Origin of the sequence: Gilliamella sp. B2828 (genome assembly GCF_026537125.1) — a bacterium.
Classification (GTDB): Bacteria; Pseudomonadota; Gammaproteobacteria; order Enterobacterales; family Orbaceae; genus Gilliamella.
This window is the reverse complement of sequence record NZ_JAFNMU010000001.1, coordinates 226,684-284,354: the sequence shown is the minus strand read 5'-3', so window position 1 is coordinate 284,354 and position 57,671 is coordinate 226,684. Positions and strand designations below refer to the sequence as shown.

55 protein-coding genes, 1 pseudogene and 1 riboswitch are annotated in these 57,671 nt (G+C 33.4%); of the genes and pseudogenes, 30 read left to right on the top strand and 26 right to left on the bottom strand.

What is annotated here, in order from left to right; translation table 11 throughout:
* The gene (locus J3U19_RS01260; protein WP_025316140.1) at positions 1-1,044 is read right to left on the bottom strand and encodes a rod shape-determining protein; all 1,044 of its coding nucleotides are present in this window, start codon (positions 1,042-1,044) and stop codon (positions 1-3) included.
* A 367-nt stretch (positions 1,045-1,411) separates the two neighbouring features.
* Here J3U19_RS01260 and accB point away from each other — a divergent pair, with 367 nt between their 5' ends.
* The 3 genes from accB to J3U19_RS01245 are packed head-to-tail and all read left to right on the top strand — an operon-like array spanning position 1,412 to position 3,956.
* On the top strand, positions 1,412-1,879 hold the full coding sequence (gene accB / locus J3U19_RS01255) for an acetyl-CoA carboxylase biotin carboxyl carrier protein (protein WP_267339448.1): 468 nt from the start codon (positions 1,412-1,414) through the stop codon (positions 1,877-1,879).
* Positions 1,880-1,912: 33 nt separating this feature from the next.
* On the top strand, positions 1,913-3,259 hold the full coding sequence (gene accC, locus J3U19_RS01250; protein ID WP_267339449.1) for an acetyl-CoA carboxylase biotin carboxylase subunit: 1,347 nt from the start codon (positions 1,913-1,915) through the stop codon (positions 3,257-3,259).
* A 58-nt stretch (positions 3,260-3,317) separates the two neighbouring features.
* Positions 3,318-3,956, top strand: coding sequence for a bifunctional 4-hydroxy-2-oxoglutarate aldolase/2-dehydro-3-deoxy-phosphogluconate aldolase (locus J3U19_RS01245; RefSeq protein ID WP_267339450.1), 639 nt, complete (start codon positions 3,318-3,320; stop codon positions 3,954-3,956).
* A gap of 49 nt (positions 3,957-4,005) precedes the next feature.
* Here the strand turns inward: J3U19_RS01245 and J3U19_RS01240 are convergent, their stop codons facing one another.
* Together J3U19_RS01240 and J3U19_RS01235 are read right to left on the bottom strand one after the other, a co-directional pair.
* Positions 4,006-4,776 carry an ABC transporter permease gene (locus tag J3U19_RS01240; protein WP_267339451.1) on the bottom strand — a complete coding sequence of 257 codons (771 nt, stop codon included), beginning with the start codon at positions 4,774-4,776 and terminating at the stop codon, positions 4,006-4,008.
* Positions 4,769-5,710: an ABC transporter ATP-binding protein gene (locus J3U19_RS01235; protein WP_267345232.1), complete on the bottom strand. Its 942-nt coding sequence runs from the start codon at positions 5,708-5,710 to the stop codon at positions 4,769-4,771. Before J3U19_RS01235 ends, J3U19_RS01240 begins: the two co-directional genes overlap by 8 nt.
* Positions 5,711-5,950: 240 nt before the next feature.
* Between J3U19_RS01235 and mog the strand changes: the two genes are divergently transcribed.
* The 5 genes from mog (at position 5,951) to cysS (ending at position 11,388) form a co-directional block, all read left to right on the top strand.
* The gene (gene mog / locus J3U19_RS01230; RefSeq protein WP_267345230.1) at positions 5,951-6,529 is read left to right on the top strand and encodes a molybdopterin adenylyltransferase; all 579 of its coding nucleotides are present in this window, start codon (positions 5,951-5,953) and stop codon (positions 6,527-6,529) included.
* A gap of 182 nt (positions 6,530-6,711) precedes the next feature.
* The gene (argR, locus tag J3U19_RS01225; RefSeq protein ID WP_267339454.1) at positions 6,712-7,170 is read left to right on the top strand and encodes a transcriptional regulator ArgR; all 459 of its coding nucleotides are present in this window, start codon (positions 6,712-6,714) and stop codon (positions 7,168-7,170) included.
* Between the two features lie 110 nt (positions 7,171-7,280).
* A riboswitch (Lysine riboswitch) is annotated at positions 7,281-7,455 on the top strand.
* Between the two features lie 82 nt (positions 7,456-7,537).
* A complete protein-coding gene (gene lysC, locus J3U19_RS01220; protein ID WP_267339455.1) occupies positions 7,538-8,899 on the top strand; it encodes a lysine-sensitive aspartokinase 3 in 1,362 nt (453 codons plus the stop codon).
* Between the two features lie 363 nt (positions 8,900-9,262).
* Entirely contained in the window at positions 9,263-9,505 is a 243-nt protein-coding gene (locus tag J3U19_RS01215) for a GlsB/YeaQ/YmgE family stress response membrane protein (RefSeq protein ID WP_267339456.1), read from the top strand.
* Between the two features lie 491 nt (positions 9,506-9,996).
* A complete protein-coding gene (gene cysS / locus J3U19_RS01210; RefSeq protein ID WP_267339457.1) occupies positions 9,997-11,388 on the top strand; it encodes a cysteine--tRNA ligase in 1,392 nt (463 codons plus the stop codon).
* A 79-nt stretch (positions 11,389-11,467) separates the two neighbouring features.
* Here cysS and trmJ read toward each other — a convergent pair whose 3' ends face one another.
* On the bottom strand, positions 11,468-12,148 hold the full coding sequence (trmJ, locus tag J3U19_RS01205) for a tRNA (cytosine(32)/uridine(32)-2'-O)-methyltransferase TrmJ (RefSeq protein ID WP_416380329.1): 681 nt from the start codon (positions 12,146-12,148) through the stop codon (positions 11,468-11,470).
* A 320-nt stretch (positions 12,149-12,468) separates the two neighbouring features.
* Between trmJ and raiA the strand changes: the two genes are divergently transcribed.
* The 5 genes from raiA (at position 12,469) to J3U19_RS01180 (ending at position 17,700) form a co-directional block, all read left to right on the top strand.
* Positions 12,469-12,804, top strand: coding sequence for a ribosome-associated translation inhibitor RaiA (raiA, locus tag J3U19_RS01200; RefSeq protein ID WP_267339459.1), 336 nt, complete (start codon positions 12,469-12,471; stop codon positions 12,802-12,804).
* Positions 12,805-12,903: 99 nt separating this feature from the next.
* Positions 12,904-14,055 carry a bifunctional chorismate mutase/prephenate dehydratase gene (gene pheA / locus J3U19_RS01195; RefSeq protein ID WP_267339460.1) on the top strand — a complete coding sequence of 384 codons (1,152 nt, stop codon included), beginning with the start codon at positions 12,904-12,906 and terminating at the stop codon, positions 14,053-14,055.
* Positions 14,055-15,101, top strand: coding sequence for an A/G-specific adenine glycosylase (gene mutY / locus J3U19_RS01190; protein WP_267339461.1), 1,047 nt, complete (start codon positions 14,055-14,057; stop codon positions 15,099-15,101). Before pheA ends, mutY begins: the two co-directional genes overlap by 1 nt.
* Positions 15,102-15,220: 119 nt before the next feature.
* Complete coding sequence (locus tag J3U19_RS01185) at positions 15,221-16,378, top strand: MFS transporter (RefSeq protein ID WP_267339462.1); 1,158 nt, start codon at positions 15,221-15,223, stop codon at positions 16,376-16,378.
* A gap of 281 nt (positions 16,379-16,659) precedes the next feature.
* Entirely contained in the window at positions 16,660-17,700 is a 1,041-nt protein-coding gene (locus tag J3U19_RS01180; protein ID WP_267345228.1) for an NADH:flavin oxidoreductase/NADH oxidase, read from the top strand.
* A 57-nt stretch (positions 17,701-17,757) separates the two neighbouring features.
* Here the strand turns inward: J3U19_RS01180 and J3U19_RS01175 are convergent, their stop codons facing one another.
* Positions 17,758-18,942 carry an FAD-dependent monooxygenase gene (locus J3U19_RS01175; protein WP_267339464.1) on the bottom strand — a complete coding sequence of 395 codons (1,185 nt, stop codon included), beginning with the start codon at positions 18,940-18,942 and terminating at the stop codon, positions 17,758-17,760.
* A gap of 11 nt (positions 18,943-18,953) precedes the next feature.
* The gene (gene tatA, locus J3U19_RS01170) at positions 18,954-19,115 is read right to left on the bottom strand and encodes a twin-arginine translocase TatA/TatE family subunit (protein WP_416380321.1); all 162 of its coding nucleotides are present in this window, start codon (positions 19,113-19,115) and stop codon (positions 18,954-18,956) included.
* A gap of 641 nt (positions 19,116-19,756) precedes the next feature.
* On the opposite strand from tatA, the gene J3U19_RS01165 reads away from it, so the two are divergent.
* Together J3U19_RS01165 and J3U19_RS01160 are read left to right on the top strand one after the other, a co-directional pair.
* Positions 19,757-20,449: a LexA family transcriptional regulator gene (locus J3U19_RS01165; protein WP_267339465.1), complete on the top strand. Its 693-nt coding sequence runs from the start codon at positions 19,757-19,759 to the stop codon at positions 20,447-20,449.
* Positions 20,450-20,700: 251 nt separating this feature from the next.
* Entirely contained in the window at positions 20,701-22,536 is a 1,836-nt protein-coding gene (locus J3U19_RS01160; protein ID WP_267345226.1) for an ABC transporter ATP-binding protein, read from the top strand.
* A 79-nt stretch (positions 22,537-22,615) separates the two neighbouring features.
* Here the strand turns inward: J3U19_RS01160 and dacB are convergent, their stop codons facing one another.
* A complete protein-coding gene (gene dacB, locus J3U19_RS01155) occupies positions 22,616-24,052 on the bottom strand; it encodes a serine-type D-Ala-D-Ala carboxypeptidase (protein ID WP_267345224.1) in 1,437 nt (478 codons plus the stop codon).
* A gap of 183 nt (positions 24,053-24,235) precedes the next feature.
* Between dacB and J3U19_RS01150 the strand changes: the two genes are divergently transcribed.
* The gene (locus tag J3U19_RS01150) at positions 24,236-25,258 is read left to right on the top strand and encodes a TerC/Alx family metal homeostasis membrane protein (protein WP_267339468.1); all 1,023 of its coding nucleotides are present in this window, start codon (positions 24,236-24,238) and stop codon (positions 25,256-25,258) included.
* A gap of 44 nt (positions 25,259-25,302) precedes the next feature.
* On the opposite strand, the gene cycA is transcribed toward J3U19_RS01150, so the two are convergent.
* A complete protein-coding gene (gene cycA / locus J3U19_RS01145) occupies positions 25,303-26,676 on the bottom strand; it encodes a D-serine/D-alanine/glycine transporter (RefSeq protein ID WP_267345223.1) in 1,374 nt (457 codons plus the stop codon).
* A 195-nt stretch (positions 26,677-26,871) separates the two neighbouring features.
* Between cycA and mltA the strand changes: the two genes are divergently transcribed.
* The 3 genes from mltA (at position 26,872) to asmA (ending at position 30,541) form a co-directional block, all read left to right on the top strand.
* Entirely contained in the window at positions 26,872-27,960 is a 1,089-nt protein-coding gene (gene mltA, locus J3U19_RS01140; RefSeq protein WP_267339470.1) for a murein transglycosylase A, read from the top strand.
* Positions 27,961-28,030: 70 nt separating this feature from the next.
* Entirely contained in the window at positions 28,031-28,612 is a 582-nt protein-coding gene (gene dcd, locus J3U19_RS01135; RefSeq protein WP_267339471.1) for a dCTP deaminase, read from the top strand.
* A 36-nt stretch (positions 28,613-28,648) separates the two neighbouring features.
* On the top strand, positions 28,649-30,541 hold the full coding sequence (gene asmA / locus J3U19_RS01130; RefSeq protein ID WP_267339472.1) for an outer membrane assembly protein AsmA: 1,893 nt from the start codon (positions 28,649-28,651) through the stop codon (positions 30,539-30,541).
* An 83-nt stretch (positions 30,542-30,624) separates the two neighbouring features.
* Here asmA and hslU read toward each other — a convergent pair whose 3' ends face one another.
* The 11 genes from hslU to sucC all read right to left on the bottom strand — a co-directional run bounded on the left by hslU (position 30,625) and on the right by sucC (position 40,342).
* Entirely contained in the window at positions 30,625-31,953 is a 1,329-nt protein-coding gene (gene hslU, locus J3U19_RS01125; RefSeq protein ID WP_267339473.1) for an HslU--HslV peptidase ATPase subunit, read from the bottom strand.
* A gap of 27 nt (positions 31,954-31,980) precedes the next feature.
* Positions 31,981-32,508, bottom strand: a complete 528-nt coding sequence (gene hslV / locus J3U19_RS01120; protein ID WP_267339474.1) for an ATP-dependent protease subunit HslV — start codon at positions 32,506-32,508, stop codon at positions 31,981-31,983.
* A 162-nt stretch (positions 32,509-32,670) separates the two neighbouring features.
* Positions 32,671-33,606 (bottom strand): cell envelope integrity protein TolA, encoded by a 936-nt coding sequence (gene tolA, locus J3U19_RS01115; protein ID WP_267345222.1) that lies wholly within the window; start codon positions 33,604-33,606, stop codon positions 32,671-32,673.
* A gap of 41 nt (positions 33,607-33,647) precedes the next feature.
* Positions 33,648-34,067: a colicin uptake protein TolR gene (gene tolR / locus J3U19_RS01110; RefSeq protein ID WP_267339476.1), complete on the bottom strand. Its 420-nt coding sequence runs from the start codon at positions 34,065-34,067 to the stop codon at positions 33,648-33,650.
* A 2-nt stretch (positions 34,068-34,069) separates the two neighbouring features.
* The gene (gene tolQ / locus J3U19_RS01105) at positions 34,070-34,750 is read right to left on the bottom strand and encodes a protein TolQ (protein WP_267339477.1); all 681 of its coding nucleotides are present in this window, start codon (positions 34,748-34,750) and stop codon (positions 34,070-34,072) included.
* Positions 34,751-35,146, bottom strand: coding sequence for a tol-pal system-associated acyl-CoA thioesterase (ybgC, locus tag J3U19_RS01100; protein ID WP_267345221.1), 396 nt, complete (start codon positions 35,144-35,146; stop codon positions 34,751-34,753). It abuts the gene before it with no gap.
* Between the two features lie 185 nt (positions 35,147-35,331).
* Positions 35,332-35,439: a cytochrome bd oxidase small subunit, CydX/CbdX family gene (locus J3U19_RS01095; RefSeq protein WP_267339479.1), complete on the bottom strand. Its 108-nt coding sequence runs from the start codon at positions 35,437-35,439 to the stop codon at positions 35,332-35,334.
* A gap of 9 nt (positions 35,440-35,448) precedes the next feature.
* Positions 35,449-36,585 (bottom strand): cytochrome d ubiquinol oxidase subunit II, encoded by a 1,137-nt coding sequence (gene cydB / locus J3U19_RS01090; RefSeq protein ID WP_267339480.1) that lies wholly within the window; start codon positions 36,583-36,585, stop codon positions 35,449-35,451.
* Between the two features lie 17 nt (positions 36,586-36,602).
* Positions 36,603-38,174 carry a cytochrome ubiquinol oxidase subunit I gene (locus tag J3U19_RS01085; RefSeq protein WP_267345220.1) on the bottom strand — a complete coding sequence of 524 codons (1,572 nt, stop codon included), beginning with the start codon at positions 38,172-38,174 and terminating at the stop codon, positions 36,603-36,605.
* 101 nt (positions 38,175-38,275) lie between these two features.
* Complete coding sequence (gene sucD, locus J3U19_RS01080; protein WP_267339482.1) at positions 38,276-39,148, bottom strand: succinate--CoA ligase subunit alpha; 873 nt, start codon at positions 39,146-39,148, stop codon at positions 38,276-38,278.
* A 21-nt stretch (positions 39,149-39,169) separates the two neighbouring features.
* Positions 39,170-40,342, bottom strand: a complete 1,173-nt coding sequence (gene sucC / locus J3U19_RS01075; RefSeq protein ID WP_267345219.1) for an ADP-forming succinate--CoA ligase subunit beta — start codon at positions 40,340-40,342, stop codon at positions 39,170-39,172.
* 180 nt (positions 40,343-40,522) lie between these two features.
* Here sucC and fldA point away from each other — a divergent pair, with 180 nt between their 5' ends.
* The 5 genes from fldA to cls all read left to right on the top strand — a co-directional run bounded on the left by fldA (position 40,523) and on the right by cls (position 44,139).
* Positions 40,523-41,035, top strand: a complete 513-nt coding sequence (fldA, locus tag J3U19_RS01070) for a flavodoxin FldA (protein ID WP_267339484.1) — start codon at positions 40,523-40,525, stop codon at positions 41,033-41,035.
* 79 nt (positions 41,036-41,114) lie between these two features.
* On the top strand, positions 41,115-41,573 hold the full coding sequence (gene fur / locus J3U19_RS01065; RefSeq protein ID WP_267339485.1) for a ferric iron uptake transcriptional regulator: 459 nt from the start codon (positions 41,115-41,117) through the stop codon (positions 41,571-41,573).
* 74 nt (positions 41,574-41,647) lie between these two features.
* Complete coding sequence (locus tag J3U19_RS01060) at positions 41,648-42,190, top strand: inner membrane-spanning protein YciB (protein ID WP_267339486.1); 543 nt, start codon at positions 41,648-41,650, stop codon at positions 42,188-42,190.
* Positions 42,191-42,211: 21 nt separating this feature from the next.
* Positions 42,212-42,670 (top strand): acyl-CoA thioester hydrolase YciA, encoded by a 459-nt coding sequence (gene yciA / locus J3U19_RS01055; RefSeq protein ID WP_267339487.1) that lies wholly within the window; start codon positions 42,212-42,214, stop codon positions 42,668-42,670.
* Positions 42,671-42,675: 5 nt separating this feature from the next.
* A complete protein-coding gene (gene cls / locus J3U19_RS01050; RefSeq protein ID WP_267339488.1) occupies positions 42,676-44,139 on the top strand; it encodes a cardiolipin synthase in 1,464 nt (487 codons plus the stop codon).
* Here the strand turns inward: cls and cpdA are convergent, their stop codons facing one another.
* Positions 44,140-44,970, bottom strand: a complete 831-nt coding sequence (cpdA, locus tag J3U19_RS01045; RefSeq protein WP_267339489.1) for a 3',5'-cyclic-AMP phosphodiesterase — start codon at positions 44,968-44,970, stop codon at positions 44,140-44,142.
* A 166-nt stretch (positions 44,971-45,136) separates the two neighbouring features.
* Positions 45,137-45,763, bottom strand: a complete 627-nt coding sequence (gene nudF, locus J3U19_RS01040) for an ADP-ribose diphosphatase (protein ID WP_267339490.1) — start codon at positions 45,761-45,763, stop codon at positions 45,137-45,139.
* A 138-nt stretch (positions 45,764-45,901) separates the two neighbouring features.
* Here nudF and tolC point away from each other — a divergent pair, with 138 nt between their 5' ends.
* Positions 45,902-47,257, top strand: a complete 1,356-nt coding sequence (gene tolC, locus J3U19_RS01035; RefSeq protein ID WP_267339491.1) for an outer membrane channel protein TolC — start codon at positions 45,902-45,904, stop codon at positions 47,255-47,257.
* 149 nt (positions 47,258-47,406) lie between these two features.
* Here tolC and J3U19_RS01030 read toward each other — a convergent pair whose 3' ends face one another.
* Entirely contained in the window at positions 47,407-48,294 is an 888-nt protein-coding gene (locus J3U19_RS01030; RefSeq protein WP_267339492.1) for a LysR family transcriptional regulator, read from the bottom strand.
* A gap of 102 nt (positions 48,295-48,396) precedes the next feature.
* On the opposite strand from J3U19_RS01030, the gene J3U19_RS01025 reads away from it, so the two are divergent.
* On the top strand, positions 48,397-49,071 hold the full coding sequence (locus J3U19_RS01025; RefSeq protein ID WP_267339493.1) for an NADPH-dependent F420 reductase: 675 nt from the start codon (positions 48,397-48,399) through the stop codon (positions 49,069-49,071).
* 97 nt (positions 49,072-49,168) lie between these two features.
* On the top strand, positions 49,169-49,957 hold the full coding sequence (locus tag J3U19_RS01020) for an SDR family NAD(P)-dependent oxidoreductase (protein ID WP_267345217.1): 789 nt from the start codon (positions 49,169-49,171) through the stop codon (positions 49,955-49,957).
* A 324-nt stretch (positions 49,958-50,281) separates the two neighbouring features.
* On the opposite strand, the gene J3U19_RS01015 is transcribed toward J3U19_RS01020, so the two are convergent.
* A complete protein-coding gene (locus J3U19_RS01015) occupies positions 50,282-50,569 on the bottom strand; it encodes a MerR family transcriptional regulator (protein ID WP_416380328.1) in 288 nt (95 codons plus the stop codon).
* A gap of 164 nt (positions 50,570-50,733) precedes the next feature.
* Here J3U19_RS01015 and J3U19_RS01010 point away from each other — a divergent pair, with 164 nt between their 5' ends.
* Both J3U19_RS01010 and J3U19_RS01005 read left to right on the top strand, forming a co-directional pair.
* Entirely contained in the window at positions 50,734-51,891 is a 1,158-nt protein-coding gene (locus J3U19_RS01010) for an MFS transporter (RefSeq protein ID WP_267345215.1), read from the top strand.
* Positions 51,892-51,996: 105 nt separating this feature from the next.
* On the top strand, positions 51,997-52,500 hold the full coding sequence (locus J3U19_RS01005; protein WP_267345214.1) for a hypothetical protein: 504 nt from the start codon (positions 51,997-51,999) through the stop codon (positions 52,498-52,500).
* A 202-nt stretch (positions 52,501-52,702) separates the two neighbouring features.
* On the opposite strand, the gene metG is transcribed toward J3U19_RS01005, so the two are convergent.
* Positions 52,703-54,730 (bottom strand): methionine--tRNA ligase, encoded by a 2,028-nt coding sequence (gene metG, locus J3U19_RS01000; protein ID WP_267339498.1) that lies wholly within the window; start codon positions 54,728-54,730, stop codon positions 52,703-52,705.
* Between the two features lie 256 nt (positions 54,731-54,986).
* Between metG and apbC the strand changes: the two genes are divergently transcribed.
* A complete protein-coding gene (gene apbC / locus J3U19_RS00995; protein WP_267345213.1) occupies positions 54,987-56,054 on the top strand; it encodes an iron-sulfur cluster carrier protein ApbC in 1,068 nt (355 codons plus the stop codon).
* Between the two features lie 99 nt (positions 56,055-56,153).
* Here the strand turns inward: apbC and J3U19_RS00990 are convergent, their stop codons facing one another.
* Entirely contained in the window at positions 56,154-56,894 is a 741-nt protein-coding gene (locus J3U19_RS00990; protein ID WP_267345212.1) for an acid phosphatase, read from the bottom strand.
* 309 nt (positions 56,895-57,203) lie between these two features.
* Positions 57,204-57,556: pseudogene (locus J3U19_RS00985) on the bottom strand (DMT family protein).
* Positions 57,557-57,671 lie beyond the last annotated feature (115 nt).

Below are 57,671 nucleotides of genomic sequence, written 5' to 3'. Positions count from 1 at the left end.
TTACTCTTCACTAAAGAGATCTCCTCCCTCCATATCAACCATATCGAGAGCTTTACCACCACCTCTTGCTACACATGTAAGAGGGTCTTCGGCGACAACTACATGAATACCCGTTTCAGCCGATAATAATTTATCAATATTACGTAATAGAGCACCGCCACCAGTTAATACCATTCCATGTTCGGAAATATCCGAAGCCAGTTCAGGTGGACATTGTTCTAACGCAACTTTAACAGCACTAACGATACCACTAAGTGGTTCTTGAAGCGCTTCTAAAATCTCATTAGAATTTAAAGTAAAACTACGAGGCACACCTTCAGCAAGATTTCGACCACGAACTTCAATTTCAAGAACTTCATCTCCAGGATAGGCACTGCCAATAACATGTTTAATTCGTTCAGCGGTCGCCTCACCAATTAATGCACCATAATTTCGACGAACATAATTGATAATTGCTTCATCAAAACGGTCACCACCGATTCTTGCCGATGCCGAATAGACAACACCATTTAACGAAATAACGGCAACTTCAGTGGTACCACCACCAATATCAACGACCATTGAACCTGTTGGCGATGAAACAGGTAAATCCGCACCAATAGCTGCAGCCATCGGCTCTTCAATTAAATAAACCTCACGGGCACCTGCGCCCAATGCTGACTCACGAATAGCACGACGCTCGACTTGTGTTGCACCAACTGGTACACAAACTAATACACGAGGACTTGGTCTTAAAAAACTGTGGCTATGCACTTGACGGATAAAATACTGTAACATCTTTTCAGTTACAGAAAAGTCAGCGATTACGCCATCTTTCATCGGTCTAATAGCAGCAATATTACCTGGAGTACGTCCTAACATCTGTTTCGCAGCCTGCCCAACAGCAGCGACACTTTTAGGTGTGCCTGTGCGATCTTGACGGATGGCGACAACTGAAGGTTCGTTTAGTACAATACCTTGACCTTTTACATAAATAAGGGTGTTAGCTGTACCTAAATCAATCGATAGATCATTTGAAAACAAGCCACGAACTTTTTTGAACATAATAAAAACTCTTCCTAGAAATAATCTTGTTTAAGTGTTAGTGAGTACTTGAAGCAAACCATAGAATAAAATACTTAATTTTAATTTTATATCGTATAAAATAGTATTCTAGATTATTTTTTAAAACCTGTTTGCTTCAATAACAATTAGGTTTTTCTATTGTATCGCAATTCTAAAATAATACCTAGAAAATAGTATAATAACAGTTTGTAAAGGAAAGATATATAATGACAAAATCTAATTTACAGTGTATGCTTCCGCGTTAATGTTGAGTTACTGCCTTATTATCACTTTAAAAGATTACTTTTGAGATATTAAGGATGCATTAAATAATTGTTACTTATATCAAATAAACACGGTGTAATTCATGGATATACGCAAAATTAAAAAATTAATTGAATTAGTTGAAGAGTCAGGTATTTCAGAAATTGAAATTTCTGAAGGTGAAGAATCAGTTCGAATTAGTCGATCAATACCTACAGCAAACTATTCAGCGCCAATACAAAACATTCAAATCCCTCAAGCTGCCCCAGTTGTTGTAGCTCCTAGCTCAGCAAGTGAAAGTGTAGCTGAAACGGATCCTATTACTCCCGCTCCGGCAGGTACTACTATAAAATCGCCAATGGTTGGAACGTTTTATCGCACGCCAAGCCCAGAATCGAAAGCTTTTGTAGAAGTTGGTCAAACTGTCAATGTCGGTGATGTACTTTGTATCGTTGAAGCGATGAAAATGATGAACCAAATTGAATCTGAAAAAGCAGGCACAATTAAAGCTATTTTAGTTGAAAATGGTCAACCAGTTGAATTTGATCAGCCACTATTCATCATTGAATAATATTAACTTATTTATAAGATTAAGAGATCGAATATGCTTGATAAAATTCTTATTGCTAACCGTGGAGAAATTGCTCTACGTATCCTACGAGCATGTAAAGAACTTGGAATTAAAACTGTCGCTGTTCATTCCTCGGCAGATAAAGATTTAAAACATGTATTACTTGCAGACGAAACTGTCTGTATAGGTCCAGCAGCTTCCGCTAAAAGTTACCTCAATATTCCTGCATTAATTTCTGCCGCTGAAGTTACAGGTGCAGCAGCAATTCATCCTGGATATGGTTTTTTATCAGAAAACGCAGACTTCGCTGAGCAAGTAGAACGTTCTGGATTTGTTTTTGTTGGACCAAAGCCTGATACCATTCGTTTAATGGGTGATAAAGTGTCAGCAATTCATGCCATGAAAAAAGCTGGCGTACCTTGTGTGCCTGGCTCTGATGGACCTTTGAGCAATGATATTGAAAATAATAAGCAGATCGCCAAACAAATCGGCTATCCGGTTATTATCAAAGCGTCCGGTGGTGGCGGTGGTCGTGGTATGCGTATTGTTCGAGAAGAAAAAGATCTTGAACAGGCAATAAAAATGACCAAATTAGAAGCAAAAACCGCTTTCAATAACGACATGGTCTATATGGAAAAGTTCCTCGAAAACCCTCGTCATATTGAGATTCAAGTGCTTTCTGATGGTCAAGGCCATGCTATTTATTTAGGTGAACGTGATTGTTCAATGCAAAGACGTCACCAAAAAGTAGTTGAAGAAGCACCGGCAGTTGGCATTACCCCGAAAATGCGCAAATTCATTGGTGAGCGCTGTGTTAATGCGTGCATTGAAATCGGTTATCGTGGCGCAGGAACATTTGAATTCTTATTTGAAAATGGTGAATTTTATTTCATTGAAATGAATACGCGTATTCAGGTTGAACATCCAGTTACCGAAATGATAACAGGTGTAGATCTGATTAGAGAACAGATCTTAATTGCCGCAGGCAAACCTCTTTCTATCCAACAAAGTGATATTGAAATCAAAGGTCATGCCATTGAATGCCGTATAAATGCCGAAGACCCTAAAACATTTATGCCTTCACCAGGTAAAATTACTCGCTTCCATGCGCCAGGTGGTTTTGGTATTCGTTGGGAATCACACATTTATGCGGGTTACACAGTACCGCCTTACTATGATTCAATGATTGGTAAGCTAATTGCGTATGGTGAAACTCGTGAAGTTGCTATTGCACGAATGAAAAATGCATTAGCAGAACTAGTGATTGATGGTATTAAAACAAATATAGATCTTCACATTGAAATTATGAATGATAAAGACTTCCAAAAAGGAGGAACAAATATTCATTATTTAGAGAAGAAATTAGGCATTTACGAATAACAAAATAATCCCTATCATTTAGGGATTATTGCTATTTATTAAATATGGATAGAAACAAATGAAAAACTGGAAAAGAAGTGCTGAAGAAATTTTAACCATAGGGCCTGTTGTTCCTGTTATTGTTATTGAACGAATTGAAGATGCCGTGCCACTGGCAAAAGCGTTAATTAATGGCGGTGTTAAAGTTCTTGAAGTTACATTACGAACAGAATGTGCGCTTGAAGCAATCAAAAAAATCATTAAAGAAGTTCCAGAAGCAGTGGTTGGTGCAGGTACAGTAACAAGTGTTGAACAACTTAAACAAGTTACAGAAGCTGGAGTTGAATTTGTGATTACTCCAGGCATAACTGATGCCATTTTAAAAGCTGCAGTTGAAGGACCTGTTCCAGTAATTCCTGGTATTGCGACCATTTCTGAGTTATTAACAGCCCAAGAATATGGCTTAACAGCATTAAAATTTTTTCCAGCAGAAATTAATGGTGGCGTCGCTGCATTAAAAGCTTTTTCTGGTCCTTGTGGATATATGAAGTTTTGCCCTACTGGCGGTGTAAATCCTAAAAATTATCGGGATTATCTTGCACTTAGTAATGTACTTTGTGTTGGTGGGACTTGGTTTATTCCAACCGATGCTATTTCTAATGGTGATTTTGATAAAATTACTCAAATGGCAAAAGAAGCCGTTACTGGCGCCAAATAATTATTTTCCGCCGATATCATTCGGCGGTTATTCTGTTATTTAGTTATTTTTAACTTCTTAACCCTCGCCCACTTTCAATAAGTCGCCATGCAATTACATATAGTACAGAAACAAACAAAATTAACATTGAAAATGTGATCCATAGTGATACGTCAGTTACACCTAAAAAACCATAACGAAAACCATTAATCATATAAACGATTGGATTTAGTTTTGATACCCATTGCCAGAAAGTTGGTAGCATGGTTATTGAGTAAAATACTCCTCCAAGATAAGTTAATGGTGTTAATACAAATGTTGGAATAATACTGATATCGTCAAAAGTTTTTGCAAATACAGCATTTAATAATCCTGCTAATGAAAACAAAATCGAAGTTAATAGCAAAGTACAAATAACAAAGGGCCAAGAATGAACTTCAAAATGAACAAAAAATAACGATACCATCGTTACTAAAATACCTGTTAAAATACCACGCATCACACCTCCACCAACATATCCCCAAATCAAAATATGCGTTGGTACTGGTGCAACTAATAATTCCTCAATATTACGTTGAAATTTGGCGCTAAAAAAAGAAGAACAGACATTGGTATAAGAGTTTGTAATTACAGACATCATAATTAAACCAGGAACGATAAATGACATATAGCTAAAACCACCCATATCCCCCACACGTGAACCAATTAGATTACCAAAGATAATAAAATAAAGTGACATAGTGATAATAGGTGGGATCAACGTTTGCAACCAAATTCTTAAAAATCGTGTCACCTCTTTACGCCAAATACTTTTTAAAGCTATCCAATATAAATTACACATTATCACTTCCTTCTGAATTATTGTTGCGTAACAAATCAACAAATAGTTCTTCTAATCGATTAGTTTTATTACGCATGCTAATCACTTTAACATTTTGATGATTGAGTTGCTCAAACAACTGATTTAAACCACGTTGTTTATCAACCTTAACTTCTAGCATTCCTGTATCAACATTTGTATAATTATAATCTGTTAAAACTATTGATTCACTTGTTGGTACATAATCGATAATAATAGTTTCAGATTGGCTATTAGCTAATAATTGACGCATAGAAGAATTCGCAATCAATTGACCATTTTGAATTATGCCAATATTACGACATAGCATTTCCGCTTCTTCTAAATAATGGGTAGTTAAAATAATCGTAATACCTTCATGATTGATTTCACGTAAAAAATCCCACATGGAACGTCGTAACTCAATATCAACCCCTGCTGTTGGTTCATCAAGAATTAATAATTTGGGTTCATGAACTAGTGCTCTTGCAATCATTAAACGTCTTTTCATACCACCTGATAACATGCACGCTCGACTGTGGCGTTTATCCCATAAATCTAAAATTCGCAGGTATTTTTCTGCTCGTTCTAAGGCCAATTTACGCGGTAGACCATAATAGCCTCCTTGATTAGTGATGATCTGAATCACTTCTTCAAATTGGTTAAAATTAAATTCTTGTGGTACCAAGCCTAATTGCCTTTTAGCATTGACAATATCGGTATCTAAATCGTAACCAAAAATTCGCACTTTACCCGAGGTTTTGGTTACCAATGAGCTTATTATGCCAATAGTTGTTGATTTCCCGGCACCGTTTGGACCAAGCAATGCATAAAAATCACCTGCCTTAACCGTTAAATCAATACCTTTTAAGGCTTCTACACCATTTTTATAAATTTTTTTAAGTGCGACTAATTCAAGCGCAGGAATAGACGACATGATAAAATCCTAATTGAATAAGTTATGATTGAAATTATATAAACTCAATTATTAATGAGCTGCAATATTGACAACTTAATGAACTGTTGTAAAGGTATTTTTAGTTTTCTTTATTTTGATATAAATGAGTTATAATTTTCAGCTTTAGCGTACATTAACTTTAAGAAGCCATTAGCAGTATTTTGATGTGGCCTTAATTTTGATTCATAGCGATAAAAAATCACCTAAGGAATAAGTATTATGTTTAAAATTGGTTTAGTTTCTGTGTCTGATAGAGCTACAAAGGGTATCTATGACGATGAAGGTATTCCATCATTAATATCTTGGTTACAAACAGCATTGAAAACTCCATTTATTACCGAAAATCGAATAATTCCAGATGAAATATCTATTATTGAACAAACATTATGCGAATTTGTTGACCAATTACATTGTGATTTGATTCTAACCACTGGCGGTACAGGACCTGCCATTAGAGATGTCACCCCTGATGCTACTTTAGCAATAGCCGATCGGGTAATGCCAGGATTTGGTGAACAGATGCGTCAAATCAGCTTACATTTTGTACCTACCGCTATTCTTTCCAGACAAGTTGGTGTTATTCGAAAAAAATGTTTAATTTTAAACTTACCTGGCAGACCAAAATCGATAAAAGAAACGCTTGAGGGTGTAAAAAATAGTGAAGGAAAAATAATTGTTAATGGTATTTTTGCCAGCGTTCCTTATTGTTTAGAATTATTAGAAGGACCTTACATAGAAACGCATGAGCAAATAGTAAAATCTTTTCGCCCTAAAAGCAGCAACAAATCGAATATTTGATTTTATGCAAATCTTATGCATAATTATGTTTATAGAATGTAAATTCTATAACTTAATGTTTGATATTTAAATGATTTCAAAAATGTTTATAAAACTTATTCTTTTATACCGATATATTCAGCAATATTAAGTTATTGCTATTTTAAGCTTAAACAGCAATAAATTAATTCCAAAGGAAAAATATGAAACAAGATGATCTGACTAAAGCTTTTAAAGAAATGCTTTTACAAGAAAAATTTAGTTCTCAAATAAGCATTGTACAAGCTTTACAAGAACAAGGGTTTGATAACATTAATCAATCCAAGGTTTCACGAATGTTAACCAAATTTGGGGCGGTTAGAACACGTAACGCAAAATCAGAAATGGTCTATTGCTTACCTGCTGAAATGAGTGTTCCTACAGCCAGTAGCCCATTAAAAAATTTGGTTGTTGATATTGATTATAATAGCTCAATGGTGGTAATTCGTACTAGTCCTGGGGCTGCACAGCTTATTGCCCGATTACTTGATTCAATTGGTAAATCAGAAGGTATTTTAGGTTCTATTGCTGGAGATGATACAATTTTCAGTACGCCAACTAAATCTTGTACGGTCAAAAGTTTATATCAAACTATTATTCAATTATTTGAACAAGAGTTATAACTATTATTCTAGAAATTAAAGTTTTAATAAATAATTTTTCCTATTTAACCTATTGACACATTTAGTAAAATCGTTAATTCTATATGATAATTAAATTGTAACTTAAGTTACGAGAACGAAGAGGCGCATTGCTCAGGTAGATTATTTTAGATACTGGAATCGATGATAAATGATTGAGGGGATGCAGTGCCGAGGTTTGATTGATTATCCAGAAAGCAATTAATCCGACTGCAAGGGCTGAATCCCTTGGGTTGTCACCCTAACAGGTGGAGCGCTTCGCGGTTTGTACTTTTTAAATAAGAACGGTAAATTGCACATACCCTCGCTCTAACTCTGTTAAAAATAAAATTTTTAATATGAGGAATACATGGAAACATCATTTGTAATTGCTAAGTTTGGTGGTACTAGTGTTGCTGATTATTCAGCAATGGTAAATAGTGCCAATATTGTTATCGCTAACTCATGTGTAAAAGTTGTAGTATTATCTGCATCTGCAGGTATTACGAACTTATTAGTAGCATTAGCTGAGGGTCGTGATTCTGATGTCCGAGCCCAGCATATAGCCAAAATTCAATCAATCCAATACAATATTTTAGAACAACTCCCTGAAAATCCAATATTAAGAGCTGAAATTGATCGCATCATTGCCAATATCGCATCTTTATCTGAAGCCGCAAGCTTAGCTACTTCACCCGCATTAACCGATGAGTTAGTCAGTCATGGTGAAATTATGTCTTCGAAACTATTTGTTGAGGTATTAAGAGAAAAACAAAAAAGTGCCATATGGTTCGATGTACGTAAAGTTATGCGAACCGATGATAAATTCGGTAAAGCTCAACCCAAAATTGAAGAAATCAAACAGCTTTGCTGTGCACATTTAAAATCCTTAAATACTAACGCGCTAATTGTTACTCAAGGTTTTATTGGCACAGAAAGTACAGGTAAGACTACAACATTAGGTCGTGGCGGAAGTGATTATACAGCAGCGTTACTTGGCGAAGCGTTAAATGCAACGCAAATAGATATTTGGACGGATGTTGCAGGTATTTACACTAATGATCCTCGCATTACACCATCGGCAAAAAGAATTGATGAAATATCTTTCGCTGAAGCTGCAGAAATGGCAACTTTTGGAGCGAAAGTTTTACATCCAGCAACATTAGTGCCAGCAGTACGAAGTAACATCCCTGTATTTGTTGGTTCAAGTAAAGCTCCACAAGATGGTGGTACGATTGTTTATAATACGAATAGTATCACATCTAAATTACCTGTGTTTAGAGCACTAGCATTACGACGCAAACAAACGTTGTTAACCTTAACCAGTTTAAATATGTTACATGCTCAAGGATTTCTTGCTAGAGTATTTACTATATTAGCTAAACATAATATATCCGTCGATTTGGTTACCACATCAGAAGTCAGTATCGCTTTAACTATTGATACAACAGGTACTTGTACTAATGGTAACAGTCTATTAACCAAAGAATTATTTGATGAGCTTTTAACTCTTTGTCATGTAGATGTTGAAGAAGATTTAGCTCTCATTGCCATTATTGGTAATAATTTAACTACGACAAAAGGTATAGCAAAAGAAGTATTTGGCGTGTTAGATGATTTTGTTATAAGACTTTGTTGTTATGGAGCAAGCACACACAATCTCTGCCTATTATCAAAAAGTAATGATGCAGAAGCAATTATAAAAATTTTACATAAAACCATTTTCGAATAAAAGCTTAAAAAGGGAGTGTTGATCTCCCTTATGCATAAATTTATATTACTATTGATTAGATACATGTTAAAAGATCGAAAAATTAACAAAAAACCTTAACTTTTATTACAAATAATTATAGAATAATCGTAAAGCATTATGTGAATAACATTATATGTAACGTATTCAAATAGTCGTTCTTTAATCTTTATATTAAATCATCTATCTCCATTTTTATGACCGTTAATCATTAATATAGTTAAAATTTGATTTACCAATTGTAATCAATAAAATTAAAACTTATATATTAATTTTAATATTTGATACATTTTCAAACTGTGTTTATAAGCTAAATTTAAACTTAATCAAACAAAGGAAATTATTATGGGTATTTTAAGTTGGGCTATTCTAGGATTAATTGCCGGTTGGATTGCAAAGTTCTTTATGCCGCTTGGAAGCGTGGGAGTAATTAAAACGATTTTATTAGGAATTGCAGGTGCCATCGTTGGCGGGTACATAAGTACATTTTTTGGATGGGGAAGTGTGACAGGATTTAATTTCCCTAGTTTATTTATCTCAGTGTTAGGTGCAATATTGCTTATTTACATCTACCGTCTGATGAAATAATATTCAGTTTTATACAGAATTGGCGGGAACTTCCCGCCAATGATTTATAAAAAATGAATCGAGATTATTATCGACGACATCACAGTCAATATAATTCTGTAAACTTAACTCATTTCCAAAATATCACTTTCTAAAATCCACGCACGCAAACAAAACTAAATTTTTCAAAATGCAATGAAATAGATAATATCGACACTATCCAAATGGTGATTGCATTATCAATTTCAATAAAATATTATGAAAATACAATAGGTAAATCTATAAATATAGCACAAAACCCTTTTCTTGGCTAAATTTCAGATAGCTACTATTTCAGTAGTCTCTTCATAAATGTCTTAAGTGAGACATTCGAAACATGAATAATTATTCCAATTTTGCATGATGGATTTATAATTACAGTATATAAAAGCATTTTAATAAATAATTTCACGATAACCGTATTTTTGTTATATTATTTAACAAACTTCATTAAATTAAACCTAAAGATTATAATGTTAAAAATATTCAATACATTAACTCGAGAAAAAGAAACCTTTAAATCAATTCATCCCAATAAAATTGGATTATATGTTTGTGGTGTAACTATTTATGACCTTTGTCATATTGGACATGGTCGCACCTTTGTCGCATTTGATGTTGTGACACGTTATTTGCGCTTTTTAGGTTATCAATTGACTTATGTTCGTAACATTACAGATGTGGATGACAAAATTATAAAACGTGCTCTTGAAAACGGTGAAACTTGTGAACAACTCACTGAACGCATGTTACAAGAGATGTATGCAGATTTTGATGCACTAAACATTAAGCGACCTGATGTTGAGCCTCGCGCTACTCAACAAATGCCACAGATTATTCAATTAATAGAAGAATTAATTGCAAAAGATCACGCTTATATTGCTGATAATGGTGATGTAATGTTTTCAGTAGATAGCGATCCTAATTATGGTATTTTATCACGTCAAAATTTGGAACAACTTCAAGCTGGTGCACGTGTTGATGTGGTTGATGTTAAACGTAATCCAATGGATTTTGTGCTTTGGAAAATGTCAAAACCTAATGAACCTAACTGGGATTCACCATGGGGTAAAGGACGCCCAGGTTGGCATATTGAATGTTCTGCGATGAACAGTTTTCAATTAGGTAATCATTTTGACATTCATGGTGGTGGTTCAGATTTAATGTTCCCTCATCATGAAAATGAAATTGCTCAATCTACCTGTGCTCATGATGGGCAATATGTTAATTATTGGATGCATTCAGGTATGGTAATGATAGACCAAGAAAAGATGTCCAAATCACTTAATAATTTTTTCACTATTCGCGATGTATTAAAACACTATGATGCTGAAACAGTCCGTTACTTTTTATTATCTGGTCACTATCGTAGTCAGCTTAATTACAGTGAGGAAAATTTAAAACAAGCTAGAATGGCTTTAGAACGGCTTTATACGGCACTTCGTGATACTGATGCTAATTATCCATATACAACAAAAGAGAGTAATTATTGCCATCAATTTTGTAATGCGATGAACGATGACTTCAATACTCCTGAAGCTTATTCGACCTTATTTGACTTAGCTCGAGAAATCAATAAAGCTAAAGCTGATAACGATATGCCGTTCGCCAACGAATTAGCGGCAGAATTGCGTTATTTAGCTGCTGTATTAGGCCTACTTGAACAAGATCCAGTGAAATTTTTACAAGGAAATCGACAAGATGATGCCGATGCTGAATTAATCGAAGCATTAATCAAACAACGTAACGAAGCCCGTGCTAGCAAAAATTGGGCTCAAGCTGACGAAGCACGTGATAAACTTAATGCAATGAATATTGTGTTGGAGGATGGGGCAAATGGTACAACTTGGCGGAAAAAGAGTTAATCCATTAAATTATCCTTACCATAATCGGTTATTGTTCAAAAATACCCACCCTTTTGTGGGTATTTTTATTCCGAAAAAATTACAACTTTTTATCAATCGACGTTAAAATTCCTCGTAAAATATTGAGCTCTTGTTGTTCAATTCGCGCTCGTGTAAACAATCTTCGCAAACGCCCCATAATTTGCCCTGGGTGATTAGCATTGATAAATTCTGTTTGCAATAAAGTTCTCTCTAAATGTTGATAAAAACGCTCAATATCAATATCTTTAGGGTACTCAGTTGTATGCGTATTTGAAGTTCCTTGCTCTGATGAACTATCTTGAAAGTTTAACAATGACATACGAATTTCATAACACAGTACTTGTACTGACATCGCTAAATTTAAAGAACTGTAGTGAGGGTTAGCTGGAATACCAACATGGAAATGGCATTTTTGCAATTCATCGTTGGTTAAACCCACTCGTTCTCGACCAAATACTAACGCAACTTGAGCATTAACGGCTTCATCAACGATTTTATCACCGCACTCTTTTGGTGTTAAATTGGGCCATTGTAAAGTACGAGGACGAGCGCTGGTACCTATCACGAGTGAACAATCAGCTATTGCCTCTTTTAAAGATGAAAAGATTACTGCATTTTTAATAATATCACTAGCACCTGCTGCTAATGATATTGATTGTGAATCAGGCTTTATCACTGGATTGACTAAACAAAGGTTGGATAAACCCATGGTTTTCATTGCTCTGGCAGCAGAACCCATATTACCAGTGTGGGACGTTTCAACCAAAATAATTTTAACATTATCTAAATAGCTCACATCTTCCTCATTAAAAGATCTTATAAAATAAATGAAATTGGTATTTACTTACAGTATATAGCAAAGCTAAGTAAAATGCAGTGTGATACTCTTATAACCATAAAATACATGATTAATAAAACCTTTTTTTAAATTAAAAATCATAAAAAACTTATTTTATTAATAAACTTCTTATTGACGAAATAAAAATAATTTGCCAATGTATTAATAGAAAAATTAAAAAATATCAACTTAGTTGTTTGAAATTATAAAGGAGGTCGATTATGGCTTTAAGTATTACCAGTAAACAAATGGATATTACTCCATCAATTCGTAGTTATTTAGAAGATAAATTTTCGAAATTAGATAAATGGAGAGCGCTGTTAATCAATCCTCATTTTATATTATCTAAAGACCCTGATGGATTTATTATAGATGCCACAATTGCCACAAAAGGAACACCACTTGTCGCATCTGCAAAAAATATAGATATGTATACAGCTATTAACGATCTTATAGGTAAACTTGAAAAACAGCTAAATAAAATTCAACATAAAGGCGAAGCACGTCGAGCAACGGAAAGTATTAAAGGAGCAATTTTTGAAGAAGAAATCGAATAAATAAATCGTCCTGTTTTTTTAATTGGTACTACTTTAAGTAGTACCTTTATTTATATAGCTTGTTATAATATTATTAACCTTTAAAAAAATCTAATAAAAATGAAAGTAAACCCTTTATTACCTTTACGAGATAAAATTAACGAACTGGATCAGACTCTCTTAGAACTTATTGCTAAACGTCGAGAGCTTTCAACACAAGTCATTGATACTAAAATTCAGGCAAACATACCTGTACGCGACTTGGAGCGTGAACGTTCATTGATTAAATCATTAATTGAACATGGCAAAAAACATCATCTCGATGAGATTTTTATCAAACATTTATATCAAATAATTATTGAAGATTCTGTGCTTTTACAACAAAAAATTCTACAAGAAAAACTGAATTATGGCGCTATCTCGACCGCAAAAATTGCCTTTTTAGGTCCCATAGGATCTTATTCTCATACGGCTGCTCGCCGCTATGCTAGTGCTCATTTAGAGCAAATCGTTGAATCCAGTTGTGCTACTTTTAAAGATGTTTTCGAACAAATAGAAAAAGGCATTGTTGATTATGGTATTGTACCAATTGAAAACTCAAGTTCTGGATCCATTAACGAAATTTATGATTTACTACAAAAAACGAATTTACACATTATCGGAGAGCTATCACTACCAATTGATCACTGTATTTTAGCTATCCCAAATACCCAATTAGATCAAATTGATACTGTATATAGTCATCCACAACCATTCCAACAATGTTCTTATTTTTTGGAAGGATATCCGCATTGGAAGATTGTCTTTTGTGATAGTACATCATCAGCTATGGAAATGGTCGCTAAGTCAAACAAACCTAATTTCGCTGCTATGGGTAATAAAGATGGCGGCGAACTTTATGGATTACAAGTTCTTGAACATAGTTTTGCAAATCAAAAAGAGAATATAACGCGATTTATAGTTTTATCTCGTAAACCAGTTCAAGTATCCGATCAAATCCCAGCTAAAACGACCATACTAATGAAAACAGGCCAGCAAGCAGGCGCACTCGTTGATGCTCTATCTGTGTTACGGAATCACAATATTGTCATGACGAAACTTGAATCTCGTCCAATTCACGGTACGCCATGGGAAGAGATGTTTTATATCGACCTACAAGGTAATCTTTATTCCGAGGAAATGCAAAATGCATTAAAACAGCTAGCTAAAATCACTCTATATACAAAAGTGCTCGGTTGTTATCCAAATAACTCAATTACTGCTGTAATGTAATGACTGTAACCATCTCTCCCTTTGCAAAAGCTGTATTAAAATGGTATGAAAAGTATGGCAGAAAAACGCTACCATGGCAGATCGAAAAAACGTCTTATCATGTGTGGCTATCTGAAGTAATGTTGCAACAAACACAAGTTGCAACTGTTATCCCCTACTTTAACCGTTTTATTAAGTTATTTCCTAAAATAACGGATTTAGCAAAAGCACCTATTGATGATGTATTACATCTTTGGACAGGGCTAGGTTATTATGCCCGTGCTCGTAACTTACATAAAGCGGCACAAATTATTAATAATAAGTTTAATGGATTATTTCCGAGTCAATTTGACGATGTAGTGGCATTACCAGGAATTGGCCGTTCAACAGCTGGAGCAATTTTATCGCTTTCACAAAATCAGCATTACCCAATTTTAGATGGTAATGTAAAACGTGTTTTAACTCGATATTTTGCTGTTGAAGGATGGCCTGGTAATAAAACAGTCGAAAATAAACTTTGGCAATTAAGTGAACAGGTTACACCGAAACAAAATATTGCCAAATTCAATCAAGCAATGATGGATATTGGTGCGATGGTTTGTACTCGTACTAAACCTAAATGCACACTATGCCCATTGCATAAAGATTGTATTGCTTATAAGACAGAAAGTTGGCAACAATATCCAACAAAAAAAACGAAGACAACCAAGCCAGAAAAAACCGCCTATTTTTTGATGTTAGAATATAATCGTTCTATTTGGTTAGAAAAAAGACCTCCGTTAGGTATATGGGGAGGCTTATATTGCCTACCAGAATTTTCAAATGATCAAGATCCAAAAGAGTGGTTAGAAAAAAGGGGAATTATTACGACTGAACCTAAACAGTTAAACTCATTCAGACATACATTTAGCCATTTTCATTTGAATATTACGCCAATTTATTGTGTTATTACCAATATTATAAAATGTTGGGACGAATCTTCTGGCTATTGGTATAAACTTGAATCAAATAATGCAAAAATAGGACTCGCTACACCCGTTTATAATTTATTGAAACAATCTGCTTAACATTACTGTCAAGCAGAAGCAAATATATTTAATGTATAATCAGCCATTATATTTTGTTACATTTATTTTTTATGCATTGCAAACAATCTCAAGATTTAACAAACTGGTTAGTTTTTTTAATGGCATTTGCGATTGGTATCACTATTGCCAGCAATTATTATGCTCAGCCACTACTACATTCAATTACTCATGATTTGAATATTGCAGTTGATCATGCCGGCTTAATTATAATGGTAGCACAGTTAAGCTATGCTGTTGGTTTACTTTTTATCACACCGCTTGGCGATAAATTTGAACGAAAACGATTAATTATTATTTTAATGATATTATGCACTTTTGGGCTTATGATTAGTGCTTTGTCAAACAACTTATGGATGCTAATAATAGGTACATCCATAACAGGACTATTTTCAACCGTTGCACAAGTTTTAATTCCTTTTGCGGCAACTTTATCAAAACCTCAACAACGCGGTAAAATTGTTGGTACATTAATGAGTGGAATGTTAATGGGAATTTTATTGGGTAGATCCTTTGCCGGCGCTATTTCAACTCTTTCCGATTGGCATTATGTCTATTGGATTGCAACAGGTATTATGTCTATAGTTACGCTATCTCTCTGGATTTCACTGCCTAGTTACCGTAATACGGTTAATATAAACTACTTTCAATTATTATGCTCAATTGGTTCATTGTACAAACAAGAACCCATCCTCAGAATTCGTTCGTTATTAGCCATTATATCATTTGCACTTTTTTCTTTATTATGGACACCTCTTGCCTTTTTATTAAGTAATGAACCTTATCACTATTCCGACTTTATTATAGGTCTATTCGGAATTGCAGGAGCGGCTGGTGCACTAGGTTCGCCTATAGTGGGTAAATTATCAGACAAAGGTAAAGGTAGACTTGCTACCACAATAGGATTATGTTTATTGCTCATATCATGGTTACCACTTTCATTGGCTCAATACTCAATCATTGCTTTAGTATTGGGAGTAATTCTATTAGATTTTTCAGTTCAAGTTACACATGTTTCAAATATGAGTGCAATTTATCAAATAAGGCCTGATGCCCGTAGCAGAATGAATACTGGTTATATGATATTTTACTTTGTTGGTGGAATGCTTGGTTCAATCGGTTCTACTTATTTATTTAGCCATTATGGATGGATAGCAATTGTAATATCAGGAACAATTTTGGGACTCATGGGCATCATTTGTTGGATATTTTATACAAAAACGTATAGTGAACCTAAAACTTTTTTACAAACTAATTGATATTTAAAATATCGTTTAATTTTGACTTTAAGTAAAAACAAAATTATTATCCCTCAACATAAAAGCGTTGAACGTTGAGGGTAAATGAAAACTGATAATAAAAAAGTTATTATTAAGTAAATGGAACAAGCTATCACATTTTTTTGCATGTTTGTTAAAGCTATTCAATCATTGACAATGGAAAACTATTTTGAACTCAATTAAATCATGATGTTGATATTTACTTTTACTGATATATAAATTAATTTAATACTTTTATTAAGTTACCTAAGGAGTCATTTATGGCGACAATCTCTTTTCTTAATACTCCCTTCATCATCAAAAATTTATCATTAAAAAATCGTATTGTAATGCCCCCTATGTGCCAATATCAAGCAACCGATGGTATGCCTAATGATTGGCATTTTATTCACTATGTATCTCGAGCAATTGGTGGTGTAGGTTTAATTATTGTTGAGATGACAAATGTCGCTCCTAATGGACGTATTTCACCTAATTGTCTTGGGTTATGGAACGATGATCAGCGTGATCAATTTAAACGCATTGTAGATGCTGTACATGCTCAAAATGGTAAAATTGCCATTCAAATTGCTCATGCCGGTCGAAAAGCTTTAGGTGCTTCAGATGTTGTATCTTGTTCACCTATTCTTTACGATGGTTCAAACGAAGCCAATTCTAAATGGCAATATCAAATGCCAAGAGAATTATCAAAAGATGAAATCAAAGATATTATTAAAAAATTTGAAGAGTCAACAAAACGAGCCGTTGAAGCAGGTTTTGATGCCATTGAAATTCATGGTGCGCACGGATATTTAATTCATCAATTCAGTTCCCCAAAAACGAATCATAGAACCGATGAATATGGTCAGGATAAATTATTATTTGGTGAACAAGTTATAAAAGCAGCTAAATCTGTCATGCCTAGCGATATGCCACTTATTATCCGTTTTTCAGCGCAAGAATATAGTAAAGATGGATATGATATAGAATATGGGCGCCAAATAGCAAAACGCTTTGCTGATGCAGGAGCTGATATTTTAGATGTAAGTGGCGGCGGCGATGGTCAATTAGATCCAGCTCATACACCACTGTTTCATGCTGGATATCAAGTATATCTTGCTCGGGCGATCAAACAAGCAATCAATTTACCAGTAATCACTGTTGGCATGCTAGAAGATCCTTACCTAGCAGATTATGTATTAAGTACTGGTGATGCTGATCTAATCGCTATTGGACGAGGATTATTAAATGATCCGTATTGGGCAATACATGTACCATCTTCACCATTTGTACCAGCACCTTATCAAGTTGCTTTCAAATAATTCGACTTTGAATAAAATCCTGTAAACACATTACAGGATTTCAATACTCAGATAAAATTAAATATGCATTGCATATTTAATAAGTTGTTTTTTCAATGGTGAACAATTATCTATAGCATTCATACCGATAGTTCTTAGCGTTTTTTTCAATATATTATCACCATGAAACATATCTTGAATAGTTCTCATCGCAGTTAACATTACTAACGTATCTTTACGACGAGTGAATTGAAAAGATTTTAAATTTTCAGCAAGTCCAAAATCTTTTTGTTTATCATGTAACTGTTTAATGGTCGAAACTAATAAAGCAGAATCCTGAAAACCTAAATTCACTCCTTGCCCTGCTAGAGGATGAATAGTATGTGCTGCATCACCAATTAACACTAATCGATGTTTAATAAATTGTCTAGCCAAACGCGCTTTCAAAGGAAACACCGTACGTTTATTAATTACTTGGCATTTGCCTATTTTATCATCGGTTAATTTAAACAATTCTTGGCAAAACTTATATTCAGAAAGCGAGGTTAACATTGTTGTTTGATCAGGTTTAGTTGACCATACTAAACAACTTTTATTTTCTTGCCAAAGTGGTAAAAACGCAACAATACCATTTGGATAAAAAATTTGTTTGGCACAAGACTGATGGGGATATTGAGTCTCAACTGTTGTAATTAATGCATGATGAAGATAATTACGTTCAAAAACTGAAATTTTTTCGTGGTTTCGCAACCAAGAGTGTGCACCATCAGCACCAACAATCAGTTTAGCTTGTAAAATAGTATTATCAGATAAAGTTAAAAAAGCATAATCGGCATTATAAGTATTATCAATGGCTGTGAGATTAAAAATTGTTATATTGTGATTTTCTTCAGCAAATTGATACAAACAGTGAGAAATTAGATTATTTTCGATAATATAACCAAGATTAGGATACCCATAATCTTTTGCATGAGCTGAAAGATGTGCTAAACCGTTTTTTTCCCATACACCTATTTCGGTAAATTCTTGTACACGATGACTATTGAATAAATCGCTCCAAATGCCTATTTTAGACAAATACCTTTGGCTAGCACCATTAATTGCTGAAGCTCTAACGCCTATTTCGTGGTGAGGAAAAGATTCATAGCAATGAACCCTAGCATCGATAATCGCAATCTTTAAATCATATTGACTAAGTGCACAAGCCGTAGCTAGCCCAACTAAGCCACCACCAACAATGGCAACATCAAAATAAGTATTCATAAGATCAGTGGCTACTTATTATCTTTTTTTAATTCACTATCATCATTCATCGCTTTTTTAAAGCTTTTTAATGCAAAACCAAGATCTGAACCTAAATTACGCAATTTTTTAGTACCAAATACTAAAACGACCACGGCAAGAAACACTAAAAGGTGTGGGATACTAAATGACATAATAAAACCCTCTTACTTAACTACTCTTATCTATTTAAACATTTTCTTAGACGCAAGTTTTAATGAGGTATCATTATACTCTTTTTGTGAAAGGATTTCATAACTAGATTACGAATAAAAAAAAGACCTGTATAAACTATACAGGCCAACATGAAATATAAGGAATATAAGGAAAGAAAACAATGAAAAATCCTTACACTGCTTATTATCCATTTTTTTTCGCTTCAGTCAACGTTTTTATTTGTTTTTTTGTTTTATAAAAACGAATCATTAAAAACAAGAATAAAACATTAAAAATCATAATATTAAATCAAATTGATACTAAAATTTAGCCATTCCGCTAATTAGATTAAAATCAAAAATAAAATAAAAAAATGTTATTAACCATAAAAATAGCATAAACAAGACACAAAACAACAGATTTAAACCGAAAAATATCATTCATCAATTTTTTTCTAAATATCGGTACAACTATCTTAAAACGCAAAAAAACATTTTTCACAATATTATAACTCGCACAAAAAACGTTAAACCGAAGAAAAACACATTAAACACATATTATTCCCAATACCATGTATATAAAACTTAAAAAATATGCTCTATAATTAGCGAACGGATGAAAAAAGAAAAACGAGACAGAAATGAATATGATCAAAAATAAAAATGTCAAAACCTTCAAAGACAGACTATACAACTCGATGCAAGGTTTATCTGTTTCTGCTTTTGCGAAGAAATGTGATATGTCAGAAACTGTTATCAGGGATTATTTATCAGGAAAAACTTATCCCTCACTTACTCGTTTAGAGGTAATAGCTGAAAAATGTAATGTTTCATTTAACTGGCTTGCAACAGGTTACAGACTTGAAGTATTTGATCCCAAAGATGATGATGATGATGTATATAATGAAAATATATATCGTATTCCTGTTTATAAAAAACAATTACCGACAAAAGAAGAAGCACAATATCAACGTTTTATTCGTGAAACACCGCCAGTAATGAATTACCCAGTTGTAGAAGGCTGGGCATCCCATCGTGGTTTAGACATAAAAAAATTAATTCTCTATTGGGCAAAAGGTGATTTAATGTCTCCTGAAATTGAAAATAATAATGGACTTATTATAAACACGGATATCACTGAAATTATTGATGGAGCGATATATTTAATCGAATATGAAAATTTCACCCTATTAAGAAAAATTCGTCTAACGCTGAGCAGTTGGATTTTAATATGTAACAATAATCAATATCCAACAATTGAAGTACCTAAAGCACATTTTGATAAGTACAATATCGTTGGTCGTGTTGTACAAATAATTAAAGACGTCTTCTAAATTTAATAAATAGAAATCTTCTGTTTTTCAATATATAATTGCTGATGTGGGGAAATATTAATCAGATCTTTCCTCACTATTTTTTATATTCATAACTTATTTCATGATAGGTAGATAGTTAAGCAATGTTTATTTAAAATTTCACATAAAATTGGATGTTAGAATAATTGATATCTATTAACCCTAAACTTGTATTCCAATATCACTAATATATTTACCAAACAAATATCATTTTAATAATTAGGTCTTTTATGTATCGATTTTTTGAAAAATTGGTGTCGCCTTATCCTAAAGATGCTCCTCAACCGGCGGCTAAAAACTTTTTTAGTTTTATATGGCAGTCAACCAAAGGCACTCGCATATTTATGCTATTATTAATCTTATTGAGTGGATTAAGTGGTGCTTTCGAAGCTTTTTTATTTGCAGCATTAGGTAAAGTGGTCGACTGGCTCGCAGACGCTGAACCATCTAAATTTTGGCAGCAAGAAAAAACAACATTAATTATTCTGGCTATAATAATTTTAGCAAGCACGCTGATCATTAGTTTACAAACGATTATTAAACATCAATGTCTCGCCGGAAATTTTCCAATGAGAATGCGTTGGAATTTGCATAGATTGGTTCTTAACCAAAGTATGCGCTTTTTCCAAGATGAATTTGCTGGGAGAATATCAGCAAAAGTAATGCAAACAGCCCTTGCTGTTAGAGATACTTGTTTTTTAGTCGCGGATATTTTTATCTATGTTCTTATTTCATTTATTGCTATGGCGGCTGTTATTGGGCAATTAGATCCTTGGTTGTTAATGCCTTTTCTTGGTTGGGGTGTGCTTTATGGGATTGCGATGTACTACTTTATTCCACGCTTAAGTAAAGTTGCTAGCATGCAGGCAGACGCGCGTTCTACCATGACCGGAAGAGTCACCGATGCTTATACCAATATCATGACCGTTAAACTGTTCTCACATGCAGGTAATGAAGCCAAATACGCTCAAGAATCAATGGATGAGTTTTTAGTTACCGTTAATCAGCAAATGCGTTTAGTCAGCAGTTTTGAAATTGTAAACCATATATTATCTATTACGTTGATACTTTGCACGACTGGTATTGCTTTATGGTTATGGACCGATCAATTAATTGGCATTGGAGCAATTGCCACAACTACCGCCGTCGCATTACGATTGAATGGTTTTTCTCACTGGATCATGTGGGAACTTGCTGCTCTATTTGAAAATATTGGTGTAGTAAAAGATGGCATCAATACATTTTCTTCAACTAAAACTGCTCACGATCAACCAAATGCAACAGAACTTATTGTTAAGCAAGGTAAAATAGAGTTTAAACACATTAATTTCAATTATGATATCAACAGACAAAAGTCAACCATTCAAGATTTGGATTTAACAATTAATTCAGGTGAAAAAATAGGTTTAGTCGGTCGTTCTGGAGCAGGGAAATCTACACTTATTAATTTATTATTACGCTTTTATGATTTACAAAGTGGTAAAATTATTATTGATGGACAAGATATCAAAACTGTTACTCAAGAAAGCTTACGTGCTCAAATTGGTATGGTAACTCAAGATACATCCCTATTACATCGCTCTGTACGAGAAAACTTGATCTATAGCAACAGTCAAGCCACTGAAGAAGAGATGATTACAGCAGCGAAAAAAGCTCATGCTGATAGCTTTATTCAAACACTTGTTGATGCAAATGGTCGAACAGGCTATGACGCATTTGTAGGAGAGAGAGGCATAAAATTATCAGGTGGACAACGGCAGCGCATTGCAATTGCCAGAGTAATATTAAAAAATGCTCCCATTCTATTATTGGATGAAGCTACCAGCGCACTGGATTCTGAAATTGAACAAGCAATTCAAGAAAGTTTATATACTTTAATGGAAGGCAAAACCGTTATTGCCATTGCTCACCGGTTATCAACTATCGCAGCAATGGATAGATTAGTTGTACTTGATCAAGGTAAAATTATTGAGCAAGGAACTCACAAAGAGTTGCTCGATAAAAATGGACTATACGCTCAACTATGGAAACATCAAAGTGGTGGATTCTTAGGGGAAAATGTGTAAACATCAATCTATTACAACAAAGAGTGATAGGACACATATAAGATTAAGTACTAATATGTGTCCTTGATGAGTTAGTCAATCAGTTAATAAAATTTTTATAAAACTCTGATTCAAATCGCATTATTGCACTATTTTTTGGTTCTCCTCGTGTATCAGCATGATATCCTGATAATAACTGCACAAACGCCAAATATTTACCATCGTTCTTTTGAATAAATCCAGCCAGATTATAACTACCTTGAATATAACCCGTTTTGGCTCGAATGGTTTCCTTAAATGGGATTTGATTAAAACTTTTACGATTTTGCAAAGTACCATCAACTCCAGCAATCGGTAGCATTTCAATAATTCCTAACTGCTCATTATTCGCTGAAATATATTGTAATATTTCCATTAATTTGTCTGCACTAACTAAGTTTAATCGGGATAATCCAGATCCATCAACAATGACTAAATTTTCAAGATTAATACCGGCTTTCGTTAGTAAAATTTGTTTGACTGCATCACTACTATTACGCCAAGTCCCTGCTATATTGTAATAATGTACCCCAAGAGTTCTAAAAATAGCATCTGCATATAAATTATTTGATTTTTTGAGCATAACAGTCAGTATTTCAGAAAGTGGGACTGATTGACTGGAAGTGAGTAAAATTAGTTGTGAATTATTTTTTTTATTCTTCTCTAAAATTTTACCATTAAGAACGATTTTTTGTAATTTAAGCTCTTTTTTTAAAATTGCAGAAAAATAAGCTGCTCCATCAAGTACCGCAAATTTTAATGGTATTTTATTATTACCTGAAGCAATGCATCCTGATAGGTAATAACGATTTTTATCCGAATAACTCACATCTAACTCACAATATTTATCATCCAAATCTTTACTATTAGTGGAAATCGTTTTGATATCAGCAGATACCACTACTGGAATATTAGATGATACTGAAACCGATGCTTTAGAGCCCACCTTTCCTGGTATAACTGTTGCATAAAAACAATTATCGTTTATGATTGCAGCTGAGGGAGGTGCATTATAACAAGCGGTTAAATTATTCCATGACCAACCCGCAGCTTTATCATGACTGGCAAAGACTGAAGTGTCTAAAATGATATTTCCAGCAATTTTTTCAATACCTTTTTGGTGCAGTTCAGTAAGCATTATTTTTAATCTATCACTAGAGAAAGTAGGATCCCCACTTAATTGTATGATAAGGTCCCCATTTAACTGCTTATTACTTATTGAACCATTAGTTTTCATAAGAGTTTTAAAGCGAAAATCACCCCCTAATTCAAGCTGTGCAGCTAAAGCGGTAATAACTTTTTGAGTACTAGCTGGTTGTTTAAATTGATCACTCTTATATTTTGCTAATGTTTTCGGATTACTACCAACAGATTGAACTAAAATAGATAAATCACTTCCTTTAGGTAACGTTGATAAATAAGGTTCTATTGACTGTGCATGTAATAATCCTGATAGAAAAAGAAGAATACATAAAATAATTATCCTGATATTATTCATGAAAATTGGCTCAAAATGTTATTTAACTATAATAGTCAATGGTTTTTTTCAAATATAACTTTTTTTGATTTAGCTAGCAATATATACTATATCACTTTTATACTTACATAGTACCGTTTATATAAAACAGTTCCAATTTCCCAAATTATCTGTGTATCAATATTATAACTAGGTGTCATAAATATGATTCAACACTCATTAGGATTTCCAGTAGAAACAGTATTAGTATTTGTTGGGTTATCCCTAACTGCAATTATTATCGACTTATATGCTCACCATAATGATAAACCTATCAGTTTAAAAAATGCAATTGGATGGTCAATTTTTTGGATAGCTGTTGCATTATGTTTTGCTTTATTTCTATATATTCATCATGGTAGTACAACAGCAAGTTTATTTATAACTGGTTATATACTTGAAAAAGCATTATCTGTCGATAATCTGTTTGTTATTATGGCCATTTTTTCATGGTTTACCGTCCCCAATAATTACCGTCATCGCTTGCTTTACTGGGGAGTTATTGGTGCCATTATTTTCCGAGCAATATTTGTAATAATTGGAACAAGCTTATTATCTTTAGGTCCATGGATGGAATTAGTTTTCTCAGTTATGGTTGCTTTTACGGGAATAATGATGCTAAAAAATCATAATAGAGATGAAGAAATTAAAGATTACTCCCATCATATCGCCTTTCGCATAGCAAAACATATTTTTCCTTCTTATCCTAAAATTGTAGGGCACACTTTTTTATTAACTCAAAAACAACTCGATACCGAACTAGCAAAACCAGAAAACAACGATTTAGTTGGCAAAATTTCTAAAAGTGCCGTCTATGCAACACCGCTATTTCTATGTATTGTTGTTATTGAACTCAGTGATGTTATGTTTGCTTTTGACTCAGTCCCAGCGGTGATTGCGGTTAGTCAAGAACCATTAATTGTTTATAGTGCCATGATTTTTGCTATTTTAGGACTGAGAACGATGTATTTTGTCTTAGAAGCTATGCGACAATATTTAGTTCATCTTGGTAAAGCAGTCATCTGTTTACTATTTTTTATTGCTGGTAAATTAGCTTTAAACGCCAGTAATCACCTGTTTGGTTACGGACCTGATATAAGCCCAACCTTTAGCCTTTATATCGTTTTAGGAATTTTAGTCCTAGGTATTATTGCCAGCTTTATCTGGCCAGAAAAAAATAATGAGTAACTGAACTGGAATTGGCAGGAGACCCTGCCAATATTTAATTTATATTATTGTCTTTTTAATGAACGAATAGAATAACTTACACCCAATATCATAAACCAAATAGGTGTTGCAATTAAAGCTTGACAAGTATCTTTCTCTAATGTAAGCAACACAATCATAAATGCAAAAAAGACCAAACAGACAAAGCACATCAAAATACCGCCAGGCATTTTAAAGCTAGATTGTTCATGCAAATCTGCTTTCTTACGACGATAAGCAATATAGGAAATTAAAATCATTGACCAAATAAACATAAATAAAATAGCTGAGATAGTCGTAACTATGGTAAATGCCTCCATCACATTAGGCACAAGATAAATCAATACCACTCCACCAAATAAGCAAAGACAAGAAAACCACAAACCATTAGCTGGAACCGAGCGACTTGACAACTTTCCGAAAGGCTCTGGCGCATCTTGTTTTTTTGCAAGTCCAAATAACATACGACTCGTTGAGTAAATACCACTATTAGCCGAAGAAGCTGCTGAAGTCAGTACGACAAAATTAATAACGCTTGCCGCAGCCGGTAATCCTATTAAGCTAAATAATTCAACAAACGGACTTTTATTTGGTGAAATAAATATCCAAGGTGTAACACTCATAATTATGATTAGAGAAAACACATAGAAAAAGATAATTCGAGCAGGCACAGAATTAATTGCTCGTGGCAAATTTTTATCTGGATCGACGGTTTCTGCGGCGGTAGTACCAACCAGCTCAATCCCTACAAAAGCAAAAATTGCAATTTGAAAACCGGCAAAAAAGCCTATAGTACCATTAGGAAAGAAGCCACCATATTCCCATAGATTTGAAAATGCTGCTGTTGTATCAGTTTGAGTGGAATGAAATGAGATTAAAATTAGCATAACTCCAATGGCAATTAATCCTACAATCGCAACAATTTTAATCATTGAAAACCAAAATTCTGTCTCACCAAACATTTTTACGGTCAATAAATTTAAGGTTAATAATAAAATAACCGTCAAAAACATCGGTATCCACGACTGTAACTCAGGAAACCAGTGTTGTGAATACCCCGCAATGGCAACAACGTCTGCAATTCCGGTAATAACCCAGCAAAACCAATAAGTCCAGCCGGTAAAAAAACCAGCCCAAGGACCTAAAAGGTCATTGGCAAAATCGCTAAAGGATTTATACTTCAAATTAGAAAGAAGTATTTCACCCATTGCACGCATAACAAAAAACAGGATAAAACCAATAACCATATATACCAAAACGATCGAAGGTCCAGCGAGACTTATCGTTTTACCTGACCCCATAAATAAGCCTGTACCGATTGCACCACTAATGGCAATTAATTGGATATGTCGGTTAGAAAGGTTTCGCTTTAGATCATGGTTAGAGGATTTAATGCTCATTGCTATTATTACCTTTTATTTTCACAATTTTCCGATTCAAAGAGTATGAGACTATAAAGTCTATAGAATCAAATCGCAAGCTGAATTGTTATGAAAACTTTTTATGGATTCACAATAATTATCTATAGTTTCTTATAATAGAATTGTGTAGCATAACCAACTATCCTTTATAACTTATTATAATAAATGATTAATATGAAACAAAATAACCATTGCTTTTATTTATCAGTCTTATTTATTTTGATTATCTTATCAGTATCAACTGGCTGTCAAAGCAATTTAAATAAAAATACTAAACAAGATCAACAATACAGCGATGGTAAGTTGCTCTTACCTTTTAATGTATCACCTACCCATTTGAGTTATCCTGTTAACATATCCGATTATGTTATTCAGATTGCAAAGATTGAATCTTCATCCCCGGAGTTGTATCGTCAAAATGAACATATTTATACCGCTATTAATAACTGGATTACTAACTTATTAGATTTCGATGAACTTCTTAAAGTCGGATTAAATAGTTATGGGTTGGCTGGACAAGATGGCTATGGTAATGTACATTTCACTGGTTATTATACACCTGTCATCAAAGCAAGACATACCCCAACATTAGAATTCAAATATCCTATTTATAAAATGCCAGCAATAACTAAAGGGCAATTGCCTAGCCGCGAACAAATTTATAATGGCGCATTAGCCGATAAAGGGTTGGAGATAGCTTACAGTAACTCTCTAATGGACAACTTTATTATGGAAGTTCAGGGAAGTGCTTATATTGATTTTGAAGATGGCAATCCTTTAGTATTTTTCAGTTATGCGGGTAAAAATGGTTATAGCTACTCAAGTATTGGGCAATTGTTAGTAAAACAAGGTGAAATAAAAAAAGAAGAATTGTCAATGCAAGCAATAAAAGATTGGTCTGAAAATAAAAGCGAAGAAAATCTTAAAAAATTACTGATTCAAAATCGTTCTTTTGTATTTTTTGAACCAAAATATAATGCAGAAGTAAAAGGTGCAGCATCCATCCCCTTAATTGCAAATGCATCGGTTGCTTCTGATAAGACATTAATTCCCATTGGCTCAGTGATATTAGCCGATGTTCCTCTTCTTGATCAAGATGGTCAGCATCGAGGTAAAAGAGAGACGCGATTAATGGTAGCACTAGATGTAGGGGGAGCTATAAAAGGTCAACACTTTGATCTTTATCTCGGGATTGGTGAAAAACCAGGCGCACTAGCTGGTTTTTACAATCACTATGGACGAGTATGGTTGATAAAACCTTAATTTACGAACATCGACGACATTAAAAGAACCTGTTAGAATAAACTAATATAAGTTGCATTAAGGATAACTCATGAGATTATGCGATCGAGATATCGAAACGTATTTACAAAATGGTAAATTAAAAATAACCCCTCAGCCCGCACAAAACTGCATCAATGGTGCAACTATTGATGTAAGATTAGGCAATAAATTTCGTACATTTAGGGAACATACTACACCTTATATTGATTTAAGCGGTCCTAAAGAACAAGTATCTGCGGTTTTAGAAAAAGTGATGAGTGATGAAATTGTATTATCTGAAGGTGATGCATTTTACCTTCATCCTGGTGAGTTAGCATTAGCCGTGACTTTGGAATCAGTTACAATTCCTAATGATTTAGTTGGCTGGTTAGATGGGCGCTCATCCCTTGCCAGACTTGGGCTTATGGTACACGTTACAGCCCATCGTATCGATCCTGGCTGGCAAGGACAAATTGTGCTAGAGTTTTTTAATTCCGGAAAAATACCATTAGCTCTTAGACCAGGAATGACAATAGGAGCACTTAGCTTTGAAACACTAACGGGTCCAGCAGCTAGACCGTATAATAGTAGACAAGATGCAAAATATAAAGATCAACATGGCGCAGTTGCTAGCCGTATTGATAAAGACTAAATCACCCAGTAGTTTTTATTCTGAAGGAATATTAACATGATCAAAAAAATATTAGTTACTCTTTTAATTTTAATCCTACTTTCTGCCATTGGTATTGTATCTCTTATTGTTTTTGTTGATCCTAATAATTATAGAGGATTTATTTCTAATACCGTTAAAGATAAAACAGGTTATGAATTAACTATTGATGGTAATTTACGATGGCACATTTGGCCACAAGTTAGCATATTAACTGATTCAGTTAAATTATCAGATATTGATGCCAAAAAACCAATTTTAACAGCAGATAATATGCGCCTTGATGTAGAACTGTTTCCTTTATTTTCAAAAAAATTAACGGTCAAAAATGTTTTTATAAAATCCGCTATTATCAATATTACCGATGAAAGTAAAGGACAAGTTTACAAACATAAAGCTCAACAACAAACAACTACAGATGAAAATCAAACTTCCCAAACTAAGCAGCAAAAAGACTCATCAAAATGGGCATTCACTTTAAATAAACTTGAAGTGTCTGATAGCACTGTTGTTTTACAAAATAAAGACGATTTCATTAATTTTAGAAATATTAATCTTGCTATCACTCAAAAAACAGATAAAAAAATTGCCATTGATGTTAAAGGCAATATCGACCGTAACCAGCAAGATTTTTCCTATGTGGCTAATGCTGATGTCGATTTAGCTTTATTTCCAGAAAAAGCCATAATTGATTTAAAGAAATTTAATTACATTTATAAAGGGATTGACCTTTCAGCCAAAGAATTGAAAGGCAATTTGAAAGGAGTAATTGATTATTATCACAATTCAAAACAATTAATGAGTAAAGATTTATCTTTTTCTGCTAATGAAAATTATTTTTCAGGCTCTTTTAATGCAAATTTTGATAAAAAACCTTATATAGATTTAACGATAGCGAGTAATGAATTAAATTTCACACCTTTTATACAGAAAGACAAAGATAAAAAAACAAATCAAAACATTACAATACAACAAACTCCGCCCGTTGTATCTAATGTTATAAATGTCGATAATGAACTAAACTTCCTTAATAATTTTAATGCTAAAGCAAAATTAGACATTAAAAAATTAAATGTTAATAATATGATATTCAATAATATCAATGTTGCTTTAGTCAATAATGATGGAGTAGCAACAATTCAAAATATCAGTGCTGACTTCGCCAAAGGGCACATAGCTGCTACCGGTATGGCAAATGGTAAACAAAAATATACTCAAATCAAGTTAATTCCAAAAATTAGTAATATTGATCTCAATACATTCTTCAACCAGATGGAAACACCAAATGATTTAGAAGGATTATTTAATGCGAACGGAGATATAGAGCTAAGTACATTATCCGCAAATAAATTATTAGAAAGCTTAAAAGGTAACTTATCAATCAATATATCCAACGCAAAATTAAACAAAATTAATATCAATAATATTATTGAAAATGCTGCAACTAAATATATCAAAGATGTTTCATCAACTGAAAATCTGAAAAATTATACAGAATTTTCTAAAATCAGTACGACTGCCTATTTCAATAAAGGGGATCTAGAATTAACAACATTGAATGCGCTTTCACCAACCCTTGAAGTGGTTGAAGGCTCAGGCAGAGTTGGTATGATTCAAAAAGATCTCGATATTAACATGAATGTTAAAATTCTTGGTGGATGGAACGGAAAAAGCGAAACTATTGCAAAGCTACAAAAGCTAGTAATACCAATGCATATTTATGGGGAATTTTCAAAACTTCATTATCAGCTTGATTTAGGTCAAGTGATTAAAGATATTTTTAATGATAAGTTACAAGAAAGTTTAGATAAATTTCGCAATAAACTAGAGAATCGAAATTCAAAAGATGACTCGAAATCGAATTCAAAGCAAAAAGCCGTCGATATGTTAGAAAATCTATTGAGTAAATAATAAGATAAATTAATTAATCAATATAATAAAAAAGGTGAGTTAAACTCACCTTTTTTATTGTTAGTACCGTTTTACTCTATTTACTATAGAATAAACTTACTAAGATCCTCATCCGCCACAAGTTTATCTAAATGGTCACTTACATATTTAGCATCAATAGTAACTGTTTTACCACTAAGTTCACTTGCATCAAATGAGACTTCTTCCATTAGACGTTCAAGAACAGTATGCAATCTACGAGCACCAATATTTTCATTTTGCTCATTTACTTGCCAGGCTGACTCAGCAATTTTACGAATACCATCAGGAGTGAAGTCAATATTAACACCTTCAGTTGCCATTAACGCTTTATATTGAACAGTTAATGATGCATTAGGTTCAGTTAAAATTCTTTCGAAATCTTCGCTTGTTAATGCTTGTAATTCAACTCGAATTGGTAAACGTCCTTGAAGCTCGGGAATTAAGTCTGATGGATTTGCTGTTTGGAATGCACCAGAAGCGATAAATAAAATATGATCGGTTTTTACCGAACCATGCTTAGTTGAAACAGTACAACCTTCAACAAGTGGTAATAAATCACGCTGAACACCTTCACGCGAAACATCTGGCCCAGAAGAATTACCTCTTTTACACACTTTATCGATTTCATCGATAAACACAATACCATTTTGTTCAACAGCTTCAATTGCTTCATGCTTAAGATCATCAGGATTAACCAATTTTGCTGCTTCTTCTTCAATGAGCTGTTTGAAAGCATCTTTTATCTTCATTTTACGAGCTTTTGTTTTTTGACCGCCTAAATTTTGAAACATTGATTGGAGTTGGCTGGTCATCTCTTCCATACCCGGTGGCGCCATAATTTCAACACCAATATTAACACCAGCTACTTCAATTTCAATTTCTTTATCGTCAAGTGCGCCTTCTCGTAATTTTTTTCTAAATGCTTGCCGAGCTGTTGAATCATTATTATTTTCAACTTGTCCCCAACCATCTTTAGCCGGTGGTACAAGTACATCTAAAATACGCTCTTCAGCTAGTTCTTGAGCTCTGTTACGATTTCTTTCAATAGTTTCTTGTCGAATCATCTTAACAGCAGAGTCTGTTAGATCTCGAATAATTGAGTCTACTTCTTTTCCTACATAACCAACTTCGGTAAATTTTGTCGCTTCTACTTTAATGAACGGAGCTCTAGCAAGTTTAGCTAATCTTCTTGCAATCTCTGTTTTACCAACACCCGTTGGTCCTATCATAAGAATATTTTTCGGTGTGACTTCATGACGTAATGCTTCATCAAGTTGCATACGACGCCAGCGATTACGTAAAGCAATTGCAACAGAACGTTTTGCTTTATCTTGTCCTATAATATGTTGGTTTAATTCGCTTACAATTTCGCGAGGAGTCATTTCAGACATAATAGTATTTCTCTTAAATCAGTTTAATTAGTAATTGAGCTCTTCAATAGTTTGGAAGTTATTGGTGTAAACACAAATGTCACCAGCTATTGATAGAGATTTTTGTACGATATCATGTGCAGATAATGATGTATTATCTAATAAAGCCCTTGCAGCTGATTGAGCGTAAGGTCCACCCGAACCAATGGCAATAAGATCATCTTCTGGTTGTATAACATCACCAGTACCTGTAATAATCAGTGAGGCACTTTCATCAGCAACAGCAAGTAATGCTTCTAATTTGCGTAACATTCTGTCTGTACGCCAATCTTTGGCTAGTTCGACAGCGGCCTTAGTTAAATGGCCTTGGTGCATTTCAAGTTTACGTTCAAATAACTCAAAAAGTGTAAAAGCATCGGCAGTACCACCAGCAAAACCCGCAATTACTTTATTATTATATAAACGACGAACTTTACGTGCATTACCTTTCATTATAATGCGTTCACCAAGTGTAACTTGACCATCACCACCAATAACCACTTGCCCTTCACGGCGAACACTGACTATTGTTGTCATATTCTGCTCCTTCTCTTACTTTAAATAACTAAATTTGGAATGAATAGAAAATATATGAGGACGAATAATTGATTTTCAACATCTCTATTAAAAGATGTTGAAAATTTATTTCCATTAAGAATGCCTTAAATCAAAACATTTTTGATACAAATAATTTCAATATCATTTTGGTTGGAATTCAACAATCATTTTTTTTACTTTATCATATAACCCAATTGCTGGTTTTGGTATTGTTGCAAGTTTAGTAGCAGCAACCGCTTCACGACATAAAGCATCATCACCTCCACTAGCGGCAACATTAAGTAAAAGCCCATCCGGCGCTATTTGAATTTGTAAAACACAACTTTTGCCACTATAAACGTTAGCTGGGTTTATAAATTTATTACTTATAGCATTTGTCACTAATGCTTTGTATTTAGCTAGTTCATCATCGGATGAACCTCTACGGCTTGCCGCTGCTCCACTTAGATTACTTGGAGAATTTGGAGAGCCAGAAGTCAGCCCGCCTAATAGATCATTAAGCGCTTTATCCTTTTTAGCCTGTTCTGCCTTCTGTCTTGCTTTTTCCGCGGCTGCCCTTTCTACTGCCGCTTTCTCTGCCGCCGCTTTCTCTGCCGCCGCTTTTTCCGCGGCTGCTCTTTCCGCGGCTACTCTTTCTGCTGCCGCTTTCTCTGCCGCCGCTTTTTCCGCGGCTGCTCTTTCCGCGGCTACTCTTTCTGCTGCCGCTTTTTCCGCGGCTATCCTTTCTGCTTCTTGTTGTTTTAATTGCTCAGCAATTTTAATCCGTTCTTTCGTTAAGTCTTTTAAATATTGTTGTTCAGCAAGTTGTTTTTCTTGTAATTCTTTAGCTTGATCTGCTACCTGCTGTTCTCTTTTTTTATCAGCTTGTTGCTGGCTCTCTTTTGTTTTTAAATGTCGCTGATGTTGATCACTCATAACAGAAGGATCGATCATAATAGCATCTATACTATTACCAGTCTCTTTACCATAATCGACACTATCTTTTTCTTGCATAGCTTGATAACCAAGAATAATAATTAATATTAAATGTAATATAATCGATATTATAATTGGGATACTTAATTTTGAATTTCTCATATAAGACATTGCTGATATTTTTTATGTATTATTATGCTTAGTTAAATTGGTTGAGTCATCAAGCCAACTGATTTAACGCCTGCGGATTGCAATAAATTTAACGCTTTTATAATTTCTTCGTAAGGAACATTCTTAGCACCACCAACTAAAAAAACAGCTTTTTCATTTATTGAAATTTGATGTTTTACCTCAGCAATAATTTGCTCCTGAGGTAAATCTGATTGACGAGTTTGATCAATAATGAGAGCATATACACCAATACCAGATACTTCAATGATTATTGGTTTATTATCAGCAGGAGATACTGTTTTTGATTCTGATGCTTCAGGTAAATCTACCTCAACACTTTGGCTTATAATTGGCGCTGTGGCCATAAAAATAAGCACCAACACTAATAATACATCAAGCAAAGGAACTATATTGATTTCAGATTTAGTTGAATATCGTGAACGTCTACTCATAATTATTTCCTAACAGCTACAGCTTGACGTTGTAAAATAGCTGAAAATTCATCAATAAAATTAAGGTAACTCTGTTCAATTCGGCTTACACGTAATGTTAAACGATTATAAGCAAGAACAGCTGGAATAGCAGCAAATAAACCAATCGCCGTTGCAATTAAAGCTTCAGCAATCCCTGGTGCAACCATTTGCAATGTTGCCTGTTTTACTGCCCCTAAAGAGATAAATGCATGCATAATTCCCCATACAGTACCAAATAAGCCAATATAAGGACTAATTGAACCTACAGTACCTAAAAAAGGAATATGTAATTCTAAATTATCGAGTTCACGATTCATTGCCAAACGCATAGAGCGAGATGCGCCATCTAATGCAGCTTCAGGCATATTAGGATTAATTTGGTAAAGACGAGAGAATTCTTTGAAACCTGAATAAAAAATATGTTCTGTACCACTAATGTCTTCTTTATGGTATTTTGCTTTATCAAACAAAATATTCAACTCTTCAGATGCCCAGAAACAATTTTCGAATTGATCAATTTGCTTTTTAGCTTTTCCTAGAATTTTACTGCGTTGGAATATAATAGCCCAAGACATTACAGAAAATGTTAGTAATAATAACATAACACCTTGTACCAAAAGTCCTGCCTGTAAAAATAGATCAATAATATTCAAATTTTCCACTTAAATAAACTCCAAAACTAATAACTTTGGAAGCGCACATGGCTTCATTTTAGTCATATTAACACAAGCAATAACTACATCAGCATTGCTGATAATTTGCTTATTCTGATTTAATATAGTCTGTTTAAAAATAATAGACGCCTTACGAATTTGCTCAACCTGAGTGCTGATAGTTAGCATGTCATCTAAACGGGCTGGAAAGTCGTAGCTAATATCCATCTTTTTAACAACAAATGCAATACCTTCTTGTAGCAACTTATGTTGATTAATATCAAGCTGTCTTAGCATCTCTGTCCTAGCGCGTTCATAAAAAGCAAGATACCGAGCATGGTAGACAACTCCGCCAGCATCTGTGTCTTCATAATAAACCCTTGCATTCCAATTGAATTGTTTCATATTCTAAAATCTGATTTCAAAAAAATTAGCAATATTATATTTGAAAATAAAATTCGCACACTATGATATAAAAATAGTTAAATGAAAACAATTATCATTTGTAAATTATTTATCACATTTCAGACTAATAATCAAAAAGGTGACAATTTGCCACCTTTATATTTATTTTTCTGTATAATACTTCGCTATTTGTTCGTTTCTTTTTCATTACTAGAATTCTCAACCCAAAGTCCAGTAACAACAGCAAGCATGCAAGTTGCAATGACTCCAACTAACCATAAGATATAATACATAATTAATCCTTAATAAAGTGAATGTTTATTATTTTCAATATGATTTTTATCTAACCGCCCAAACATTTTTATATAACACCATGATGTATAGAAAAGAATGATTGGTAAGAATATTGCCACTACACCCAACATTATATTCAGGGTTAATTGACTAGAACTTGCGTCCCAAATTGTTAAACTAGCATTTGGCATAATGCTTGATGGAATAACAAATGGAAATGTTGCAATACCATATGTAAATAATACACAAGTAATAGTTAATGAAGATGATAAAAATACTAACCCATTTTTATTCAAACTAGAACAAAAAATGGTAAACAAGGGCAACAATACTCCTAACGCAGGTACTACCCATAAAATAGGATAATTCATGTAATTTTTTAGCCAAGAAACATCTGTTGATACAGTTTTATTTAACGGGTTAGAAACACCGTTATAATCAATTATACTAGTAATTTCATAACCATGAATGCCAAAAATAACCCAAACACCAGCCAATACGAATGCAATTAACATAATTAAACTTGCCACTTGGGTTGCTTTTCTAGCTCTAAGATAAAGTTCTCCAGAAGTCTTCATTTGTAACCAAGCACCACCATGGGCAACCATAAGCATTAAGCTGACAATACCCGCTAATAATGCAAATGGATTAAGTAGACCAAAAAAAGAGCCTTCATAAAAGGCACGATAAGAATTATCAAATCTAAATGGCACACCCTCTAATAAGTTTCCAAACGCTACCCCAAACACAAGTGCGGGAACAAAGCTTCCTAAGAAAATAGCAATATCCCACATATTCCGCCATTTAGTATTTTCTAGCTTACTACGGTAATCAAATCCAATTGGTCTAAAAAATAATGCACATAGCACTAAAATCATTGCGATATAAAAACCAGAAAAGGATACAGCATAAGCCATAGGCCAAGCAGCAAAGATACCTGCCCCACCGGTAATTAACCAAACTTGGTTACCATCCCAATGAGGGGCAATTGCGTTTATCATTATACGACGTTCAGTATCGGTTTTTCCGATAAAAGGTAATAAAATACCAACGCCCATATCAAAACCATCAGTGACAACAAAAGCGATTAAAACAACACTAATCAACAGCCACCAGATGATGCGTACAATTTCGTAATCAATCATTGTATAACTCCCTATGCCTATTCTGATACCGCTTGTGTTTTTTCGTAATAATAATTGCCTGTACCCAACGAACTCGGTCCTAATCGAGCGAATTTAAACATCAAGTACATTTCAGCAACTAGAAATAGCGTATATAGACCACAAATTAAGACCATAGTAAATAATACTTCACCTGGTGTTAACGATGAATTGGCGACCCCAGTTGGTAAAATATCTTGAATTGCCCAAGGTTGACGACCATATTCCGCAACAAACCAACCACATTCACAAGCAAGCCATGGAGATGGTAACAATATAAGAAGTAAACGATGTAACCAACGCTTTTGACCAATTTTGTTTTTGTAAGTTGTCCATAAAGCTAGCCCAGTGCCTAAAATCATCAATAGTCCAAAACCAACCATTCCTCTAAATGCCCAGAACAAAGGCCATACAGCTGGAATTGAATCTTCGGTCGCCGCTTTAATATGTTCTTCAGTAGCCTCAGGAATCGTCAAATTATCACGATCGGTAAAGCGTTTAACCAAATAACCATATCCTAAATCGGCTTTATTATCTTCAAAGGCTTTAAAAACAGAGGGATCTTGATCGCCCTTTTGAATTTTTTCCAAATTACTATAGGCTAAGATACCATTACGAATTCTGGTTTCATTATCATTAATAATATCTTTTAAACCAATTACTTGCTTGTCAAGCGAACGTGTAGTCATGATTCCCATTAGATACGGAATTTCTATTGCAAATAAATTTTCCTTATTTTTTTGCGATGGAAATGCAATAACATTAAATGACGCTGGAGCAGGTTGAGTTTCCCACTCACCTTCAATTGCTGCAAGTTTAGTAGGTTGAACAGTCGACAATTCGTGTCCGGCTTCATCGCCCATGAAGGCAACAACAATTGACATAATAAAACCAAACATGGCCGCTACTGCAAAAGAACGACTTGCAAAAGGTAAATCTCGTTTCTTGAGAAGATAATATGAACTAATACTTAAAACAAACATCGCACCAGTTAAATATCCTGCTGCAACAGTATGTACGAACTTATATTGAGCAACAGAATTAGTAACTAATTCAAAGAAACTAGCCATTTCCATACGGGAATTTATCGGATTAAAGTCTGAACCAATAGGGAATTGCATCCAGCCATTAGCAACTAAAATCCAAAGCGCGGAAAAGTTTGAACCAAACGCCACACACCAAGTAACCATTAAATGTTTACCACGACTTAGTCTATCCCATCCAAAAAAGAATAAACCAACCATCGTTGATTCCAAGAAAAATGCCATTAGTCCTTCAATTGCAAGAGGTGCCCCAAAAATATCCCCCACATAGTGCGAGTAATAAGACCAGTTGGTACCGAATTGAAATTCCATGGTTAAACCGGTAGCGACACCAACGGCAAAATTAATACCGAATAATTTACCCCAGAATTTGGTCATATCCTTCCAGATTTGCTTGCCACTAACAACATATACAGTTTCCATAATTGCAAGCATAAATGCCATACCCAAAGTTAATGGTACAAAAATGAAATGATACATTGCTGTGAGTGCAAACTGAAGGCGCGACAGTTCTACTATATCTAACATAAAGCGTTCCCTTTATCCTTAAATGCCCACAAATTTTATATCATCATTTTAGCAATTGTATAACATTATTTAAAGAATAAAAATTGACGAATATCAAAAAACTATATGTCAAACTGTTTTTTTACAGCATCTCCAATATCAGCAAGATTACTAACAATCGTGATACCAGCTGATAATAATGCTTTAGTTTTTTCTTTTGCTGTCCCTTTGTTACCCGAAATAATTGCACCAGCATGTCCCATACGTTTACCTGCTGGAGCCGAGGTTCCAGCAATGTATGCTATAACGGGTTTAGTCATATGTTTTTTAATATATTCAGCGGCTTCTTCCTCAGCAGTACCACCAATTTCACCTATCATAACAATAATTTCAGTATCAGGATCTTGCTCAAGTAATTTCAAAATTGAAACAAAATCGCTTCCAGGAATGGGGTCACCGCCAATACCGACACAAACAGATTGTCCAATACCTATATCAGTTGTCTGTTTAACTGCTTCATAAGTTAACGTTCCAGAACGAGAAACAATCCCGACTTTGCCTGATAAATGAATATGTCCTGGCATAATACCAATTTTACATTCGTTTGGTACAATAATTCCAGGGCAGTTTGGTCCAATCATTGTTACGTCGTTTTGTATCAATTTTTCTTTTACAATTAACATATCTAAAGTTGGAATGCCTTCAGTTATACAAACGATTAGTTTTATCCCAGCATCAATGGCTTCCAAAATGGAATCTTTCCCAAATGCAGCAGGCACATAAATAACAGTGGCTGTAGCACCGGTGGCGGCAACAGCCTCTTTAACGGTATTGAAGACTGGCAAACCTAAATGTGTTGTTCCACCTTTACCTGGCGTGACGCCCCCAACCATTTTTGTACCATATGCAATGGCTTGTTCAGAATGGAAAGTACCTTGACTACCAGTAAATCCTTGACAGATAACTTTGGTTTCTTTATTAACTAAAATTGACATAATAAATCTTCTCCATTCCTACTATTTGGCAACAGCAACGATTTTCTGTGCAGCATCTGTTAAATTTTTTGCAGTAATAATATTTAACTTACTATCAGCTAAAATACCTCTAGCAATTTCGGCATTGTTACCTTGAAGTCGTACAACAACAGGAACCTTAAGACCTATTTCTTCGATGGCACTTATAATACCTTCAGCAATTAAGTCACAACGAACAATGCCACCAAAAATATTGACGAAAATCGCTTTGACATTTTTTTCTGATAAAATTAATTTAAATGCTTCAGCTACACGTTCTTGTGTTGTACTTCCTCCAACATCTAAAAAGTTAGCAGGTTCCCCACCATATAATTTGATGATATCCATAGTAGCCATAGCTAACCCTGCGCCATTGACCATGCATCCTATATTTCCATTTAAAGAAACATAACTAATACCTTGCTTGGCTGCAATCGATTCAAGTTCATCCTCTTGTGTTGTATCTTTTAAATAATTTAATTTAGGATGTCGAAAAAGCGCATTATCATCAAGAACGATTTTAGCATCTAAACAAACAAGCTCTTGCTCATCAGTAATAACCAAAGGATTGACTTCAGCTAATGAAACATCATTATCTAAAAATAGATTAGCAAAATTAACAAATAATTTAGAAAATTGGTTAACAAGTTTACCTTTTAACCCTAATTTAAAGGCAAGTTCACGACCTTGATAAGCAGATGGTCCAGTTAATGGATCAAGTGGCATTTTATGAATTAAGTGTGGGGATTTTTCAGCAACACTTTCAATATCAACACCACCCTCAGTCGAGGCCATTATAACAACACGTTTAGAACTTCGATCAATTACTGCTCCCAAATAAAGTTCTTTATAAATATTTGAAGCTTTTTCAATTAAAATCTGATTTACCGGCTGTCCTCTAGATGTTGTTTGATAAGTAACTAAATGTTTACCTAACCATTTTTCAGCAAAAGCTTTTATTTCATTGAAGTGTTTAGTACAAATTACGCCTCCAGCTTTGCCTCTTCCTCCGGCATGAACCTGGCATTTAGCAACCCAAGAACCAATATCCGATTGAGGTTGTAACTTTGATAAAACATCTTTTACCTCATCAACTGAATTACAAACATATCCTTCAGGTACAGGTAAATTATATTCTTTAAAAATGTATTTTGATTGATACTCGTGCAGGTTCATAACTAAATTCCATGATTTAAATTAATATAAACACTGATAATAATTCTAATCTAAGATGAAGAAATTGTGTAGTAAATAATATCTTATGTTGATAGTAATTGAGAACGATTGCTGATATTAAGTGACAATGATATACTCAAAAAAATATTTTGATGAAGTAATAACAGTGAAGGTATAAATATGGCAAACGTTGGTATTTTTTTTGGTAGTGATACAGGTAATACAGAAAATGTAGCTAAACAAATCCAACAAATTTTAGGCTGTGATAAAGCAGATATTTTTGATATTGCAAAATCTACCAAAGAAATAATTGAACAATATAATTACCTTTTTTTAGGTATTCCAACTTGGTACTATGGTGAATCACAAGCAGATTGGGATGATTTTTTTCCTAACCTAGAGCAAATTGATTTTAATGGTAAAATGGTTGCAATTTTTGGTTGTGGCGATCAAGAAGATTATGCTGAATATTTTTGTGATGCAATGGGTACATTACGAGATGTTATCGAACCTAGAGGTGCTAAAATAGTCGGGCATTGGTCAACTGAAGGATACAGTTTTGAAGCATCGAAAAGTTTAGTGGACGATACTCACTTTATAGGGTTAGCCATTGATGAAGATCGCCAACCAGAGTTAACCGAAGAACGTATTAGTAATTGGGTCAACCAAGTTAAAATCGAAATGAACATTTAATCAATTACAATGATTTCTTTTATTTACTGTGCATAGTTTCTATAATGTGTAATTATTAATAACTTAATTGGGATGTAATATGACAAATCATGATAATGATAATAATGCAGCACTCAAAAGTGCTGGTTTAAAGGTTACGTTACCACGATTAAAGATTTTAGAATTATTGAGAGATCCTTCATGTCAACATATTACCGTCGAGGATCTTTATAAAAAATTGCTTGATATGGGTGAAGAGATCGGACTAGCTACTGTCTATCGTGTTTTAAATCAATTTGATGATGCTGGGATCGTGACACGCCATAATTTTGAAGGTGGAAAAGCGGTATTTGAGCTTGCAACACAAAAACACCATGATCATTTAATTTGTCTTGATTGTGGTGAAGTGTTTGAATTTCGAGATGAAATTATTAATGCAAGACAAAAAGAAATTGCTGAGCAATATGGAGTTAAATTAACTTTTCATAGTTTATATCTTTATGGACACTGCCAATCAGGTAATTGTAAAGCCCATCCTGAACTTCATACAAAAAAATAAGCCTATTTCTGATAGGCTTTTCACTTACAATTATAGCTAAAACAAGTTATCTTTTCTATCAGGTTAATATTTACATGAAACAACTTTTAAATTTTATACCCCTCGTAATCTTTTTTATATTTTTAACAATGTATGATGTTTTTGTTGGTGTGCAGGCTTTAATGATAGCAGCAACGGTTTGTTTTCTAATTGTTCTTATCATTTATCGAAAAATCGACAAAGTAGAATTGATATCTTATTTAATGGTGATGATTTTTGGAGGATTTACTCTTTATACTCGAGAACCTAATGTTATAAAATGGAAAGTGACAATTATTAATTTTTTATTTGCCTCAGGTTTACTTATTAGTCAGTATTTTTTCAAAATAAACCTGCTTCAAAAACTACTAGGCAGAGAAATTCAGTTAGATATAATCTTTTGGAATAGATTAAGTATATTATGGATAGCTTTCTTTATGACATGTGGAGTTATTAGTTTAGGTGCAACCTATTATACAACAGATGATTTTTTCTGGATTTTTAAAGTATTTATTTTACCTGGTGCATCGTTATTATTATCCTTGATATCAGGAATCTATATATATAAACATATAGATAAAGATATAGACAATAAATAGCACAAGATGGAGTATTTTAATATGAAACAATCCGATACAACCCCTAAAGGACAACTAGTACTAAGAACACTGGCAATGCCTGCTGATACAAATCCTCATGGTCATATTTTTGGCGGTTGGATAATGTCACAAATGGATCTTGCTGGCGGTATTTTATCAAAAGAGATCGCTAGAAATCGAGTTGTAACGGTAAACGCGAGTAGCATTACATTCCATAAACCGGCAATGGTGGGAGATGTAGTTTGTTGTTATGCTCATTGTATTAAAACAGGAAAAACTTCTATTACTATTGGCATTGAAGTTTGGGTTAAAAAAGTGATTGATCCATCTGATTCATTAAAACGTTTTTGTATCACTGATGCTGTATTTACTTATGTTTCAGTAGATAAACATAATAATCCCAAACCTTTACCTGAAGTATTTCAGAATTATGATTGTACAAAAGATGGGATTAATAAACTTAACCTAAATAATAGCTAACTTATATGCAATATACTTCATTCCACGCCTTAGTTAGTTCATTGATCTTTTTTGTTTATTGGTTGATGATCGTTGCCACTACGTTAAGAATAGTATTTAAACGCAGGCCAACCACCTATGTCATTGCTTGGATGCTAGTGATTTATATCATACCAATAGTTGGAATTATTCTTTATTTTTCGTTAGGTGAAGCTCATTTAGGCCAACAGCGTGTTAAACGAGCACAGAAAATGCGACCAATCATTGCTAACTTTATCAATAGAATTAGCGTCCTTCCAAATATTTTCACAACCCAAGTTAGTCAAGTTAGTAAACCTATTTTTCAACTTTGCAAGCATCAAACCGGACTAGACGGCATAAATGGTAATCATATTGACCTGCTTAGTGAAACTGACGCAATTTTTGATCATCTAATTGAAGATATCAATCAAGCAACCTCTAACATTGAGATGGTATTTTATATTTGGAATGAAGGCGGTCGAGCAGATGATGTTGAAAAAGCATTGATTGAAGCAACTAAACGTGGTGTAACTTGTCATTTAATGGTAGATTCTGCAGGTAGCCGCCGTTTTCTTAGAACAAATGCAAGTAAAAGAATGCGTGAAGCAGGAATCATTATTGTTGAAGCCTTAAAAGTCAACTTGCTTCGATTTATGTTTAGACGACTCGATTTGCGACAACATCGTAAGGTTGCAATCATAGACAACTATATCTCATATACAGGTAGCATGAACATTGTCGATCCTCGCTTCTTTAAACAAAATAAGCATGTTGGTGAGTGGGTCGATATTATGGTTAGAATGCGAGGTCCTGTTACCACATTAATGGGTGCAATTTATGCTAGTGATTGGGAATTAGAAACAGGTACTGATCTTGCTTTACCTAAAATTACGGACTTTGCCGAACCCCCAGAAGAAAAAAAACATATTATGCAATTAATTGCTTCTGGCCCTGGTTACACTGAAAACATGATCCATCAAGTATTATTAACAGCAATCTATTCAGCTCAAAAACAAATAATTTTTACTACCCCCTATTTAGTTCCTAGTGATGATATTTTACATGCCGTATGTACTGCCGCTCAGCGTGGAGTGGAAGTTATTATTATCGTTCCCAGAAAGAATGATTCTTTAATGGTCAAATGGGCTAGTCGAGCATTTTTTTCTGAATTGCTTGATGGTGGAGTTAAACTTTATCAATACAACGATAATTTATTACATACTAAGAGTGTTTTAATTGATAATCAACTGAGTTTAGTCGGTACAGTTAATTTAGATATGCGAAGTTTATGGTTAAATTTTGAAATTACGACTGTCATTGATGATGCAGAATTTGCCCAATCACTTTCTTATCTTTTACAAAAATATTTAGCTCAGTCTGAAGAAATAAATATTGAAATATGGAAACAAAGACCTATTTGGCAACGTATTGTAGAACGGTTATTTTATTTTTTTGCACCATTACTATAATTAATAACCGTTTTGGGATAAATCAGGAACAAAACGATTATCACCAATACGAAATACTTCTGTTTCAAGCATACCATCGTTGGTTAATGTAATTTCACGCCAACCTGGTGCATCTTTATCTGCGAGGCCAAAATCATAACTATTAGGTTTAAACTGTACACAAGTTGATGGAGTAGAAAATGCTTTACATGCATACCATTGATGCTCTTGGCTTTGATGAATATGCCCCCATCCTAATCCTTTTATTTGGGAATAAGTCTGTAAAATTTTTTCTAACTCAACACTATTTTTCAATATATGTTGATCCAGCCAATGACACTTTGAATTGATTGGATGATGATGTAAAAAGACCAGTGCATTTTTGTCAGAATATCTATCTAATTTTTCCTGTAAAAAAAGCACTTCTGAGTTAGGTAATAAACCATAAGCTTGGCCTTCGACTTGACTATTTAAAAGAATAATTATCCATTTATCACTTAACAAAATGACTTTATTATCTAAAAGTCGATAATTATCAAAAACGGATTGCATAGTGCCATAGTTATCATGATTTCCAGCTAACCAAACACAAGGTGTATTTAAAGTGGTTATTTGTTCTGCAAAAAATTTATAAGCTTCTTTTGTACCATCTTGAACAAAATCGCCCGTTGCTACGATTAAATCATAAGTTCTTCTGCAATTTTTGATCTCATCAATTACAGCCAAAAAACTCGCGTTTGAATTCACACCAAGCAAAGTACGGCTATTGTCAGAAAAAAGGTGAGTATCTGTAATTTGTAATATTTTACCGTAATTTTTATTTTTTGTTGGAAGCTGTAAAAGTGACTCCAAAATTCACCTCAGTTATTCATCAAATATTATGGTTAATAATGTTAATAGCAAAACAGAACATTGCAGCAGAGTATATAATTTTATTATAAATCTTAGCGTTATAATAAAGTGTAAAATATATCACATTTTAATGAAAGAAATAATTAAATATAATCAGTAATATTAATCACTTCCATTCATTTTTTAGATTCAAATAATTAAGTTGCAACCATTGTAAAGCAATAATTGATGCTGCATTATTAATTAATCCCTCTTCAACCCATTTATAAGCTTGATCTCTACTGACAACATGAACTTTAATGTCTTCATTTTCTTCCACAAGTCCATGAATACCTGTTGCTGTTGAAGCATCTACTTCACCAATCAAAATATGCAATTTTTCAGTTAAACCACCAGGAGAAGCTAAATAACTAATAATAGGCTTGCATCGTCCAATAGTAACACCTGCTTCCTCAATTGCCTCACGTCTTGCCACTTCTTCATACGATTCATTTTCATGATCCATCATTCCCGCTATCAACTCTAACATCCAAGGGGTTTCTTGGGTTTCTATTGCAGCAATACGGATTTGTTCAATTAAAACTACCTCATCACGTTTAACATCATATGCTAGTAAAACTACAGCATGACCGCGTTCTAAAACTTCTCTGGTAACGATATCGCTAGTTGATCCATCAAATTTACGATATTGGAAACGATATTCAAGTAAAGAAAAAAAACCTCTATAAAGAACTCGTTTAGATAGATTGAATACATCGTTTTTGTTAAAATTTATTGGATTATTAATTTTCATATTGTTTCTCATTTTAAAGTAAATTTTATTAAAAAGTGCGAATGATAAAGAAACTATGCTTACTATATGCTAATTATCTGTTAAAATCGCATAAATGAAAATACAATTATATTTTATATGTTTTTAAAGAGATGATTGATGAAAAAAACGCTAACCTTTCTAATCGGCTTAACATTAAGCCAAGCAGTTTTTGCTGAAAATTTGATTCAAGTTTATGAACAAGCTAAAGAGACAAATCCAGATCTACGCAGTTCTTTAGCTGATAAAGAGAAAGCTTATTCGGCAATTTCAGGCTCACGAGCAAGTTTATTACCACAAGTTGGTTTAAGTGCATCTTATGGTGTAACACATGGCCGCCGCGACATCAGTGGACAGAAAAACAAAAGTGGTAATTTATATCAAGTAACGTTATCGCAAAGTATTTTTGATTTCTCAAGTTGGAAAGCTTTAGATATTACGAAAAAACAAGCAAGTATTGCTGATATCTCTTATCAATATCAAGGTCAAACATTAATTCTAAATACTTCGGTTGCTTATTTTAATGTTCTAAAAGCACTTGATGCTTTAAGCTTCATTGATGCTCAGAAGAAAGCAATTGGTCGTCAATTAGAGCAAACTCGTCAACAACATCAAGTAGGCTTAGTGGCCATTACCGACGTACAAAATGCGCAAGCTAATTATGATTTAACTGTTGCCCAACAAGTTAACGCATTAAATGAATTGAATAATTCAATCGAAAACTTACGTCAAGTCAGTGGTCGTTTTTATTCAAGCTTAGCAACGATTGATACAAAAACATTTAAAACAGAAGAACCAACTCAAATTAGTATATTGTTAAAACAGTCCGAGTCAGCTAATCTTAATTTATTAACAATGAAATTAAATCAGGATATTGCTCGTGAACAAATTAAACTTGCACAATCAGGTTATATGCCTACTGCAAGTATAGATGCATCGACAAACTTGAATAAAAATGAGAAATATGGAAATTATTCTTCAAATAATGCTATTGTATCTCATCATAATAAAAGCTATTCTGGTAATAATTATGTTGGCGTGAGTGTGAGCATGCCGATTTTTTCTGGTGGTGCAACTATGTCACAAGTTGAACAAGCACAGCATAATTTTGTCAGTTTTAGCGAGAAATTAGAAAGCACTAATCGCAGTGTGATTAATCAAGTTCGCTCATCTTACAATAATATTACATCTTCAATCAGTTCAATCAAAGCGTATCAACAGGCTGTTGTTTCTGCCGAAAGTTCATTAGAAGCGACCTCATCTGGATATCAAGTTGGTACACGTACCATTGTCGATGTGTTAAATGCAACAACTCAGCTATATAGTTCTAAACGGAATTTATCGGATGCAAAATATAATTATCTAACAAGTTTATTACAGTTGAAATATGCCGTTGGTACTTTGACAGCAGATGACTTAGTCTATTTGAACAATATGTTAGGTAAAGAGCTGAGCACTCTAGCGACCATAAAATAATAAGTATTATTAATGATTCTATAACTATTCACATAAAAAGGCGGTTATCATCGCCTTTTTTGTTATGATCAACTTCACTAAGTATCTAAATAAATCAAATTTGAATTTATTTACAAAATAACTTAATACAAAAAAATCCTTTCCATTTATCATGCTGAATTCAGCATAAACTCAATAAACATCTTAAGGTTAGGAAGCTGTTGTTTATCGGCCTTATAAAGCATATGAACTTCTCTTGCTGGTGGTAAAAAATCTTGTAATATTGGCAATAATTTATTCTGACAAATAAGCTCACTGAGCATTGATTTAGGTAACATGGTTATACCCAACCCTTCGACAGCAGCATTTGCTAAAGCTAAAGTATCATTACTTTTTAAGGATCCTGATATAGGAATATTGACTACTTTTCCATTAATACTAAAAGGCCAAAGATGATCTTTCTTAGTTGGATTAACATATTGATAAATCAAGCACTGATGTTTTTTTATATCATTAGGTATTGTGGGCACACCATGTTTAGCGAGATAACTTGGCGAAGCTGCAAAAATAAGTTGATAAGAATTGAGTTTACGCGCAATAAAACTTGAATTAGCTAACTCGCCAATACGAAAAACAACATCAAAATCGTCTTTAACTAAATTAACATAGCGATCACTTAATTGAATATCAACATTTACTTTAGGATAGCATTTCATAAATCGACTAAGAACAGAAATTAAATTAAAATGCCCGTAACTCACCGGTGCACTAATTCTAAGCTGTCCTTTAGGCTCTTCAATAAATTGTTGTGCTAATATTTTTGAGCTTTTCACTTCATCAAGAATGAATAAACACTTTTCATAATATTGTTTACCAAATGCTGTTAAACTTTGCGATCGTGTCGTCCGATTCAGTAACTTTAAACCTAAATAATCTTCTAGAAATACCACATATTTGGCAATCATTTGTGGTGAAGTATTTAGTGAAATGGCTGAAGCTGCAAATGAACCCGTTTTCACGGTCAATGCGAAAGCTTCCATACTTCTTAAAAGATCCATATTACCAACCCTCAGTTGTTAATAAACCAATTTTCAAATCATTTATTATCTTTTATTTTAAGAGCATAATACAACAAAGTCATTAATCATCAAGGAATTACTGTGTTGAAAAAAATTGGAATAATTGGAGCGGGATTTATTGGTCAGGCTTGTACTAAGTTATTTATTCAAGCTGGATATCAAGTCATGATATGCAATTCGCGCGATAAAATAACATTATTTAGCGTAGCAAGCAGTTTGGGATGTAAAGTGGGTAGCCTACAAGAAACCGTTGATTTCGGTGATATTATTTTAGTAGCAATCCCTTTTATCAATTATCAACAGTTACCAACAGATCTTCTCAGTAATAAAATTGTTCTTGATGCTATGAATTATTACCCTGATCGTGATGGACGTATTCAAGTATTAGATACTTTCCAAACGACCACAAGTGAATTAGTCGCCAAACATCTTTATAAATCTAAAATAGTCAAAGTATTCAATGCTATTCTTCAACAGGATATTTTAAAAGATGCCAAACCCAATGATAAAACAAATCGAAGAGCACTTCCCATTGCAGGGAATGATAATTTGGCAAAACAAACTATATTTAAGTTAATTGATCAAGTCGGATTTGACTATATTGATGTAGGAAAATTATCTGAAAGTTGGCGATTTGAGCGTGCTAAACCTGCTTATTGCGTTCCACTAAACCTTGAGCAATTAAAGCTAGCGTTATCTATGGCTGACAGAAAAACTGAACTATCTCATAACTCATGGAAATCTTATATTAAATAGAAATTATTATCATCTTTAATAATGAAAGATGATAATAATTAGTTAATTTAATCATTCATTAAAATTTAAATAACAACTTCAAAAGTGGATATAAAAAATGGTCAAAGCAGATTTAAGATATACTGTCATTACAGGAGCGAGCTCAGGAATAGGTTATGCAACGGCTATTGCATTTGCAAAACGAAATAAACCACTAATTATTATTGCCAGACGGCAAGAGCAGTTAATCTTACTCAAACAAATAATCGCTGATATTAATCCTGAATTAGACGTCATTATAAAAAAATGTGATTTATCTTTATCAAAAAATGTTCATTCACTTTTTACAGATCTAGAGCAATATTTTATTGAAACTTGGATCAATAATGCTGGTTTTGGTCATTATGGTAGTATTGGCGAACAAGATTTAAACAAAATAGAGTCAATGTTACATTTAAATATTGAAGCATTAACAATCTTATCAACGCTCTATGTGCGTAAATATCATGATCAAGCTGGTACACAACTTATCAATATTTCATCAAGGGGTGGATATACTATCGTTCCAAACGCAGTAACTTATTGTGCAACTAAGTTTTATGTCAATGCCTTTACTGAAGGATTAGCACAAGAATTAATAAAGGCTAAAACACAGTTACGTGCAAAAGTTCTAGCTCCGGCAGCAACTCAAACCGAATTTGGTCAAAAAGCTAATAATGTTGATCAATATGATTATGATAAAAGTTTTGCAAAATATCATTCTGCTGATCAAATGGCGCAATTTTTATTAGAACTGTATGATAGCGATAAAATCATTGGAGAGATCAGTACAAAAGATTTCACATTTTCGTTAAAAGATTGCATATTTCCTTATTCAGGAAATCCTTCAGAAAACCAAAAAAATTAAATTATTTTATTTATTAATAAGAAAATAGAATTTAAATTTTATGCACAAAGAATAATATTTTCATCTCAAATGAAATATTCACGGGTTTAGGGGAATAACAGCATCGATATCCCCCTTGCCATTAGTTGATAGTACCAAACTAAATTTAAAATAATGGTAACAGGATTTATCGTTATATATAACTATTATTAGCTATAACCAACAATAACAACTAAAATCTATAATAAATTTCATATTGAAACATATATTTAAGTAAAATTATAAAAAAGTACTGACTTGTACTTAGACTAAGATCTATGATAACCAAATGTCGATATGTAAAAATCACATTTGGATTAGATTCATCAATGATTCTATTTTAGCAATCCTATCTTCTACTTTTTTAGCTGCACCGTCTAACGAATAACCATCATCCATTAATTCTTGAATAAGAATAATTTTTTTAATATTAGCTAAATCAAACTGGCGAGATTTAGATTGAGGATCAACCGTGTTAATAATACCCTTTTCTTCCCAATAACGTAATTTTCTTACAGGGACTTTTGTCATCTCGGAAACTTCACCAATACCTACAATAACCTTTGATAAAAAGTCATCATATGAATGCTTCAAAGTACCATCTTTCATTACAATTCATCTATTAAATAAAAATTATTAAAACATTTTATAACTCGACATATCGATTAGCAACAAATTATATTTTACTTAAACACTAAATGAATATAGAATACAATTATTGTACTTTAACTACAATAATTGAACATTTGGAGCGCTAGATGAAATTTAAATTAATGATGGGAACTGTATTCATCCCATTGCTCGCACTTGCAGTTGTTACACAACTTTACTTATTTATGCCAGTTTCTACAAATTTAGTGATATTTGTTAAATATGCAACGCCAAATAATATTGGATTATTAACCACTATATTTGGTATTTTTTATGCTTCTGGATTGATCATTTGGGGAAGTCTATCCGATAAAATAGGAAAAGACTTAACATTAATTATTGGTCTTTTGCTGCTTGCCTGTATTAGTTTTATTGTACCGTTATTAAAAAACTACTATTTATTATTATTTGCTCGCGCTATTCAAGGATTTTGCGCTGCTTCCTTTCCACCAGTGGCATTAGCTTGGGTTTCAATAAATTTATCTGAAAGTTCAAAACCTATAGCGATATCAATAATAAGTTGTACATTTTTACTTGCTGCAACTGTAGGTCAATGGCTTGGTTCTTTTTTAATTTCTAATTCTCTTTATTGTTCAATGTGGTTTTTAGGAAGCGTATATATTTTTGGTGCCACTATTTTTTACATTTACCGTTCAAATATCAAACAAGACAATCAAGTGTTGACAGATATTTCATTACTCACCATTTTTTACAAACTCCCTAACCTATTAACCAATAGAAAACTATTTCCTATATATGTTTGCTCACTATTTGTTTTACTTAGCTTTGTCACACTTTATTTTTTGTTACATCGTAGTCCACTGATGATTTATGTTCCAATACTTAGAAATATTAGTGTTTTTGCCCTGCTTTTTAGTTTAACAGCCAGTTACTTATTTAAAGTAATTGAACCAGTGTTTGTACTAGCCATATCACTTTGTCTAATGGCTGTATCACTATTGATACATATGTTCTTTTTAAATGGTCAATTAAATAATGTGTTTATTTTATATCTCTTTCATTTTATTTTTATTATTGCTCTTGCGTATGCTGTTCCCTCAATGATTATATGTGTCGCTTTGCAAGCAGAGCTTAAAGATCGCGGTATTGCAACATCATTATATACCTGCATTTTATTTATTGGTGCAAGTTTAGGATCCTACTTACCAACTTTGATTAATCCGCTTATTTTAATAATAGCGCTTGCTATTTTACTTTTAATTTGCTCATTACAACTTATCTTTAATTTACAACTTAATCGTTAAAGGCATTAATTCATCATGACATTTTTTATCAAATTCATATTTATATTCAACAGTTTTTACTCGACCTGCTATGCTCATGAATTGAGCCACAAAAAGGAAAATACCATGACCTCAACACAATCAAAAAAATTAAGTACGCTACTCACACCAAATTTATCTAAGTTATTACTTAATGAGGAACTTGATTTCAATTTAGTTTTAACACACAAAGGAATGCATAATGAACAATCTATTAATTTATATCGTTTTGAACCACAAACAACCATGCAACTCGATAGCCAGCACATCTCTTTTTTATTGAATGATACTGGTAAATTACAAGGTTTTGTCAGATTATTACCTCAATATCAATCAACCGAACAACGGGTTGCAAAAGATACAGCTTTGGCAATCACGCAAAAATTTCTTGAAGTTTATTCCCCTGATTTATTAGAAAACTATGAAAATAAATGGATTGATGTGCATGATGAAAATATTATCATTAATGGAAAGAAAATTACATTAACTGGCATGAAAGTTAAATGCCGTGATTTGAATACAGGACTTTATTTTTGGACAATTATCGCACCAGATGAGACAGTAATGGTATTTGAAAGAGATATCAAATGAGATTTTATTCGAGCGGGTCGACAAACGCAAAAATGGTTACATGATAGTTGGTTAAGTAAACATTTATAATAAAAAAAGAAATTTAAATCAATATTACTTTAATAAATCAATTCATTTTTTATACTTAAACGTATATATAACCTCAAACATCTTAACAAGAATATTGACTTGTTAAGATGTTATTTAAAAATACAGATATGAATTATGAAATTCGCATACCTGGTTTTGCTCCACTATCCGGTGATAATAGATAAACACCGTCACTATCGTCTTTACTACTTGCACAAAGCACCATACCTTCTGATACACCAAAACGCATTTTACGAGGGGCTAAGTTAGCAATCATAATTGTCAAACGACCAATTAAAACTTGAGGATCAGGATAAAATTGTTTTATTCCCGAAAATACATTACGCGTTTCATCACCAATATCAAGTGTTAATTGTAATAATTTATCTGAACCTTCCACAAAAGTAGCATTCTTGATTAAGGCAACGCGCATATCAACTTTAGCAAAATCATCAAATTTAATGGTATCAGCAATTGGTTCAGCTACTTTTTCTTTAGCAGATGCAGTAGATGTCGTTAATTCTTTAGTTTCTTCAATCATTGCAGTAATTTTTTCCATATCAATACGGTTAAATAACGCTTTAAAGCGATGAATAGTATGTCCAATTAAAGGTTTATCAATACTGTACCATTCTAATTGACTATTTAAAAACTCTTCAGTACGTTGCGCTAACGATGGTACAACGGGTTTTAAGTAAGTCATTAGAATGCGAAATAGAAAAATACCCATTGAACAAATATCTTGTAAAACTTGATCTTGTCCTTCTTGTTTAGCCACAACCCATGGTGCTTTTTCGTCAATATAGCGATTGGCTTCATCAGCTAATGCCATAATTTCGCGAATAGCTTTACTTGATTCACGATGTTCAAAGTAATTGGCAATGACGTTAGCTTTTTCAACAAATTGTGCATATAGCTCTGGTTCTGCAACTTTATCAGATAATTTGCCATCAAAACGTTTACTAATAAATCCAGCCGAACGTGATGCGATATTCACAACTTTATTAACTAAATCACTATTAACACGTTGCACAAAATCTTCTAAATTTAAATCAATATCATCAATATGTGGTGATAATTTTGCCGCATAATAGTAGCGCAAACAATCTGGATCTAAATGTTTTAAGTAAGTATTTGCTTGAATAAAAGTCCCGCGCGATTTTGACATCTTCGCGCCATCAACGGTAACATAGCCGTGCACAAAAATATTGGATGGTTTACGATATTCGCTACCATCAAGCATAGCTGGCCAAAATAAACTGTGGAAATACACAATATCTTTACCAATAAAGTGATAAAGTTCAGTACTAGAATCTTTATTCCAAAACTCATCAAAGATGGGTTTATTATTTTTATTACAATAATTCAAGAAAGATCCCATATAACCAATTGGAGCATCTAACCAAACATAGAAATATTTACCTGGTGCATCAGGAATTTCAAAACCGAAATAAGGGGCATCACGGCTAATATCCCATGGTTGTAAACCTGCTTCAAACCACTCTTGCATTTTATTAGCAACCTGTTCTTGCATTGTACCAGAACGAATCCAAGCTTGTAACATGCCTGAAAAAGCGGGCAAATCAAAAAAGAAATGCTCCGATTCTTTCAAAATCGGCGTTGCACCTGAAACGACAGATTTTGGATCAATCAAATCGGTAGGATTATAAGTAGCACTACATACTTCACAATTGTCACCATATTGGTCTGGTGCTTTACAATGAGGGCATGTACCTTTAACAAAACGATCAGGTAAAAACATGTGTTTTTCTGGATCGAATAATTGTGATATGACTTTAGTTTTAATATAACCGTTAGCTTTTAATCGTTTATATATTTGTTCTGATATTTCGCGATTTTCAGGGCTATGAGTTGAATGGTAATTATCATAACTAATGTTAAATCCAGCAAAATCGCGTTGATGTTCAGTTTTAACTTCTTCAATCATCTGCTCTGGAGTAATACCTAATTGCTGAGCTTTAAGCATAATTGGTGTACCGTGCGCATCGTCGGCACAAATAAAATAAATTTCGTTACCGCGCATACGTTGAAAACGTACCCAAACATCCGCTTGAATATGTTCAAGCATATGACCTAAATGAATTGAACCGTTTGCATAAGGAAGTGCACAAGTCACCAATATTTTGCGTTGCGTTGTCATGTGAATTAATTACCTTTTATTACATAATGGCAGAAATAGTACATCAAACGTGTGATTATCGCCAGATTTATGCCATAATTTGATAAAATTTGTTTATATACTCAATGGTATTGTATAGTGTAAAAGTCATAAATGTTAGATTTATTATGTGTGTAAGATATGTTTCACATTTAATAAATAATGATGTGACTTGAAATATTCTAAAGCCAAAACAATATGAGTATAAGTGAATGCATAACAATTAAGGCTAAAAATCATGGAAGCAAGAAAAATTCTGGAAAATTTTACTCATCCTACCTTACAAAAAAATTTGATTGAACTTGGTGCAGTTAAAACTTGTGAAATAGAAGATCAAATTCTAGTCATTAAGTTAGTTATGCCTTTTGCATGGCAAGTAGCTTTTGATGAACTTAAATCAGCAGTCACACCACAGTTACTTAAACTTACTAATGTTAAAGATGTTAAATGGCAGATTGAATACAATATCGCCACACTTAAACGCGCCAATAACCAACATGCAATACACAATATAAAAAACATTATTGCTATTAGTTCTGGTAAAGGTGGCGTTGGTAAATCATCCACTGCCGTTAATATTGCACTAGCACTACAAAAACAAGGCGCTACGGTGGGTATTTTAGATGCAGATATTTATGGTCCTTCCATTCCCACCATGTTAGGTACAGAAAAGAAACAACCCTTAACACCAGATAATAAACATATGTCACCCATAATGGCATATGGGCTGGCGAGTAATTCAATTGGTTATCTAGTGGATTCTGATGGTGCAATGGTATGGCGTGGACCTATGGCCAGTAAAGCATTATTGCAAATATTACAAGACACACTATGGCCTGAACTTGATTATTTGATCATTGATATGCCGCCAGGAACAGGGGATATTCAGTTAACGCTTGCACAAAGTATTCCAGTCACTGCAGCGGTCATTGTAACTACTCCGCAAGATATCGCACTGATTGATGCCAAAAAAGGGATTACCATGTTTACTAAAGTTAGCATTCCCACTTTAGGCATTATTGAAAATATGAGTTACCATATTTGTGAAAATTGTGGTCAACATGAAGCCATCTTTGGCGAAGGAGGCGCAAAGCGTCTAGCTGAACAATATCATACAGCATTACTTGGACAGATCCCTTTACACAAAACTCTACGTCAAGATCTTGATACAGGTAAACCCACTGTCATTAATCATCAAGAGAGTAAATTTACCCAAATTTATTGTCAAATCGCAGGTCGTATTGCGAGTGAACTTTATTGGCAAGGTCAAGCCATCTTACCAGATATATCTTTTAAAGCACTTTAATATACAAAAAATATATTGGCTTTTAACGACTAAAAGCCAATATCAAGATAGATAAAAAGAATGCAGTAAAATAAAAACCCTCTTTAGAGTTGATACTCACTATTTCAAATGGCTAAATTCCTCTTTAGCTTTAGCTAGCTGTTTATTAAACTCCCCATTGGTATGTAGCTGTGCAACAACAGCAGCTGCCATCACTTTAGCTGCATCAATATCACTTTGCCAATGATAACCACAAATGACTCGACTTTCCCCAATTTCATAACCACGTTTTAAAATCTCGTTTTGGCGTAGTGGGTTTATTTCTGCAAGCACTAACGAAATAGCAAACCCCAAAGTAGTATGCCCTGAAGGATAAGAACCATTGGTAGATAATGTTTTCTCATCTTCAGGACGACATGTTGGTTCATTGAAAAAAGCAAATGGACGAACTCGATTATAATGAACTTTTGCTGACCGAGTAGCAAGATCCCCTGCATCTTCTTTCATTGTCGTGATAAGCTTGTAAATTTCTGGTGTTGAAGTACTTGAAATCTCATAACCAAAAGAGGGGGAAAATCGTTTAGTAACATTATTTTTCGTCGCATCAGCATCTAAATATGCCTGATGCCCTCGTTCAGTATTACGAACAGACTTCCCCCAGTCATATTGGGCTTTATCCCTAAGAAATTCAATACTATTGTAAGATGGTGGTTGAGGCAAAAGTAGCAAACTATCTGGAGCCTGATCAACTTTAAGGTAATAATCTTCCGGATCGGTTGTTACATCTTTTGCTTCAATGGCGAACACATTTGTACATAACAAAGAACAAATGATAATACTCTTTACAAAAACTTTTTGCATACTTATCTCCTCAATAAAAAAATAATATTTGAAATTTAATCATTTATTTAATAATATAAATTTACTTATTCATTTTTTTAAAGTGATATAAAGCATTTATATTAGATCGATAAATCGCTGCTTAATAAGACTGGCTTTTGTATAAATTGGAACTTATATTAATAAATCATGATATTTGATGATGTGACAACAGTCACATTTCAATATCTAACGATCAGTCCTACTGAATTTAAAAATTTTATAAGGAGTATCGCTTTGGATTAACCAATTGATAAACGAATATGTCCATCAATTGATTTTTAATTTATATTACACAAAGATTTTGTCGCGAAACATAAAAAACACAGCACCGAGCAAACATAAACCAGCCCATATAAAATCAGTTTTAAAAGGCTCTTTTAGGATATAGATTGAAAATGGAATAAAGACAGATAAACTAATAACTTCTTGAATAATTTTTAACTGCCCAGTAGTTGCTATTTGAAAACCAATACGATTAGCTGGAACTTGCAATAAATATTCAAAAAGCGCAATTCCCCAGCTAATAAACACCGCTATAATCCAAGTTTGATTATGCAAAAAGCGTAGGTGTCCATACCAAGCAAAAGTCATAAAATATTACTTAAAATGAGTAAACTGACCGTGATAATAAGTGGGTTCATAATAATCACTAGTATATTAAAATAAGGGTATAATATTATATACCTTTGCATAAAAAATATGCAAAATGACAAGGTTGATTTTTGTTTTATTACATAACAATTAACAAATTTAATA

Bases quoted from the DNA above. Each gene is read 5' to 3' on its own strand.
- J3U19_RS01260 (WP_025316140.1), bottom strand. From the start codon at position 1,044: ATGTTCAAAAAAGTTCGTGGCTTGTTTTCAAATGATCTATCGATTGAT.
- accB (WP_267339448.1), top strand. From the start codon at position 1,412: ATGGATATACGCAAAATTAAAAAATTAATTGAATTAGTTGAAGAGTCA.
- accC (WP_267339449.1), top strand. From the start codon at position 1,913: ATGCTTGATAAAATTCTTATTGCTAACCGTGGAGAAATTGCTCTACGT.
- J3U19_RS01245 (WP_267339450.1), top strand. From the start codon at position 3,318: ATGAAAAACTGGAAAAGAAGTGCTGAAGAAATTTTAACCATAGGGCCT.
- J3U19_RS01240 (WP_267339451.1), bottom strand. From the start codon at position 4,776: ATGTGTAATTTATATTGGATAGCTTTAAAAAGTATTTGGCGTAAAGAG.
- J3U19_RS01235 (WP_267345232.1), bottom strand. From the start codon at position 5,710: ATGTCGTCTATTCCTGCGCTTGAATTAGTCGCACTTAAAAAAATTTAT.
- mog (WP_267345230.1), top strand. From the start codon at position 5,951: ATGTTTAAAATTGGTTTAGTTTCTGTGTCTGATAGAGCTACAAAGGGT.
- argR (WP_267339454.1), top strand. From the start codon at position 6,712: ATGAAACAAGATGATCTGACTAAAGCTTTTAAAGAAATGCTTTTACAA.
- lysC (WP_267339455.1), top strand. From the start codon at position 7,538: ATGGAAACATCATTTGTAATTGCTAAGTTTGGTGGTACTAGTGTTGCT.
- J3U19_RS01215 (WP_267339456.1), top strand. From the start codon at position 9,263: ATGGGTATTTTAAGTTGGGCTATTCTAGGATTAATTGCCGGTTGGATT.
- cysS (WP_267339457.1), top strand. From the start codon at position 9,997: ATGTTAAAAATATTCAATACATTAACTCGAGAAAAAGAAACCTTTAAA.
- trmJ (WP_416380329.1), bottom strand. From the start codon at position 12,148: ATGGGTTCTGCTGCCAGAGCAATGAAAACCATGGGTTTATCCAACCTT.
- raiA (WP_267339459.1), top strand. From the start codon at position 12,469: ATGGCTTTAAGTATTACCAGTAAACAAATGGATATTACTCCATCAATT.
- pheA (WP_267339460.1), top strand. From the start codon at position 12,904: ATGAAAGTAAACCCTTTATTACCTTTACGAGATAAAATTAACGAACTG.
- mutY (WP_267339461.1), top strand. From the start codon at position 14,055: ATGACTGTAACCATCTCTCCCTTTGCAAAAGCTGTATTAAAATGGTAT.
- J3U19_RS01185 (WP_267339462.1), top strand. From the start codon at position 15,221: ATGGCATTTGCGATTGGTATCACTATTGCCAGCAATTATTATGCTCAG.
- J3U19_RS01180 (WP_267345228.1), top strand. From the start codon at position 16,660: ATGGCGACAATCTCTTTTCTTAATACTCCCTTCATCATCAAAAATTTA.
- J3U19_RS01175 (WP_267339464.1), bottom strand. From the start codon at position 18,942: ATGAATACTTATTTTGATGTTGCCATTGTTGGTGGTGGCTTAGTTGGG.
- tatA (WP_416380321.1), bottom strand. From the start codon at position 19,115: ATGTCATTTAGTATCCCACACCTTTTAGTGTTTCTTGCCGTGGTCGTT.
- J3U19_RS01165 (WP_267339465.1), top strand. From the start codon at position 19,757: ATGAATATGATCAAAAATAAAAATGTCAAAACCTTCAAAGACAGACTA.
- J3U19_RS01160 (WP_267345226.1), top strand. From the start codon at position 20,701: ATGTATCGATTTTTTGAAAAATTGGTGTCGCCTTATCCTAAAGATGCT.
- dacB (WP_267345224.1), bottom strand. From the start codon at position 24,052: ATGAATAATATCAGGATAATTATTTTATGTATTCTTCTTTTTCTATCA.
- J3U19_RS01150 (WP_267339468.1), top strand. From the start codon at position 24,236: ATGATTCAACACTCATTAGGATTTCCAGTAGAAACAGTATTAGTATTT.
- cycA (WP_267345223.1), bottom strand. From the start codon at position 26,676: ATGAGCATTAAATCCTCTAACCATGATCTAAAGCGAAACCTTTCTAAC.
- mltA (WP_267339470.1), top strand. From the start codon at position 26,872: ATGAAACAAAATAACCATTGCTTTTATTTATCAGTCTTATTTATTTTG.
- dcd (WP_267339471.1), top strand. From the start codon at position 28,031: ATGAGATTATGCGATCGAGATATCGAAACGTATTTACAAAATGGTAAA.
- asmA (WP_267339472.1), top strand. From the start codon at position 28,649: ATGATCAAAAAAATATTAGTTACTCTTTTAATTTTAATCCTACTTTCT.
- hslU (WP_267339473.1), bottom strand. From the start codon at position 31,953: ATGTCTGAAATGACTCCTCGCGAAATTGTAAGCGAATTAAACCAACAT.
- hslV (WP_267339474.1), bottom strand. From the start codon at position 32,508: ATGACAACAATAGTCAGTGTTCGCCGTGAAGGGCAAGTGGTTATTGGT.
- tolA (WP_267345222.1), bottom strand. From the start codon at position 33,606: ATGAGAAATTCAAAATTAAGTATCCCAATTATAATATCGATTATATTA.
- tolR (WP_267339476.1), bottom strand. From the start codon at position 34,067: ATGAGTAGACGTTCACGATATTCAACTAAATCTGAAATCAATATAGTT.
- ybgC (WP_267345221.1), bottom strand. From the start codon at position 35,146: ATGAAACAATTCAATTGGAATGCAAGGGTTTATTATGAAGACACAGAT.
- J3U19_RS01095 (WP_267339479.1), bottom strand. From the start codon at position 35,439: ATGTATTATATCTTATGGTTAGTTGGAGTCATTGCAACTTGCATGCTT.
- cydB (WP_267339480.1), bottom strand. From the start codon at position 36,585: ATGATTGATTACGAAATTGTACGCATCATCTGGTGGCTGTTGATTAGT.
- J3U19_RS01085 (WP_267345220.1), bottom strand. From the start codon at position 38,174: ATGTTAGATATAGTAGAACTGTCGCGCCTTCAGTTTGCACTCACAGCA.
- sucD (WP_267339482.1), bottom strand. From the start codon at position 39,148: ATGTCAATTTTAGTTAATAAAGAAACCAAAGTTATCTGTCAAGGATTT.
- sucC (WP_267345219.1), bottom strand. From the start codon at position 40,342: ATGAACCTGCACGAGTATCAATCAAAATACATTTTTAAAGAATATAAT.
- fldA (WP_267339484.1), top strand. From the start codon at position 40,523: ATGGCAAACGTTGGTATTTTTTTTGGTAGTGATACAGGTAATACAGAA.
- fur (WP_267339485.1), top strand. From the start codon at position 41,115: ATGACAAATCATGATAATGATAATAATGCAGCACTCAAAAGTGCTGGT.
- J3U19_RS01060 (WP_267339486.1), top strand. From the start codon at position 41,648: ATGAAACAACTTTTAAATTTTATACCCCTCGTAATCTTTTTTATATTT.
- yciA (WP_267339487.1), top strand. From the start codon at position 42,212: ATGAAACAATCCGATACAACCCCTAAAGGACAACTAGTACTAAGAACA.
- cls (WP_267339488.1), top strand. From the start codon at position 42,676: ATGCAATATACTTCATTCCACGCCTTAGTTAGTTCATTGATCTTTTTT.
- nudF (WP_267339490.1), bottom strand. From the start codon at position 45,763: ATGAAAATTAATAATCCAATAAATTTTAACAAAAACGATGTATTCAAT.
- tolC (WP_267339491.1), top strand. From the start codon at position 45,902: ATGAAAAAAACGCTAACCTTTCTAATCGGCTTAACATTAAGCCAAGCA.
- J3U19_RS01030 (WP_267339492.1), bottom strand. From the start codon at position 48,294: ATGGATCTTTTAAGAAGTATGGAAGCTTTCGCATTGACCGTGAAAACG.
- J3U19_RS01020 (WP_267345217.1), top strand. From the start codon at position 49,169: ATGGTCAAAGCAGATTTAAGATATACTGTCATTACAGGAGCGAGCTCA.
- J3U19_RS01010 (WP_267345215.1), top strand. From the start codon at position 50,734: ATGAAATTTAAATTAATGATGGGAACTGTATTCATCCCATTGCTCGCA.
- J3U19_RS01005 (WP_267345214.1), top strand. From the start codon at position 51,997: ATGACCTCAACACAATCAAAAAAATTAAGTACGCTACTCACACCAAAT.
- metG (WP_267339498.1), bottom strand. From the start codon at position 54,730: ATGACAACGCAACGCAAAATATTGGTGACTTGTGCACTTCCTTATGCA.
- apbC (WP_267345213.1), top strand. From the start codon at position 54,987: ATGGAAGCAAGAAAAATTCTGGAAAATTTTACTCATCCTACCTTACAA.
- J3U19_RS00990 (WP_267345212.1), bottom strand. From the start codon at position 56,894: ATGCAAAAAGTTTTTGTAAAGAGTATTATCATTTGTTCTTTGTTATGT.